The sequence below is a fragment of the Rhizobium sp. CAU 1783 genome (genome assembly GCF_054551725.1).
Genome location: NZ_JBTOLM010000003.1, coordinates 226450 through 282035, shown reverse-complemented (window position 1 = coordinate 282035; position 55586 = coordinate 226450). Strand labels below are relative to the sequence as shown.

General features: G+C 61.1%; 59 protein-coding genes and 4 tRNA genes (2 of these 63 only partly in view). 12 read left to right on the top strand and 51 right to left on the bottom strand.

The window, feature by feature from the left end; all coding sequences use genetic code 11:
* The 20 genes from rpsH to rpsL form a co-directional block, all read right to left on the bottom strand.
* On the bottom strand, positions 1-180 hold the 5' end (the start) of the coding sequence (gene rpsH / locus ACX93L_RS15115) for a 30S ribosomal protein S8 (RefSeq protein ID WP_169588631.1). Its footprint begins 219 nt before the window's first position; 180 of the gene's 399 nt are visible here — the first part of the coding sequence; its start codon is at positions 178-180; its stop codon lies beyond the left edge, outside the window.
* A gap of 12 nt (positions 181-192) precedes the next feature.
* On the bottom strand, positions 193-498 hold the full coding sequence (gene rpsN / locus ACX93L_RS15110) for a 30S ribosomal protein S14 (RefSeq protein WP_169588633.1): 306 nt from the start codon (positions 496-498) through the stop codon (positions 193-195).
* A 33-nt stretch (positions 499-531) separates the two neighbouring features.
* Positions 532-1089: a 50S ribosomal protein L5 gene (gene rplE, locus ACX93L_RS15105; RefSeq protein ID WP_169588635.1), complete on the bottom strand. Its 558-nt coding sequence runs from the start codon at positions 1087-1089 to the stop codon at positions 532-534.
* Positions 1082-1390 carry a 50S ribosomal protein L24 gene (rplX, locus tag ACX93L_RS15100; protein WP_169588637.1) on the bottom strand — a complete coding sequence of 103 codons (309 nt, stop codon included), beginning with the start codon at positions 1388-1390 and terminating at the stop codon, positions 1082-1084. The genes rplE and rplX overlap by 8 nt, the downstream gene beginning before the upstream one ends.
* 15 nt (positions 1391-1405) lie before the next feature.
* Positions 1406-1774: a 50S ribosomal protein L14 gene (gene rplN / locus ACX93L_RS15095; RefSeq protein ID WP_018328276.1), complete on the bottom strand. Its 369-nt coding sequence runs from the start codon at positions 1772-1774 to the stop codon at positions 1406-1408.
* Positions 1775-2009: 235 nt separating this feature from the next.
* Positions 2010-2246 carry a 30S ribosomal protein S17 gene (gene rpsQ / locus ACX93L_RS15090; RefSeq protein WP_169588639.1) on the bottom strand — a complete coding sequence of 79 codons (237 nt, stop codon included), beginning with the start codon at positions 2244-2246 and terminating at the stop codon, positions 2010-2012.
* A gap of 13 nt (positions 2247-2259) precedes the next feature.
* A complete protein-coding gene (gene rpmC / locus ACX93L_RS15085; RefSeq protein ID WP_028735898.1) occupies positions 2260-2460 on the bottom strand; it encodes a 50S ribosomal protein L29 in 201 nt (66 codons plus the stop codon).
* Between the two features lie 11 nt (positions 2461-2471).
* On the bottom strand, positions 2472-2885 hold the full coding sequence (gene rplP, locus ACX93L_RS15080) for a 50S ribosomal protein L16 (protein ID WP_015915745.1): 414 nt from the start codon (positions 2883-2885) through the stop codon (positions 2472-2474).
* A 37-nt stretch (positions 2886-2922) separates the two neighbouring features.
* Positions 2923-3645 carry a 30S ribosomal protein S3 gene (rpsC, locus tag ACX93L_RS15075; protein WP_169588640.1) on the bottom strand — a complete coding sequence of 241 codons (723 nt, stop codon included), beginning with the start codon at positions 3643-3645 and terminating at the stop codon, positions 2923-2925.
* A complete protein-coding gene (gene rplV / locus ACX93L_RS15070) occupies positions 3645-4034 on the bottom strand; it encodes a 50S ribosomal protein L22 (protein ID WP_113462302.1) in 390 nt (129 codons plus the stop codon). Before rplV ends, rpsC begins: the two co-directional genes overlap by 1 nt.
* A gap of 2 nt (positions 4035-4036) precedes the next feature.
* A complete protein-coding gene (gene rpsS / locus ACX93L_RS15065) occupies positions 4037-4315 on the bottom strand; it encodes a 30S ribosomal protein S19 (protein ID WP_028735901.1) in 279 nt (92 codons plus the stop codon).
* 16 nt (positions 4316-4331) lie between these two features.
* A complete protein-coding gene (rplB, locus tag ACX93L_RS15060) occupies positions 4332-5168 on the bottom strand; it encodes a 50S ribosomal protein L2 (RefSeq protein WP_459405594.1) in 837 nt (278 codons plus the stop codon).
* 17 nt (positions 5169-5185) lie between these two features.
* Positions 5186-5479 (bottom strand): 50S ribosomal protein L23, encoded by a 294-nt coding sequence (locus ACX93L_RS15055; protein ID WP_459405593.1) that lies wholly within the window; start codon positions 5477-5479, stop codon positions 5186-5188.
* The gene (gene rplD / locus ACX93L_RS15050) at positions 5476-6096 is read right to left on the bottom strand and encodes a 50S ribosomal protein L4 (RefSeq protein WP_169588646.1); all 621 of its coding nucleotides are present in this window, start codon (positions 6094-6096) and stop codon (positions 5476-5478) included. Before rplD ends, ACX93L_RS15055 begins: the two co-directional genes overlap by 4 nt.
* A gap of 13 nt (positions 6097-6109) precedes the next feature.
* A complete protein-coding gene (gene rplC, locus ACX93L_RS15045; protein ID WP_169588647.1) occupies positions 6110-6751 on the bottom strand; it encodes a 50S ribosomal protein L3 in 642 nt (213 codons plus the stop codon).
* 172 nt (positions 6752-6923) lie between these two features.
* A complete protein-coding gene (gene rpsJ / locus ACX93L_RS15040; RefSeq protein ID WP_006728688.1) occupies positions 6924-7232 on the bottom strand; it encodes a 30S ribosomal protein S10 in 309 nt (102 codons plus the stop codon).
* Between the two features lie 300 nt (positions 7233-7532).
* Positions 7533-8708, bottom strand: a complete 1176-nt coding sequence (gene tuf, locus ACX93L_RS15035) for an elongation factor Tu (protein WP_169588649.1) — start codon at positions 8706-8708, stop codon at positions 7533-7535.
* Between the two features lie 73 nt (positions 8709-8781).
* Entirely contained in the window at positions 8782-10881 is a 2100-nt protein-coding gene (gene fusA, locus ACX93L_RS15030) for an elongation factor G (RefSeq protein WP_459405592.1), read from the bottom strand.
* A 34-nt stretch (positions 10882-10915) separates the two neighbouring features.
* A complete protein-coding gene (rpsG, locus tag ACX93L_RS15025) occupies positions 10916-11386 on the bottom strand; it encodes a 30S ribosomal protein S7 (protein WP_169588653.1) in 471 nt (156 codons plus the stop codon).
* An 81-nt stretch (positions 11387-11467) separates the two neighbouring features.
* Positions 11468-11839, bottom strand: coding sequence for a 30S ribosomal protein S12 (gene rpsL / locus ACX93L_RS15020; RefSeq protein WP_003507760.1), 372 nt, complete (start codon positions 11837-11839; stop codon positions 11468-11470).
* A gap of 506 nt (positions 11840-12345) precedes the next feature.
* Between rpsL and ACX93L_RS15015 the strand changes: the two genes are divergently transcribed.
* Positions 12346-12639, top strand: coding sequence for a transcriptional regulator (locus ACX93L_RS15015; RefSeq protein ID WP_459405591.1), 294 nt, complete (start codon positions 12346-12348; stop codon positions 12637-12639).
* A gap of 88 nt (positions 12640-12727) precedes the next feature.
* On the opposite strand, the gene ACX93L_RS15010 is transcribed toward ACX93L_RS15015, so the two are convergent.
* The 15 genes from ACX93L_RS15010 to ACX93L_RS14940 form a co-directional block, all read right to left on the bottom strand.
* Entirely contained in the window at positions 12728-13783 is a 1056-nt protein-coding gene (locus tag ACX93L_RS15010) for a cytochrome-c peroxidase (protein ID WP_459405590.1), read from the bottom strand.
* 183 nt (positions 13784-13966) lie between these two features.
* Entirely contained in the window at positions 13967-18178 is a 4212-nt protein-coding gene (rpoC, locus tag ACX93L_RS15005) for a DNA-directed RNA polymerase subunit beta' (protein WP_459405589.1), read from the bottom strand.
* Between the two features lie 197 nt (positions 18179-18375).
* The gene (rpoB, locus tag ACX93L_RS15000) at positions 18376-22512 is read right to left on the bottom strand and encodes a DNA-directed RNA polymerase subunit beta (RefSeq protein ID WP_459405588.1); all 4137 of its coding nucleotides are present in this window, start codon (positions 22510-22512) and stop codon (positions 18376-18378) included.
* 254 nt (positions 22513-22766) lie between these two features.
* A complete protein-coding gene (gene rplL / locus ACX93L_RS14995) occupies positions 22767-23144 on the bottom strand; it encodes a 50S ribosomal protein L7/L12 (protein ID WP_203318696.1) in 378 nt (125 codons plus the stop codon).
* Between the two features lie 69 nt (positions 23145-23213).
* Positions 23214-23732, bottom strand: coding sequence for a 50S ribosomal protein L10 (rplJ, locus tag ACX93L_RS14990; RefSeq protein ID WP_459405587.1), 519 nt, complete (start codon positions 23730-23732; stop codon positions 23214-23216).
* Positions 23733-24073: 341 nt separating this feature from the next.
* Positions 24074-24769, bottom strand: a complete 696-nt coding sequence (gene rplA, locus ACX93L_RS14985; protein ID WP_169588667.1) for a 50S ribosomal protein L1 — start codon at positions 24767-24769, stop codon at positions 24074-24076.
* A 2-nt stretch (positions 24770-24771) separates the two neighbouring features.
* Positions 24772-25203 (bottom strand): 50S ribosomal protein L11, encoded by a 432-nt coding sequence (gene rplK / locus ACX93L_RS14980; protein ID WP_076395897.1) that lies wholly within the window; start codon positions 25201-25203, stop codon positions 24772-24774.
* 149 nt (positions 25204-25352) lie between these two features.
* Complete coding sequence (gene nusG / locus ACX93L_RS14975; RefSeq protein ID WP_208549329.1) at positions 25353-25883, bottom strand: transcription termination/antitermination protein NusG; 531 nt, start codon at positions 25881-25883, stop codon at positions 25353-25355.
* A gap of 16 nt (positions 25884-25899) precedes the next feature.
* Positions 25900-26100 (bottom strand): preprotein translocase subunit SecE, encoded by a 201-nt coding sequence (secE, locus tag ACX93L_RS14970; RefSeq protein WP_459405586.1) that lies wholly within the window; start codon positions 26098-26100, stop codon positions 25900-25902.
* 193 nt (positions 26101-26293) lie between these two features.
* Positions 26294-26369: transfer RNA gene (locus ACX93L_RS14965), tRNA-Trp, on the bottom strand.
* 132 nt (positions 26370-26501) lie between these two features.
* Complete coding sequence (locus ACX93L_RS14960; RefSeq protein ID WP_459405585.1) at positions 26502-27395, bottom strand: NAD-dependent epimerase/dehydratase family protein; 894 nt, start codon at positions 27393-27395, stop codon at positions 26502-26504.
* A 172-nt stretch (positions 27396-27567) separates the two neighbouring features.
* Complete coding sequence (gene tuf / locus ACX93L_RS14955; RefSeq protein ID WP_169588649.1) at positions 27568-28743, bottom strand: elongation factor Tu; 1176 nt, start codon at positions 28741-28743, stop codon at positions 27568-27570.
* A gap of 206 nt (positions 28744-28949) precedes the next feature.
* Positions 28950-30023, bottom strand: a complete 1074-nt coding sequence (locus ACX93L_RS14950; protein WP_459405830.1) for an NAD(P)-dependent alcohol dehydrogenase — start codon at positions 30021-30023, stop codon at positions 28950-28952.
* A 185-nt stretch (positions 30024-30208) separates the two neighbouring features.
* Positions 30209-30282 (bottom strand) — tRNA-Gly (locus tag ACX93L_RS14945).
* A 21-nt stretch (positions 30283-30303) separates the two neighbouring features.
* Positions 30304-30388 (bottom strand) — tRNA-Tyr (locus ACX93L_RS14940).
* A 207-nt stretch (positions 30389-30595) separates the two neighbouring features.
* On the opposite strand from ACX93L_RS14940, the gene rlmB reads away from it, so the two are divergent.
* Positions 30596-31480: a 23S rRNA (guanosine(2251)-2'-O)-methyltransferase RlmB gene (gene rlmB, locus ACX93L_RS14935; RefSeq protein WP_459405584.1), complete on the top strand. Its 885-nt coding sequence runs from the start codon at positions 30596-30598 to the stop codon at positions 31478-31480.
* Positions 31481-31630: 150 nt separating this feature from the next.
* Here the strand turns inward: rlmB and ACX93L_RS14930 are convergent, their stop codons facing one another.
* From ACX93L_RS14930 to ACX93L_RS14920, 3 genes are all read right to left on the bottom strand, one after another.
* Positions 31631-32116 (bottom strand): hypothetical protein, encoded by a 486-nt coding sequence (locus ACX93L_RS14930; protein ID WP_459405583.1) that lies wholly within the window; start codon positions 32114-32116, stop codon positions 31631-31633.
* 86 nt (positions 32117-32202) lie between these two features.
* Positions 32203-32532, bottom strand: coding sequence for a hypothetical protein (locus tag ACX93L_RS14925; protein ID WP_459405582.1), 330 nt, complete (start codon positions 32530-32532; stop codon positions 32203-32205).
* On the bottom strand, positions 32532-33185 hold the full coding sequence (locus ACX93L_RS14920) for an MliC family protein (RefSeq protein WP_459405581.1): 654 nt from the start codon (positions 33183-33185) through the stop codon (positions 32532-32534). The genes ACX93L_RS14925 and ACX93L_RS14920 overlap by 1 nt, the downstream gene beginning before the upstream one ends.
* A gap of 274 nt (positions 33186-33459) precedes the next feature.
* Here ACX93L_RS14920 and ACX93L_RS14915 point away from each other — a divergent pair, with 274 nt between their 5' ends.
* Positions 33460-33654 carry a hypothetical protein gene (locus tag ACX93L_RS14915; protein WP_459405580.1) on the top strand — a complete coding sequence of 65 codons (195 nt, stop codon included), beginning with the start codon at positions 33460-33462 and terminating at the stop codon, positions 33652-33654.
* A gap of 134 nt (positions 33655-33788) precedes the next feature.
* Here the strand turns inward: ACX93L_RS14915 and ACX93L_RS14910 are convergent.
* Positions 33789-33864 (bottom strand) — tRNA-Thr (locus tag ACX93L_RS14910).
* A 166-nt stretch (positions 33865-34030) separates the two neighbouring features.
* On the opposite strand from ACX93L_RS14910, the gene ACX93L_RS14905 reads away from it, so the two are divergent.
* Positions 34031-34804: an NAD kinase gene (locus ACX93L_RS14905; RefSeq protein WP_459405579.1), complete on the top strand. Its 774-nt coding sequence runs from the start codon at positions 34031-34033 to the stop codon at positions 34802-34804.
* 12 nt (positions 34805-34816) lie between these two features.
* Positions 34817-35332, top strand: a complete 516-nt coding sequence (locus ACX93L_RS14900) for a hypothetical protein (protein ID WP_459405578.1) — start codon at positions 34817-34819, stop codon at positions 35330-35332.
* Between the two features lie 219 nt (positions 35333-35551).
* On the opposite strand, the gene prfB is transcribed toward ACX93L_RS14900, so the two are convergent.
* The 3 genes from prfB to ACX93L_RS14885 form a co-directional block, all read right to left on the bottom strand.
* Positions 35552-36680, bottom strand: a protein-coding gene (gene prfB, locus ACX93L_RS14895) for a peptide chain release factor 2 (protein WP_459405577.1) whose coding sequence is annotated in 2 segments (ribosomal slippage) — positions 35552-36610 and positions 36612-36680 — 1128 coding nt in all. Because the reading frame shifts where the segments join, the coding sequence is not laid out codon by codon here.
* Positions 36681-36779: 99 nt separating this feature from the next.
* Entirely contained in the window at positions 36780-39227 is a 2448-nt protein-coding gene (locus ACX93L_RS14890) for a penicillin-binding protein 1A (RefSeq protein WP_459405576.1), read from the bottom strand.
* Positions 39228-39454: 227 nt separating this feature from the next.
* Positions 39455-40714 (bottom strand): N-acetylmuramoyl-L-alanine amidase, encoded by a 1260-nt coding sequence (locus tag ACX93L_RS14885; RefSeq protein ID WP_459405575.1) that lies wholly within the window; start codon positions 40712-40714, stop codon positions 39455-39457.
* A 682-nt stretch (positions 40715-41396) separates the two neighbouring features.
* On the opposite strand from ACX93L_RS14885, the gene ACX93L_RS14880 reads away from it, so the two are divergent.
* On the top strand, positions 41397-44273 hold the full coding sequence (locus ACX93L_RS14880; protein ID WP_459405574.1) for an Rne/Rng family ribonuclease: 2877 nt from the start codon (positions 41397-41399) through the stop codon (positions 44271-44273).
* A 224-nt stretch (positions 44274-44497) separates the two neighbouring features.
* Here ACX93L_RS14880 and ACX93L_RS14875 read toward each other — a convergent pair whose 3' ends face one another.
* On the bottom strand, positions 44498-45655 hold the full coding sequence (locus tag ACX93L_RS14875) for a pyridoxal phosphate-dependent aminotransferase (protein ID WP_459405829.1): 1158 nt from the start codon (positions 45653-45655) through the stop codon (positions 44498-44500).
* Positions 45656-45861: 206 nt separating this feature from the next.
* Between ACX93L_RS14875 and ACX93L_RS14870 the strand changes: the two genes are divergently transcribed.
* The 5 genes from ACX93L_RS14870 to aat all read left to right on the top strand — a co-directional run bounded on the left by ACX93L_RS14870 (position 45862) and on the right by aat (position 49662).
* Entirely contained in the window at positions 45862-46623 is a 762-nt protein-coding gene (locus ACX93L_RS14870; RefSeq protein WP_459405573.1) for a DsbA family protein, read from the top strand.
* Positions 46624-46753: 130 nt separating this feature from the next.
* Complete coding sequence (aroQ, locus tag ACX93L_RS14865; RefSeq protein WP_459405572.1) at positions 46754-47191, top strand: type II 3-dehydroquinate dehydratase; 438 nt, start codon at positions 46754-46756, stop codon at positions 47189-47191.
* 22 nt (positions 47192-47213) lie between these two features.
* The gene (accB, locus tag ACX93L_RS14860) at positions 47214-47681 is read left to right on the top strand and encodes an acetyl-CoA carboxylase biotin carboxyl carrier protein (RefSeq protein WP_459405571.1); all 468 of its coding nucleotides are present in this window, start codon (positions 47214-47216) and stop codon (positions 47679-47681) included.
* A 4-nt stretch (positions 47682-47685) separates the two neighbouring features.
* Positions 47686-49035, top strand: coding sequence for an acetyl-CoA carboxylase biotin carboxylase subunit (gene accC / locus ACX93L_RS14855; RefSeq protein ID WP_459405570.1), 1350 nt, complete (start codon positions 47686-47688; stop codon positions 49033-49035).
* A gap of 12 nt (positions 49036-49047) precedes the next feature.
* On the top strand, positions 49048-49662 hold the full coding sequence (gene aat, locus ACX93L_RS14850; protein ID WP_459405569.1) for a leucyl/phenylalanyl-tRNA--protein transferase: 615 nt from the start codon (positions 49048-49050) through the stop codon (positions 49660-49662).
* 56 nt (positions 49663-49718) lie between these two features.
* On the opposite strand, the gene ACX93L_RS14845 is transcribed toward aat, so the two are convergent.
* The 7 genes from ACX93L_RS14845 to ACX93L_RS14815 form a co-directional block, all read right to left on the bottom strand.
* Positions 49719-50345 carry a hypothetical protein gene (locus ACX93L_RS14845; RefSeq protein WP_459405568.1) on the bottom strand — a complete coding sequence of 209 codons (627 nt, stop codon included), beginning with the start codon at positions 50343-50345 and terminating at the stop codon, positions 49719-49721.
* A gap of 4 nt (positions 50346-50349) precedes the next feature.
* The gene (locus ACX93L_RS14840) at positions 50350-51423 is read right to left on the bottom strand and encodes a GmrSD restriction endonuclease domain-containing protein (RefSeq protein WP_459405567.1); all 1074 of its coding nucleotides are present in this window, start codon (positions 51421-51423) and stop codon (positions 50350-50352) included.
* Positions 51424-51697: 274 nt separating this feature from the next.
* On the bottom strand, positions 51698-52171 hold the full coding sequence (locus ACX93L_RS14835; protein ID WP_459405828.1) for a VOC family protein: 474 nt from the start codon (positions 52169-52171) through the stop codon (positions 51698-51700).
* 278 nt (positions 52172-52449) lie between these two features.
* Positions 52450-52689: a hypothetical protein gene (locus ACX93L_RS14830; RefSeq protein ID WP_459405566.1), complete on the bottom strand. Its 240-nt coding sequence runs from the start codon at positions 52687-52689 to the stop codon at positions 52450-52452.
* Between the two features lie 184 nt (positions 52690-52873).
* Complete coding sequence (locus ACX93L_RS14825; RefSeq protein ID WP_459405565.1) at positions 52874-53692, bottom strand: DUF2155 domain-containing protein; 819 nt, start codon at positions 53690-53692, stop codon at positions 52874-52876.
* 85 nt (positions 53693-53777) lie between these two features.
* Positions 53778-54176, bottom strand: coding sequence for an NADH:ubiquinone oxidoreductase subunit NDUFA12 (locus tag ACX93L_RS14820; RefSeq protein WP_459405564.1), 399 nt, complete (start codon positions 54174-54176; stop codon positions 53778-53780).
* Between the two features lie 104 nt (positions 54177-54280).
* Complete coding sequence (locus tag ACX93L_RS14815; protein WP_459405563.1) at positions 54281-54748, bottom strand: GNAT family N-acetyltransferase; 468 nt, start codon at positions 54746-54748, stop codon at positions 54281-54283.
* A gap of 59 nt (positions 54749-54807) precedes the next feature.
* On the opposite strand from ACX93L_RS14815, the gene ACX93L_RS14810 reads away from it, so the two are divergent.
* Entirely contained in the window at positions 54808-55245 is a 438-nt protein-coding gene (locus ACX93L_RS14810; protein WP_459405562.1) for a hypothetical protein, read from the top strand.
* Positions 55246-55269: 24 nt separating this feature from the next.
* Here ACX93L_RS14810 and ACX93L_RS14805 read toward each other — a convergent pair whose 3' ends face one another.
* Positions 55270-55586, bottom strand: partial view of a GNAT family N-acetyltransferase gene (locus ACX93L_RS14805; RefSeq protein ID WP_459405561.1) — the 3' portion only. The gene runs 181 nt beyond the window's last position; only the last 317 of its 498 coding nucleotides appear in the window; the start codon falls outside the window, past its right edge; the stop codon is at positions 55270-55272.

Genomic DNA, 55586 nt, shown 5'->3' with positions numbered 1-55586 from the left:
TTCGGCCTTGCCGTTATCATACTGGACTTCGGAGTAACCGCGGATGTAGCCTTCAGCCTGAAGGACATCGAGAACGCGTGCACGAAGCTTGGAAGCCGGCGTGGAAACCGAGTTCTTGCGGCGTGCGGCGCCATTGCGGATACGGGTGAGCATATCGCCCAACGGATCAGTCATCGTCATTTGCCCGTCTCCTTACCAGCTCGACTTGACAATACCCGGCACCTTGCCGAGGTTGCCCAGCTCGCGAAGCGCGATACGCGACATCTTGAGCTTGCGGTAGAATGCACGCGGGCGACCGGTGACTTCGCAACGGTTGCGAATACGGGTCTTGGAGCCATCACGCGGCAGGTCTGCCAGCTTCAGGGTTGCCTTGAACCGGTCTTCGATCGGAAGCGCCTGGTTCATGATAATCGCCTTGAGGGCAGCACGCTTGGTGGCCTGGTTGGCGACGGTCTTGCGGCGGCGCTTGTTCTTCTCGACTGCGCTTGTTTTCGCCATATCGAAGTTCCTCTTCTACGCTCGTCGTTACGGTTACTGACGGAACGGGAAGTTGAACTCTTTCAAAAGAGCCCGAGCTTCGTCGTCCGAGTTTGCCGTCGTGCAAACGATGATGTCCATGCCCCACATCTGATCAACCTTGTCGTAGTTGATCTCAGGGAACACAATGTGTTCCTTGATGCCCATGGCGAAGTTGCCACGGCCATCGAAGGACTTCGGGTTCAGGCCGCGGAAGTCGCGAACGCGCGGAAGCGCGATGTTGATCAGGCGGTCCAGGAATTCGTACATACGGGCGCCGCGCAGGGTCACCTTCGCGCCGATCGGCATGCCTTCACGAACCTTGAAGCCTGCGATCGAATTGCGAGCGCGCGTGATGACCGGCTTCTGGCCGGCGATCGCTGCGAGGTCGGCAGCAGCAACGGTGGGCTTCTTCGAATCAGCGGTAGCTTCGCCGACGCCCATGTTGATGACGATCTTTTCGAGCTTCGGGATCTGCATCTCGTTGGAGAAGTTGAACTGCTCCTGGAGGGCCTTGCGGATCCGGTTCACATACTCGGTCTTGAGCCGCGGCTCATACTTTGCCTCAGCCATCGATCACATCTCCCGAACGCTTGGCCACACGTACCTTCTTGCCGTCGACGACGGAGAAACCGACGCGGGTCGGCTTGCCGTCCTTGTCCATGACGGCAAGGTTCGACAGGTGCACGGATGCTTCCTTGTTGATGATGCCGGCTTCCTGCGTCTGCGTCTGGCGCTGGTGGCGCTTCACGACGTTGATACCGCGAACAACGGCGCGGTCTTCCTTCGGCAGAACCTGGAGGACTTCGCCCGAGCGACCCTTGTCCTTGCCAGCGAGTACGACGACCTTGTCGCCTTTACGAATCTTTTGCATCGCTTGTCGCTCCTCTTACAGTACTTCCGGAGCCAGCGAGATGATCTTCATGTGGTTCTTGGCGCGAAGTTCGCGCGGAACCGGTCCGAAGATACGGGTGCCGATCGGCTCTTTCTTGTTGTCGATAAGAACAGCTGCGTTGTTATCGAAGCGGATGACGCTGCCGTCCGGACGACGGATGTCCTTGGCGGTACGCACGACAACCGCCTTCATCACGTCACCCTTCTTCACGCGGCCGCGCGGGATAGCTTCCTTGATCGAGACGACGATAATGTCGCCGACCGAAGCGTACTTGCGCTTGGAGCCGCCCAGCACCTTGATGCACATGACACGACGTGCGCCGGAATTATCCGCCACGTCGAGGTTAGTCTGCATCTGAATCATGTCAGGTCGCCTTCTTGTTGTAACCCGAACGGTTGGGCGCGAACGCCCCCTATTCCGGCTTATGAAAATTTCGAATGTCGCGCGGGTAGGATCTTGCCAGGGTGGTTTCCTTGTTAAGGACCTTCCGTGCGCTCAAAGCAAAAGAACGCCCGTTGCCGGAGCGTTCCTGCGCCAATGGTGTGCTTCATACAGATTTCTGCGCCTGACGCAAGGGCCAGGCGCAAAACTCTGTAAATTAAGCGTGGGCGGCGATAACCGTCCAGCGCTTGTCCTTCGAGATCGGTGCGCATTCCTCGATGGAAACTACGTCACCTACCTTGTACTGGTTGTTCTCGTCGTGAGCCTTGTACTTCTTGGACCGGCGAACGGTCTTCTGAAGCAGCGGGTGCGCGAATCGACGCTCGACGCGAACCACGACGGTCTTTTCGTTCTTGTCGCTGACAACGACGCCCTGCAGAATGCGTTTAGGCATATTTTTCTGGTCCTTAGGCCTTGGCTTCTGCCGCCTTCTGGCGGGCAATGGTTTTCACGCGTGCGATGTCACGACGGACTTCCTGGATACGCGAAGACTTTTCAAGCTGGCCAGTCGCCTTCTGGAAGCGCAGGTTGAACTGCTCCTTCTTCAGCTTGGCAAGCTCGTCATTCAACTGATCGGCGCTCATGGCGCGAACGTCTGCGGCTTTCATGGGCTTGATCCTTACTCTGCAATGCGCTGAACGAAGCGCGTCTTGACCGAGAGCTTGGCAGAACCGAGGCGGAGCGCTTCGCGCGCGATTTCCTCGGATACACCATCGATCTCGAACATCATACGGCCGGGCTTTACCTTGCAGGCCCAGTATTCAACCGAGCCCTTGCCCTTACCCATACGCACTTCGGTCGGCTTGGCAGTGACCGGAACATCGGGGAAAACCCGGATCCATACACGGCCGGCGCGCTTCATGTAGCGGGTGATCGCACGACGAGCAGCTTCAATCTCGCGGGCGTTGACGCGGTTCGGCTCAAGAGCCTTGAGACCGAACTCGCCAAATGCCAGGTCGAAACCGCCCTTGGCAACGCCCTTGATGCGGCCCTTGAACTGCTTGCGGTACTTAGTACGCTTTGGCTGCAACATTTTCTTATTCTCCGAACTTATCTTTCGCCAGCGCTAATCAAGCGTTCTCGCGGCGACGGTCGCCACGTTCACGGCTTGCCGGACCCTGCGCATCGCCTTCCAGCGCGCGGCGTTCAGAGGCCATCGGATCGTGCTCAAGGATTTCGCCCTTGAAGATCCAGACCTTCACGCCGCAGATGCCGTATGCGGTCTCGGCTTCAGCCGTACCGTAGTCGATGTCTGCACGCAGGGTGTGAAGCGGCACGCGGCCTTCGCGGTACCATTCGGTACGTGCGATTTCCGCTCCGCCAAGACGGCCGGCGCAGGTGATCTTGATGCCTTCGGCACCGAGACGCATGGCCGACTGTACGGCGCGCTTCATGGCGCGACGGAAAGCAATACGACGCTCGAGCTGCTGGGCAATCGACTGAGCAACGAGCGTTGCGTCGACTTCCGGCTTGCGCACTTCAACGATGTTGAGGTGCGTCTCGGAGTTGGTCATCTCCGAGAGCTTCTTGCGAAGCTTCTCGATGTCTGCGCCCTTCTTGCCGATGATCAAGCCCGGACGAGCCGAGTGGATCGTGACGCGGCACTTCTTGTGCGGACGCTCGATGACCACCTTGGCGATACCGGCCTGCTTCAGTTCTTCCATCAGGTAAGCGCGGATCTTGAGATCCTCATGGAGCAGCTTGCCATATTCGGCGTTGTCGGCGAACCAACGGCTGTCCCAGGTGCGGTTGATGCCCAGGCGGAAACCGATCGGATTGATTTTCTGACCCATTATGCGGCCTCCCCTTTGGCTTCGACTTCGCGCACGACGATGGTGAGGTGCGAGAACGGCTTTTCGATGCGCGATGCGCGGCCGCGGCCACGAGCGTGGAAACGCTTCATGGTGATCGACTTGCCGACATAGGCTTCCGCCACGATCAGCTGGTCGACGTCGAGATCATGGTTGTTCTCGGCGTTTGCGATCGCCGATTCCAGGGTCTTGCGAACCGTGCCGGCGATACGCTTGCGCGAAAATTCCAAGTCGGCGAGCGCGCGCTCGACCTTCTTGCCGCGGATCAGCGCGGCAACCAGGTTGAGCTTCTGCGGGCTGACGCGGATCGTGCGCGCAACAGCTTGCGCCTCGTTGTCCTTCAGCCGACGTTCGGCTTTTGCCTTGCCCATTGTTACTTCCTCTTCGCCTTCTTGTCCGCACCGTGACCGTAATAGGTCCGGGTCGGAGAGAATTCACCGAACTTGTGACCGACCATGTCTTCGTTGACGCTGACCGGAACATGCTTGCTGCCATTGTAGACGCCGAAGGTGAGACCTACGAACTGCGGCAGGATCGTGGAGCGACGGCTCCAGATCTTGATCACTTCGCTACGACCGCCTTCGCGAACCTTCTCAGCCTTCTTGAGAAGATAGCCGTCAACAAACGGGCCTTTCCATACTGAACGAGCCATTTCTGACTAACCTCTCTTACTTCTTCTTCAGGTGGCGGGAGCGCATGATGAACTTGTCGGTCGACTTGTTCGAGCGGGTCCGCTTGCCCTTGGTCGGCTTACCCCACGGGGAAACCGGGTGACGACCACCGGACGTGCGGCCTTCACCACCGCCGTGCGGGTGGTCGACCGGGTTCATGACGACACCGCGGTTATGCGGGGTCTTGCCACGCCAGCGGGTACGACCGGCCTTGCCGTCGTTGATGTTGCCGTGGTCCGGGTTGGATACGGCGCCGATGGTTGCCAGGCAGGAGCCCGGAACGAGACGCTGTTCGCCGGAGTTCAGGCGCAGGATCGCCATGCCGGCATCGCGGCCGACGAGCTGAACGTAGGTGCCGGCGGAGCGAGCGATCTGACCGCCCTTGCCCGGCTTCATCTCGACGTTGTGGATGATCGAGCCGACCGGGATGTACTGCAGCGGCATGGTGTTGCCGGGCTTTACGTCGACAGCCTTCTCGGAGGCGATGACCTTGTCACCGGCCGCGAGACGCTGCGGCGCCAGGATATAGGCCTGCTCGCCGTCGGCATAGCTCACCAGCGCGATGAACGCGGTGCGGTTCGGGTCATATTCCAGGCGCTCGACAGTGCCTTCAACTTCGAACTTGCGACGCTTGAAGTCGACGAGACGGTAGGTACGCTTGTGACCACCGCCGATGAAGCGGGCGGTGATGCGACCGAGGTTGTTACGGCCGCCGCTCTTGGACAGACCTTCCGTCAGCGCCTTGACCGGCTTGCCCTTCCACAGGCCCGAACGGTCGACGATGACCAGCTGACGCTGGCTCGGGGTCGTCGGATTATAGCTTTTCAATGCCATTGTTCTTATTCCCTACCTCAGACGCCCGTCGACACGTCGATGGACTGACCTTCGGCGAGCGTCACGACAGCCTTCTTGACGTCTTTCTGCTTGCCGATGAAACCGCGGAAACGCTTGGTCTTGCCCTTGCGGACGAGCGTATTGACGGCGGCGACCTTGACGCCGAAGAGGGCCTCGACAGCAGCCTTGATTTCCGGCTTGCTTGCACCCTTGGCGACGTTGAAGACAACCTGGTTCTGCTCGGATACCAGGGTCGACTTTTCCGTGATCGAAGGAGATACGATCACGTCGTAGTGACGAAGATCAGTCATTTGAACCGCTCCTCCAGAGCTTCAACCGCAGCCTTGGAAAGCACGAGCTTGCCGCGACGCAGAATGTCGTAAACGTTGATGCCCTGAACCGGCAGAACATCGATGTTCGGGATGTTTGCGGCTGCGAGCTTGAAGTTGCTGTCGATCTCGGCGCCGCCGATGACCAGAGCGTTGGTGAGGCCCAGCGAGGCGAAGCTGCCGACGAGTGCCTTGGTCTTTGCTTCAGCCGCAACCAGCTGATCGACGATGATCAGGTCTTCCGACTTCAGCTTGGCCGAAAGGGCGTGACGCAGAGCGAGAGCACGGACCTTCTTCGGCAGGTCATGGGCGTGGCTGCGAACAACCGGGCCATGAGCCTTACCACCGCCGCGGAACTGCGGAGCGCGAGCCGAATGGTGACGAGCGCGACCCGTACCCTTCTGCTTGTACATCTTCGCACCGGTACGGGAAACTTCCGCACGGGTCTTGGACTTGTGGGTGCCCTGGCGCTTGTTTGCCAGCTGGTAGCGGATCATACGGGCGAGGATGTCCTCGCGCGGATCGAGACCGAAGATCGCGTCCGACAGGGATACCTTGCCGGCGTCTTTGCCCTCGAGGGTCTTGACGTTCAATTCCATGTGCTTGGCTCCCTTACTTCGCAGCCGACTTGACGGCGTCGCGGACGATGATCCAGGAACCCTTGGAACCGGGAACGGCGCCCTTCACGAGGATCAGGCCACGCTCTTCGTCGGTGGATACCACTTCAAGGTTCTGGGTGGTGACGCGCGTCTGGCCCATGTGACCAGCCATACGCTTGCCCTTCCAGACCTTACCCGGATCCTGGTTGTTACCGGTCGAACCGTGCGAACGGTGCGAAACGGACACGCCGTGGGTGGCGCGCAGACCACCGAAGTTGTGACGCTTCATAGCGCCGGCGAAACCCTTACCGATGGTGGTGCCGGTCACGTCGACCAGCTGGCCAGCTTCGAAGTGGCTCGCCGTCAGCTTGGCGCCAACGTCGATGAGGTTGTCTTCGGAGACGCGGAACTCGACGAGCTTCGCCTTCGGCTCAACGCTGGCAGCAGCAAAATGGCCGCGCAGACCCTTGGTCGTGTTCTTGACCTTGGACTGGCCGGCGCCGAGCTGCAGAGCGACATAGCCGTTCTTTTCGACGGTACGCTGGGCAACGACCTGGACGTTATCCAACCGCAGAACTGTTACCGGGACATGTTCGCCGGCGTCGTTGTAGACGCGGGTCATTCCCACTTTCTGTGCAATCACACCTGAACGCATTGGTTCATTCCTCTTGAGAGCAGAATCAGGGCCTTTCGATCCTGACCTTGGCTCTTTGTTTAAGGATTCCACTCCGGCCCTTCCGAACCTTCAGGTTTCCCGTTTCGAGAAGTCGTTGGCAGGTCTTGCCACGTACCTTCCTTGTTATTTCGGCTCTCGCCGGAATTCCTTCTTAGAGCTTGATCTCGACGTCTACGCCGGCAGCCAGGTCGAGCTTCATCAGAGCATCAACGGTCTGCGGGGTCGGATCAACGATGTCGAGAAGACGCTTATGGGTGCGCATCTCGAACTGTTCACGGCTCTTCTTGTCGACGTGGGGCGAGCGGTTAACAGTGAACTTTTCAATGCGCGTCGGGAGCGGTACCGGGCCGCGAACGCTTGCACCGGTGCGCTTAGCGGTCGAGACAATCTCCCGCGTGGAGGCATCGAGAACCCGGTGATCAAACGCCTTGAGGCGGATGCGGATATTCTGGCCGTTCATTCGACTTGTCCTTGTTTGTTTTCTTGCGTCCCGCATACGCAGAGACAGTGAATTACCAATTGCTGGTCGGCCCCGGATTATCAAAAATCACAAGGACACCGTGAAGGCGCCCCTGTCACTTGCTATTCACAGAAACCTGCCAGGTCTCGATCTACAAGAGATCGACTCAACGCAGCGAAAAACGGACGACGACGACATCGTCCGCTTTCTTTCGTGGCCGGCACATACAATGCCAGCGGAGATTCGTCAATCGAATACTGAAGAAACGGAGCGGCGTTTTTCCGCCGCTCCGTATTTCAATTACTCGATGATCGAGGCGACGATGCCGGCGCCGACGGTACGGCCGCCTTCGCGGATAGCGAAGCGCAGCTTTTCTTCCATCGCGATCGGAACGATCAGCTCGACAACAACCGTGACGTTGTCGCCCGGCATAACCATTTCCGTGCCTTCCGGAAGCGTGACGATACCCGTCACGTCCGTCGTGCGGAAGTAGAACTGCGGACGGTAGTTGGTGAAGAACGGCGTATGACGGCCGCCTTCTTCCTTCGTCAGGATGTAGGCTTCAGCGTTGAACTTCTTGTGCGGCTTGACCGAACCCGGCTTGCAGAGAATCTGGCCACGCTCGACGCCGTCACGGGCAACGCCGCGGATCAGAGCGCCGATGTTGTCGCCGGCCTGGCCCTGGTCGAGCAGCTTGCGGAACATTTCAACGCCGGTAACCGTCGTCTTCGTCGTCGCACGGATGCCGACGATTTCAACTTCTTCACCAACCTTGACGATACCACGCTCGACGCGGCCGGTCACAACCGTACCACGGCCCGAGATCGAGAACACGTCTTCGATCGGCATCAGGAACGGCTGGTCGATCGGACGCTCAGGCGTCGGGATGTAGGCGTCAACAGCGGCCATCAGCTCACGTACGGCGTCTTCACCGATCTTCTTGTCCGAGTCGTTGAGAGCGGCCAGAGCCGAACCCTTGATGACCGGAACGTCGTCGCCCGGGAAGTCGTAGGATGACAGAAGTTCGCGAACTTCCATTTCAACGAGCTCGAGGAGCTCGGCGTCGTCAACCTGGTCGACCTTGTTGAGGAACACGACCAGAGCCGGAACGCCAACCTGACGGGCGAGCAGGATGTGCTCGCGGGTCTGCGGCATCGGGCCGTCGGCAGCCGAGCAAACCAAGATCGCGCCGTCCATCTGAGCGGCACCGGTGATCATGTTCTTGACGTAGTCGGCGTGGCCGGGGCAGTCGACGTGCGCGTAGTGACGGTTGGCCGTCTCGTACTCAACGTGAGCCGTCGAGATCGTGATACCACGGGCCTTTTCTTCCGGAGCCGCGTCGATCTGGTCATAGGCCTTGAACTCACCGAAGAACTTGGTGATCGCTGCCGTCAGAGACGTCTTGCCATGGTCAACGTGGCCGATCGTGCCAATGTTAACGTGCGGCTTGTTGCGCTCAAACTTACTCTTTGCCATTTTCGGCTCTCCGTTTCTTTATTCCCTCGAAGGGAAAAATTCCGTTGTTCTTTAAGGTCTTAGCGTATTCCGGTCACTTCTGACCGGAATACTTTGCCTGGATTTCAGTCGCGACGTTCGACGGAACCGGTGCGTAGTGATCGAAGGTCATCGAATACTGTGCACGGCCCTGCGACATGGAGCGCAGGTTGTCGACGTACTTGAACATGTTTGCCAGCGGGACGTGAGCGTTGATCACGATCGCGATGCCGCGCTGTTCCTGGCCCTGGATCTGGCCACGACGCGAGTTCAGATCGCCGATGACGTCGCCGACGTAGTCTTCCGGCGTCACAACTTCGACCTTCATCATCGGCTCGAGCAGCTGTGCACCAGCCTTCTTCGCTGCTTCACGGAAGCAGGCGCGGGAGGCGATTTCGAAGGCGAGAACCGACGAGTCGACGTCGTGGAATGCGCCGTCGACGAGGGTCGCCTTGACACCCAGCATCGGGAAGCCAGCGAGCGGACCAGACGACAGAACGCTTTCGATACCCTTCTGAACGCCCGGGATGTATTCCTTCGGAACAGCACCGCCGACGATCTTGGATTCGAACTTGAAGTCATCGCCTTCCGAGTTCGGTTCGAAGATGATCTTGACGCGCGCGAACTGACCGGTACCACCGGACTGCTTCTTGTGCGTGTAGTCTTCTTCGTGCGACTTGGTGATGGTTTCGCGGTAGGCAACCTGCGGAGCACCGACGTTGGCTTCAACCTTGAACTCGCGACGCATACGGTCAACGAGGATGTCCAGGTGAAGCTCGCCCATGCCGGCGATGATGGTCTGGCCGGATTCCTGGTCGGTCTTGACGCGGAAGGACGGGTCTTCAGCAGCAAGACGATTGAGAGCTAGGCCCATCTTTTCCTGGTCGCCCTTGGACTTCGGCTCGATCGCGATCTGGATGACCGGCTCCGGGAATTCCATGCGCTCGAGGATGACCGGCTTCAGGGGATCGCAGAGCGTGTCACCCGTCGTGGTTTCCTTGAGGCCTGCCAGAGCAACGATGTCGCCTGCAAAGGCTTCTTCGATGTCTTCACGGCTGTTGGAATGCATCTGCAGCATGCGACCGACGCGCTCGCGCTTGTCCTTGACCGTGTTCAGAACCGACACGCCCTTTTCGAGCTTGCCCGAGTAGATGCGTGCGAAGGTGAGCGAACCGACGAAGGGGTCGTTCATGATCTTGAACGCGAGCATGGCGAGCGGCTCGGCATCGTCAGCGTGACGCTCGATTTCGGCTTCCGTCTTGAAGTCGATGCCCTTGATGGCCGGGATATCGAGCGGCGACGGCAGATAGTCGACAACGGCATCGAGAAGCGGCTGAACGCCCTTGTTCTTGAAGGCGGTACCGCAGAACATCGGGTGGAACTTGACGTCGATGGTGCCGCGACGAACGAGTTCGCGGATCTTGTCGTTGTCCGGCATTACGCCTTCGAGATAAGCTTCCATCGCGGCTTCGTCGATCTCGACAACGGTCTCGATCAGCTTTTCGCGATATTCTTCGGCCTTGTCCTTCAGGTCGTCCGGGATCTCGACAACGTCCCAAGCGGCGCCGAGCGACTCGTCGCGCCATACCAGAGCATTCATCTCGATCAGGTCGACAACGCCCTTGAACTCGGACTCAGCGCCGATCGGGAGCTGCATAACGACTGCGGTGGCACCAAGACGGGTCTTGATCATTTCTACCGAGCGGTAGAAGTCAGCACCGGTCTTGTCCATCTTGTTGCAGAAGATCATCCGCGGGACGTTGTACTTTTCAGCCTGACGCCAGACGGTTTCGGTCTGCGGCTCAACGCCGGCGTTGGCGTCGAGGAGAGCAACGGCACCGTCGAGAACGCGCAGCGAACGCTCGACTTCGATGGTGAAGTCAACGTGGCCGGGGGTGTCGATGATGTTGAAGCGGCGCATCTTGCCGTCACGACCCTTCCAGAAGGTGGTCGTGGCCGCAGAGGTGATGGTGATGCCGCGTTCCTGCTCCTGCTCCATCCAGTCCATGGTAGCAGCGCCGTCATGGACTTCGCCGATCTTATGAGACTTACCGGTGTAGTAGAGGATACGTTCGGTCGTCGTGGTCTTGCCGGCGTCGATGTGCGCCATGATACCGAAGTTGCGGTAGTCTTCGATTTTATATTCGCGAGCCATGATGGACTGCCTTTCAATATTCGATCGGTTCAGATTACCAGCGGTAATGCGAGAAGGCGCGGTTTGCGTCGGCCATCTTGTGCGTGTCTTCACGCTTCTTGACAGCGGAGCCGCGGTTGTTCGCAGCATCCATGAGTTCGCCGCAGAGGCGGTCGATCATGGTGGTCTCGTTGCGCTTGCGTGCAGCGGCGATCAGCCAGCGGATGGCGAGTGCCTGACGGCGCTCCGGACGAACATCGACCGGGACCTGGTAGGTGGCACCACCGACGCGGCGCGAACGGACTTCGACATGCGGCGCGATGTTTTCGAGCGCCTGATGGAAGACCGTGATCGGCTCCTGCTTCATCTTGCCATGAACCGCATCGAAGGCACCGTAGACGATGCTTTCAGCGACCGACTTCTTGCCGTGAAGCATGATGGCGTTCATGAACTTGGTGACGACGAGATCGCCGAACTTCGGGTCCGGATTGATCTCACGCTTTTCTGCACTATGGCGACGGGACATACTGGTTTGTCTCTCAACAGTTAGGACGCTTTACCACGCGGAGAACCTCGCGCAGCGCCGGAATCAAAATGGAGTGCCGAATTACTTCGGACGCTTTGCACCGTACTTCGAACGGCGCTGCTTACGGTTCTTGACACCCTGGGTATCGAGAACGCCGCGGATGATGTGGTAACGCACACCCGGCAAGTCCTTTACACGGCCGCCACGGATCATGACGACGGAGTGTTCCTGCAGGTTGTGACCTTCGCCCGGGATGTAGCCGATGACTTCAAAGCCGTTGGTCAGGCGAATCTTAGCGACCTTACGGAGAGCCGAGTTCGGCTTCTTCGGGGTCGTCGTATAAACGCGGGTGCAAACGCCGCGCTTCTGCGGGTTTTCCTGCAGAGCAGGAACCTTATTGCGCTTTACCTGTGCCTGACGCGGCTTGCGGATCAGCTGGTTTACGGTAGGCATATACCCATCCCTTGCAAATTCTTGTCTCTAAGGCCCTTTCGGACCCTGGTTAAACCGTTTCCGGCGACGAACGCACGAATTTCTCATGCGCAAAATGTGGCCCGATCCGCTTTTCGCGGATGGACCACAAAAGGCAGAGGACGCACGATCGAGTGCGTCTTGCGTGCAGCATTCGTGTCTTCAACGTGCGAAAAGAACCCTGTTTGAGGCGAACTCCAGAACGAGACGTTCCGAAAAGCCTAGCCTCACATAGGCTCCGATGGGCGGGGTACTACTGTTTTCACCCCGTTCCGTCAAGTCTATATCGCAAATTTGTGGTCGCAGGCCCTGTGGCTGCGGGCATTTGCGATGCCTCAGCGGTGAATCGTGAAGGGCGCCGACGATTTGGTTTGGGTTTTTCCGGCAAAACTTCTAGATATCGCTGAGGGAGGCTGTCAACCGCCCTCCCCCTCTCTGTTCGATTCGCCTCCGCCGGGAATCGACCAACGCCAGAAGAAGACCAAGCCATGATTTCCAGCCCAGACAACGACAACAACCGCGACGACCCGATGGTCTTCATCATCATCGCCAAGGCCTATGAGGTCGAGGGCGGCGAAGGCATCGATCTTCATATCCTGCTCACCGCACCGGATGACGATTCCGCCGTGCGCATGGCGCTCAACGCACTTTCGGAAGAAGGCTTCCTCGAGGCCGATCTCGATCAGATCGGCATGGTCACCGAAGCCCCGGACGAAGAACCGCACGCCTCCGCCTTCCAGGGCGCGCTCGAAGGCGAAGTGGCGATCATCCGCTTCAACTGATCCCGCGATCAGGCTACATCGGCCACATTCGAAGGGCCGCCCGGCGAACCGGGCGGCCCTTCTCGTTCAGTGCGTCAGCGGGTATTCCTTACTTGGGAATGACCTCGCCACTCGGACGCGGGGTGGCGTCGGTTTCGGCCGGAAGTACCGGATAGCTTACCTCCGGCATCTTGCCCGTCAGCGAGTCGAGGAAGGCGACGATCAGATCGACCTCTTCATCCTTCAGTTCCTCGCCGAGCTGAGCCGTCCCCATGACGGCCACCGCCTGCTTCAGGTTCCACACCTTGCCGGAGTGGAAGTAGGGAGCCGTCAGCGCCACATTACGCAGCGGTGCTGCGCGGAACACGTAGGAATCGTCGGCCGTGTTGGTCACGGCAAAACGCCCCTTGTCGTTCACCGGCAGGACATCGGCGCCGGGTTTCTCGATGAGCCCGAAGGGGAAGTAACCCTCGCCACCGACATTGATCCCCGCATGGCACGACGAGCATCCCTTGACGATGAAGAGCGCCAGCCCCTTCTGCTGTTCGGCCGCCATCGCCGCATCGTCGCCATTGAGGAAGGCGTCGAAGGGAGCCGGGGTGACGAGCGTCGCCTCGAAGGCCTCGATCGCCTTGGCAAAGTTGTCGAAGGTCACCGGATCTTCCTCGCCCGGGAAGGCGGCCTTGAACCACTCGACATATTGCGGCATCGACTTCAGCGTCGCGACAACCTGGACCGGTGTGTTCGCCATTTCGACGCCGGCCTGGACCGGGCCCTTGGCCTGGGCCTTCAGGTCTTCTGCGCGACCGTCCCAGAACTGCGCCACGTTGAAGACCGCATTAAGCGCCGTCGGGGCATTGCGTGGCCCCTTCTGCCAGCCGTGACCGATCGAGGTTTCGAGATTGTCGTCACCGCCGGTCGCGAGGTTGTGGCAGGAGTTGCAGGAGAAGACCCCCGAGGCGGAAATCCGGGGATCGAAGAACAGCGCCTTGCCGAGTGCGATCTTGTCGGGAGTGATCGGATTGTTGGCCACCGCAGGCGTAGTCGAGGGAAGTGCCTTGAATATTTCCAGCGCATTCGCTCGCAGGTCCGCCGGTGCCGGATCGGCAGCAAAGGCCGTGGTTGCAAGCATCAGGACTGCGACCGATGTCAGTAGCTTTTTCATATTAGCCTCCGTTCTTTGTGAACGGAGCATAGTTTAGAATGATTTTAATGTGCAGCCTTGTCCTGGATCAATGAATAGGCGCGCGAAATGGAGGGTGCAAACGAAAAAGGCGCCCGGTAAGCCCGGGCGCCTGCTGATCGTCAAATCCAGAGTGCGACATAATCGCACCGAGGAAAACCGGCCTTACTCGGCGGCCGGAACACCTTCGGCCGAAGCCAGATCCTGCAGCATCGGAGTGGCGACATCGGCGCCCGTACCCTTGCGGCGCTCCTCGAGGATGAGGTCGTCGCGCGAGGTCGCGATGCGGCGGATCTGCGTCATGGTACCGCCGGTACCGGCAGGGATCAGACGGCCGACGATGACGTTCTCCTTGAGACCCTGCAGCGTGTCGGTCTTGCCGGCGATCGCAGCTTCCGTGAGAACCTTGGTGGTTTCCTGGAAGGATGCGGCCGAGATGAACGACGGGGTCTGCAGCGATGCCTTGGTGATGCCGAGGAGAACCGGGTCGCCGTAAGCCGGCTTCTTGCCTTCCTCGATCAGGCGCTCGTTGACGTCATCCAGTTCGATGCGGTCGACATTGTCGCCGACGATGTACTGGCTGTCGCCGGACTCGGTGATCTCGACCTTCTGCAGCATCTGGCGAACGATCACCTCGATGTGCTTGTCGTTGATCACAACGCCCTGCAGTCGGTAGACTTCCTGGATTTCGTTGACGAGGTAGGAAGCGAGTGCTTCCACGCCCTTGATCGCCAGGATGTCGTGCGGAGCCGGGTTACCGTCGAGGATGTAGTCACCCTTTTCGATGTAGTCGCCGTCCTGAAGATGGAAGGGCTTGCCCTTCGGGATCAGGTACTCGACCGGCTCGACACCGTCTTCCGCCGGCTCGATGATGACGCGACGCTTGTTCTTGTAATCGCGACCCAGACGGATCGTGCCATCGATCTCGGCGATAATGGCGTGATCCTTCGGACGACGCGCTTCGAACAGTTCGGCAACGCGCGGCAGACCACCGGTGATGTCCTTGGTCTTGGCGCTCTCGAGCGGCGAACGGGCGAGAACGTCACCCTGGGAGACCTTCGTGCCCGGCTCGACCGACAGGATCGCGTCGACCGACAGCTGGAAGCGGGCATCGCCACCACGCGACAGCTTCATCACGTTTCCGGCTGCGTCCTTGATGACGATTGCCGGCTTGAGGTCCGAACCGCGCGGGGTCGAACGCCAGTCGATAACCTGACGCTTGGTGATACCGGTCGACTCGTCGGTCGCCTCGAGAACCGAGAGGCCGTCGACGACGTCCTCGAAATGCACGATGCCCTCGACTTCCGTCATCATCGGACGGGTATACGGGTCCCACTCGGCGAGACGCTGGCCGCGCTTGACCTTGTCACCGTCGTCCACGAAGACCTTCGAACCGTAGGCAACGCGCTGCGACGAACGCTCGACACCACGCTCATCGAGAATGGTGATCGCCATGTTGCGGCCCATGGCAACCAGGTTGCCATCGGAGTTGCGCAGGATGTTGCGGTTCTTGATCTGGATCGTACCTTCATACGAAGCTTCCAGGAACGACTGGTCGACCACGTTTGCCGTACCGCCAAGGTGGAAGGTACGCATGGTGAGCTGGGTGCCCGGCTCGCCGATCGACTGGGCGGCGATGACGCCGACCGCTTCGCCCATGTTGACCGGCGTACCGCGCGCGAGGTCGCGGCCGTAGCAGACCGAGCAGACGCCCGTCTGGATTTCGCAGGTCAGTGCCGAACGGATGCGGACGGACTGGATGCCAGCCTTTTCGATCACGGCCACGTCGGCTTCATCGATCAGCTTGCCGGCCTTGACGATGTTCTCGCCGGTGACCGGGTTGTCGATGTCGTCGAGCGCCGTACGGCCGAGGATACGGGCGCCGAGCGAAGCCACGACCTGGCCGGCGTCAACGATCGCCGTCATGGTGAGGCCCTTGTCGGTCCCGCAATCGGTCGAGTTGACGATGCAGTCCTGTGCAACGTCGACGAGACGGCGGGTCAGGTAACCCGAGTTCGCTGTCTTCAGAGCGGTGTCTGCAAGGCCCTTACGGGCGCCGTGGGTCGAGTTGAAGTACTCGTTAACGGTCAGACCTTCCTTGAAGTTCGAGATGATCGGGGTTTCGATGATTTCACCCGACGGTTTGGCCATGAGGCCGCGCATGCCGCCCAGCTGACGCATCTGGTTCGGAGAACCACGGGCGCCGGAATGCGACATCATGTAGATCGAGTTCATCGGCTTCTGGCGACCGTTGTCGTCGAATTCGACGGCCTTAATGCGGGCCATCATCTCTTCGGCGACCTTTTCGGTGGCCTTGCCCCAGGCATCGACGACCTTGTTGTACTTCTCGCCCTGAGTGATCAGGCCGTCGTTGTACTGCTGCTCGTATTCCTTGACCAGCGCTTCGGTGTCGCCAACGATCTTCACCTTGCTGTCCGGGATGACCATGTCGTCCTTGCCGAACGAGATGCCGGCGCGGCAGGCATGGGCGAAGCCGAGCTGCATGATGCGGTCGCAGAAAATGACCGTGTCCTTCTGGCCGCAGTGACGGTAGACCGTGTCGATCATCTTGGAGATGTTCTTCTTGGTCATTTCCTGGTTGCAGGTCTCGAACGGCACGTTGACGTTCTTCGGCAGGAGTTCGCCGATGATCATGCGGCCAGGCGTGGTCTCATAGATCTTCGAAACCGGGTTGCCTTCGGCATCCACGGTCTTGAAACGACCCTTGATCTTCGCATGCAGCGTGACGACCTTGTTCTCAAGTGCGTGCTGCAGCTCGCCCATGTCCGAGAAGGCCATGCCTTCGCCCGGCTCGTTCTGGTTCTGGATCGAGAGATAGTAGAGGCCGAGAACCATGTCCTGCGACGGAACGATGATCGGTGCACCGTTGGCCGGATGCAGGATGTTGTTCGTCGACATCATCAGAACGCGGGCTTCAAGCTGCGCTTCGAGCGACAGCGGGACGTGAACGGCCATCTGGTCGCCGTCGAAGTCGGCGTTGAAGGCCGTGCAGACGAGCGGGTGCAGCTGGATCGCCTTGCCTTCGACCAGGGTCGGTTCAAAGGCCTGGATGCCCAGGCGGTGCAGCGTCGGCGCGCGGTTCAGGAGAACCGGATGCTCGCGGATGACCTCGTCGAGGATATCCCAGACTTCCGGCTTTTCCTTCTCGACCAGCTTCTTGGCCTGCTTGACGGTCGAGGAGTAACCCTTGGCGTCGAGACGGGCGTAGATGAACGGCTTGAACAGTTCGAGCGCCATCTTCTTCGGCAGGCCGCACTGGTGCAGCTTGAGTTCCGGACCGGTCACGATGACCGAACGGCCGGAATAGTCGACGCGCTTGCCGAGCAGGTTCTGACGGAAGCGGCCCTGCTTGCCCTTGAGCATGTCGGACAGCGACTTCAGCGGACGCTTGTTGGCGCCGGTGATGACGCGGCCACGGCGGCCGTTGTCGAACAGCGCGTCTACAGATTCCTGCAGCATGCGCTTTTCGTTGCGGATGATGATGCCCGGAGCGCGCAGTTCGATCAGGCGCTTCAGACGATTGTTACGGTTGATGACGCGGCGATAGAGATCGTTGAGGTCAGACGTCGCGAAACGGCCGCCGTCGAGCGGAACGAGCGGACGCAGGTCCGGCGGAATCACCGGAACGACCTTCATGATCATCCATTCCGGACGATTGCCGGACTCCATGAAGTTCTCGACGATCTTCAGGCGCTTCATCAGCTTCTTCTGCTTCAGGTCCGAAGTGGTCTCGGCCAGTTCAGCACGCAGGTCGCCGGCGATCTTCTCGAGATTCATCGAAGCGAGCATCTCGTAGATCGCTTCGGCGCCGATCATCGCGGTGAACTGGTCTTCGCCATATTCATCCACGGCCAGCATGTATTCTTCTTCGGAAAGAAGCTGGTTTTCCTTGAGCGCGGTGAGGCCCGGCTCGGTCACGATGTAGTTCTCGAAATAGAGAACGCGCTCGACATCCTTCAGCGTCATGTCGAGGAGCGTCGAGATGCGCGAGGGAAGCGACTTCAGGAACCAGATGTGGGCGACCGGGGCTGCGAGCTCGATATGGCCCATGCGCTCGCGGCGAACGCGCGACAGCGTGACTTCGACGCCGCACTTTTCGCAGATGATGCCCTTGTACTTCATGCGCTTGTACTTGCCGCACAGGCACTCATAGTCCTTGATCGGCCCGAAGATGCGGGCGCAGAACAGGCCGTCGCGTTCCGGCTTGAAGGTACGGTAGTTGATCGTTTCCGGCTTCTTGATCTCGCCATACGACCACGAAAGGATCTTCTCCGGGCTCGCGATCGAGATCCGGATGGAATCGAAGTGCTGTGCCGGCACCTGCGGATTGAAAAGGTTCATGACCTCTTGGTTCATGCCTGTCTCCTTGATGGGGCGAAGAGCCCTCAAACGGGTCACGGTGCCGGCAAATTCCCGGGATGCCGAACCGAACCCTGAAATGACAATAACCGCAAATTGCGGCGAAACTCCCCTCGCCTGCCCGGGCCTTCAGCCCCGGATTGGGAGGGAATGGCGTGCGCGGCCTTCAGGCAGCGCACGCCCTTGTCAAACCTTTATTCCGCCGCGTCGGGCAGAGATCCCTCGGCTGTGCCGTCGATCTTGGAGTTCTCGAGCTCGACGCTGAGACCCAGCGACCGCATTTCCTTGACGAGAACGTTGAAGCTCTCCGGAATGCCGGCCTCGAAGGTGTCGTCGCCGCGGACGATCGCCTCGTAGACCTTGGTACGGCCTGCCACGTCGTCCGACTTCACCGTCAGCATTTCCTGCAGGGTGTAGGCGGCGCCGTAGGCTTCGAGCGCCCAGACTTCCATTTCTCCGAAACGCTGACCGCCGAACTGCGCCTTACCACCGAGCGGCTGCTGGGTAACGAGCGAGTACGGGCCGATCGAACGGGCGTGGATCTTGTCGTCGACCAGGTGGTTGAGCTTGATCATGTACATGTAGCCCACGGTCACCTTGCGGTCGAACGGCTCGCCCGTACGGCCATCGTACAGGACCGACTGACCGGACGAATGCAGGCCGGCCTTGGTCAGCATGGCTGCAACGTCAGGCTCATGCGCACCGTCGAAGACCGGGGTCGCGATCGACACGCCGCGCTTGGCCTCTTCGGCCAGGCGGACGAGGGATTCGTCGTCGAAGCGCTTCACCTCGTCATGCGATTCACTCGCATAGATCTCGGTGAGTTCGTTGCGCAACTCGGTGATGTCCATCGTCTTGCGATACTCTTCGAGCATCTCGCCGATCTTCTTGCCCATGCCGGCGCAAGCCCAGGCCAGATGGGTCTCGAGGATCTGGCCGACGTTCATGCGCGACGGCACGCCCAGCGGGTTCAGGCAGATGTCGACATGCGTACCGTCTTCGAGGAACGGCATGTCCTCAACCGGAACGATGCGCGAGACGACACCCTTGTTGCCGTGACGGCCGGCCATCTTGTCGCCCGGCTGGATCTTGCGCTTCACAGCGACGAAGACCTTGACCATCTTCATGACGCCCGGAGGCATTTCGTCGCCGCGCTGGACCTTCTCGACCTTGTCCATGAAACGCTGTTCAAGGCGCGACTTGGATTCGTCGTACTGGCCACGCAGAGCTTCGATCTCGCCCTGGACCTTCTCGTCCTCGACGGCGAACATCCACCACTGCGAACGCGGATACTCGGACACGACGGCGTTCGAAAGTTCGACGCCCTTCTTGAAGCCCTTCGGACCAGCGACCGAAACCTGACCACGCAGCATGTCGAGCAGGCGGCCGTAGACGTTACGGTCGAGGATCGCCTGTTCGTCGTCGCGGTCCTTGGCCAGACGCTCGATCTCCTCGCGCTCGATGGCCATCGCACGTTCGTCCTTCTCGACGCCGTGACGGTTGAAGACGCGGACTTCGACGATGGTGCCGAAGGTGCCCGGAGGCATGCGCATCGAGGTATCGCGAACGTCGGATGCCTTTTCACCGAAGATGGCGCGCAGGAGCTTTTCTTCCGGCGTCATCGGGCTTTCGCCCTTCGGGGTGATCTTGCCGACCAGGATGTCGCCCGGCTGAACTTCGGCGCCGATGTAGACGATACCGGCTTCGTCGAGGTTCTTCAGCGCTTCTTCCGAAACGTTCGGAATGTCGCGCGTGATTTCTTCCGGACCAAGCTTGGTGTCGCGGGCCATCACTTCGAATTCTTCGATGTGGATGGAGGTGAACACGTCGTCAGCGACGATGCGTTCCGACATCAGGATCGAGTCTTCGTAGTTGTAGCCGTTCCACGGCATGAACGCGACGAGCGCGTTGCGGCCGAGAGCCAGATCGCCGAGGTCGGTCGACGGACCGTCCGCGATGATGTCGCCCTTGTTTAGAACGTCACCGACGGTGACCAGCGGCCGCTGGTTGACGCAGGTGTTCTGGTTCGAACGCTGGAACTTCTGCAGACGGTAGATGTCGACGCCGGACTTGCCGGCTTCAAGATCCTCGGTCGCACGGATAACGATACGCGTCGCGTCGACCTGGTCGACCACACCGCCACGACGGGCAGCGATGGCAGCGCCGGAGTCACGGGCAACGATCGGTTCCATCCCGGTACCGACGAACGGCGCTTCGGCGCGCACCAGCGGCACGGCCTGACGCTGCATGTTCGAGCCCATGAGAGCGCGGTTGGCGTCGTCGTTTTCCAGGAACGGGATCAGAGCGGCTGCAACCGAAACGAGCTGCTTCGGCGAGACGTCCATCAGGTTGATGGTGTCGCGCGGCGACAGCATGACTTCGCCAGCATGACGGCAAACGACGAACTCTTCGACGAACTGGCCGTCGGCGGTGAGTTCGGAGTTGGCCTGCGCGACGTAGTACTTCGCCTCTTCCATGGCCGAAAGATAGACCACGTCGGTCGTAACCTTGCCGTCGACGATCTTGCGGTACGGCGATTCAATGAAGCCATACTTGTTTACGCGAGCGAAGGTTGCGAGCGAGTTGATCAGACCGATGTTCGGGCCTTCCGGCGTTTCGATCGGGCAAATACGGCCGTAGTGCGTCGGGTGAACGTCGCGGACTTCGAAGCCGGCGCGCTCGCGGGTCAAACCACCCGGGCCAAGAGCCGAAAGACGGCGCTTGTGGGTGATTTCCGAAAGCGGGTTCACCTGGTCCATGAACTGCGACAGCTGCGAGGAGCCGAAGAATTCGCGAACAGCTGCTGCGGCCGGCTTAGCGTTGATCAGGTCCTGCGGCATGACGGTGTCGATCTCGATCGACGACATGCGTTCCTTGATCGCACGCTCCATGCGGAGCAGGCCGAGACGGTACTGATTCTCCATCAGTTCGCCGACGGAGCGGACACGACGGTTACCGAGGTTGTCGATGTCGTCGATTTCGCCCTTACCGTCGCGCAGTTCGACAAGCATCTTGACCACGGCCAGGATGTCGTCCTTGCGCAGGATGCGGACCGTGTCGTCGACCTGCAGGTCGAGACGCATGTTCATCTTGACGCGGCCAACGGCCGACAAGTCGTAGCGCTCGGCGTCGAAGAACAGCGAGTTGAACATGGCTTCCGCGGATTCCATGGTCGGCGGCTCGCCCGGACGCATCACGCGGTAGATGTCGAACAGGGCGTCCTGACGGTTCTCGTTCTTGTCCGCAGCAAGCGTGTTGCGGATATAGGCGCCGACATTGATGTGGTCGATGCCGAGAACCGGGATTTCGTCGAAGCCGGAATCGAGGATCTGCGGAAGGGTCTTCTCGTCGATCTCGTCGCCGGCTTCCAGGTAGATCTCGCCGGTCGCCATGTTGACCATGTCTTCGGCGAGGTAGTTGCCGTACAGGTCTTCGTCGGACGCCTTGAGAGCCTTCAGGCCCTTTTCGGAGAGCTGGCGCAGCAGGCGCGGGGTGAGCTTCTTGCCGCCTTCGACAACCACTTCGCCGGTATCGGCGTCGATCATGTCGGAGATGGTCTTGGCGCCCTTCAGCGTTTCCGGAACGAACGGAATGCGCCAGCCCTTGCCATCACGGACGTAGGTCGACTTGGTGTAGAAGGTCGAGAGGATTTCCTCGCCGTCCATGCCGAGGGCCATCAGCAGCGACGTGACCGGGATCTTGCGACGACGGTCGATACGGGCGTGGACGATGTCCTTGGCGTCGAATTCGATGTCGAGCCAGGAACCGCGATACGGGATGACGCGGGCCGCGAAGAGCAGCTTGCCAGAGGAATGGCTCTTGCCCTTGTCGTGGTCGAAGAACACGCCCGGAGAGCGGTGCATCTGGGACACGATGACGCGTTCGGTACCGTTGACGATGAAGGTACCGTTGTTGGTCATGAGCGGCATGTCGCCCATGTAAACCGACTGTTCCTTGATGTCCTTGATCGAACGGGCGCCAGTATCCTCGTCAATATCGAACACGATGAGGCGCAGCGTCACCTTGAGCGGCGCTGCGTAGGTCAGGTCGCGCTGACGGCACTCGTCGACGTCGAACTTCGGCGGCTCGAATTCGTAGGACACGAATTCCAGCATCGATGCGCCGGAGAAATCGGTGATCGGGAAGACCGACCTGAAAACGGCTTGAAGCCCCTCATCGGGACGACCGCCGACCGGTTCGTCAACCATGAGGAACTGATCGTAGGACGCCTTCTGAACCTCAATGAGGTTCGGCATTTCGGCGACTTCGGGGATCTTACCAAAAAACTTGCGTACGCGCCTGCGACCGTTAAACGAAAGGGTCTGAGCCATCGTCGCTCCTTGTCAATTTGCATCCGGGCCTGCAACAGACGGAAACCGCTGGCCAGTCGGCTCCGTCAATCAATGGGTCGTTCAATCTCGTCTCGTTCCGACGCGGCCGGCCGGATTGCCGGGTGCCTCGGTTCAAGACCATCCTCTTGAGAACCCATTACCCAAAAGCCGTTTTACTGGCTTTTGGGTAATTTGTTCCAGAGAAACGACGGATGGGAGGCAGCGAATGCCACCTCCCAAACGCTATTCCGGTATTACTTGACGTCGACCTTAGCGCCGGCTTCTTCAAGCTTCTTCTTGAGGTCAGCAGCTTCGCCCTTGGAAACGGCTTCCTTGACAGCCTTCGGAGCGCCTTCGACGAGGTCCTTGGCTTCCTTGAGGCCGAGGCCGGTGATGGCGCGGACTTCCTTGATGACGTTGATCTTGTTGGCGCCAGCGTCAACGAGGATAACGTCGAATTCGGTCTTTTCTTCTTCAGCAGCAGCCGGAGCAGCGCCGCCGCCAGCAGCAGCAACAGCTACCGGAGCAGCTGCGGAAACGCCCCACTTTTCTTCGAGCAGCTTGGAGAGCTCAGCGGCTTCCAGGACGGTCAGTGAGGAGAGGTCTTCAACGATCTTTGCGAGATCAGCCATTGTCTTAGTTCCTTAGTAGATGTTCGGTTCGAAACGAACGGGTTAGGGTATGAACAGCGAAAAACCGCCTTAAGCGGCTTCGTCCTTCTTGGCATAGGCCGCAAACACGCGAGCAAGCTGAGCTGCCGGTGCCTGAACCACACCTGCGATGCGGGTAGCCGGAGTCTGGATCATGCCCAGCAGCTTCGCACGCAGCTCGTCCAGCGACGGCAGGGTCGCAAGCGACTTGACTGCATCGGCGGTGAGCGTGGTTGTTCCCATGGCGCCACCGAGAACAACGATCTTGTCGTTGGTCTTGGCGAAATCCATGACGACTTTCGGAGCCGTGATCGGGTCGGCGCTGTATGCAATCAGCGTCTGGCCCTTGAAGAGATTGCTCATCCCTTCCGACTCCGTGCCCTGAAGAGCGATCTTGGCCAGACGGTTCTTCGCGACTTTGACGGTGCCGCCAGCAGCGCGCATCTTCGAACGGAAGTCGTTCATCTGCGCAACTGTGACACCAGCATAGTGGGCCACGACAACCGAACCGGAAGCCTTGAAGACTTCGTTCAGCTCCGTGACGAATTCGCGTTTTTCCGCTCTTTCCACTGTCTGTCTCCAGTTGATGGGACCGCAATCCTGCAGGCCCCACCGGGTTTGCCTTTGCCTCAAGGGATCCAAACTCGTCAGATCCCAAGCGACGCTTGAGGATCCTGTCCCCTCGCACTGGCAGCAAAGCCAGGCACAAGGCGAATAAGGCTCGAACCGAACTTCAAGACGTCATCAGACGTTTAAAAAATCGGGTCTTACCCGTCTCATGCAGGTCATGAATTAAGGCCCGCGGGCCACCTGCAATCTCGGACAGGAGTTCCGGGTTTCCCCGGAAATTTCCGGCTCCGAAGAGCCGGAAATTCTTGGTCATCCGGAGCCAAAGGTCCGGAGAAATTCTATCAGGCCGAAACGGTCGACGGATCGACCTTGACGCCCGGGCCCATGGTCGAGGAGATGGCTACGCGCTTGACGTAGTTGCCCTTCGCACCAGCCGGCTTTGCCTTGACGACGGCGTCAGCGAAAGCCTTGATGTTTTCTTCGAGAGCCTTGGCGTCGAAGGAAGCCTTGCCGATACCGGCATGGATGATACCAGCCTTCTCGACGCGGAACTCGACGGCACCGCCCTTGGAAGCCTTGACGGCGCCAGCGACGTCCATGGTGACGGTACCGACCTTCGGGTTCGGCATCATGCCACGCGGGCCGAGAACCTTACCGAGACGGCCGACGAGCGGCATCATGTCCGGGGTCGCGATGCAACGATCGAAGTCGATCTTGCCGCCCTGGACGATTTCGACGAGCTCTTCCGCACCGACGATGTCGGCGCCGGCAGCCTTGGCTTCATCAGCCTTGGCACCACGAGCGAAGACGGCAACGCGAACGTCACGGCCGGTGCCGTTCGGCAGGTTGACAACGCCACGGACCATCTGGTCGGCATGACGCGGGTCAACGCCGAGGTTCATCGCGATTTCAACGGTTTCGTCGAACTTGGCGACGGCACGCTCCTTGACGAGAGCGATAGCTTCCGGCAGCGCGACCAGCTTGGTCGGGTCGATGCCTTCGCGGATCTTCTGAATGCGCTTTGCGAGCTTAGCCATGATCAAGCCACCACTTCCAGGCCCATGGAGCGGGCAGAGCCCTCAACCATCAGCATTGCACCTTCGATGTCGGCGGCGTTGAGGTCCTTCATCTTACCTTCGGCGATCGCGCGGACCTGTGCCTTGGTGATGGTGCCGACCTTCGCACCCTTGCCCGGAGTCTTCGAGCCAGAGGTGATCTTCGCTTCCTTCTTCAGCCAGTAGGTAACCGGCGGCTGCTTCATTGCGAAGGTGAAGGACTTGTCCTGGTAGTAGGTGATGACGACCGGGATCGGCATACCCTTTTCCATTTCCTGCGTGGCGGCATTAAACGCCTTGCAGAATTCCATGATGTTAATGCCGCGCTGACCAAGGGCCGGGCCGATCGGCGGGGACGGGTTAGCCGATCCTGCCTTGACCTGGAGCTTGAGCTGGCCTGCAACTTTCTTAGCCATTACTCTCTGCCTTTCTACTGAGATCGGTTACCCGACCCATACATGCCGGCCTCGGCCGGCGGCTGCGGTTGCGTGGTGCGTCTGAACAGCCCGGCTTAATAGGCCGCCATCCTCCCACGCGGATCGGGGAGTCCCCTCCCCTTGCCCGATCAGACCTTCTCGACCTGACCGTATTCCAGTTCGACCGGGGTCGCGCGACCGAAGATCGAAACTTCGACCTTGAGGCGCGAACGCTCCTCGTCGACGTCCTGTACGACACCATTGAACGAAGCGAACGGACCATCGGAAACGCGAACCTGCTCGCCGATTTCGAAGGATACGGACGACTTCGGACGCTCGACACCTTCCTGGACCTGGCCCAGGATGCGCTCAGCCTCGAAATCCGGGATCGGAACCGGCTTGTTGTCGGAACCAAGGAAGCCCGTAACCTTCGGGGTGTTCTTGATCAGGTGATAGGCCTCATCGGTCAGGTTCGCCCGCACCAGCACGTAGCCGGGGAAGAACTTGCGCTCGCTGTCAACCTTGCGGCCGCGACGAACCTCGACAACCTTCTCGGTCGGAACGAGGATCTTTTCGAAGAGATGAGTGAGCCCCTTCTGACGAGCCTTGTTCTCGATGTCTTCGGCGACCTTCTTTTCAAAATTTGAATAAGCGTGGACGATATACCAACGTGCAGCCATGTTCGTCTCCGCCTGATTAATTGCCGAGGCTCAGCACGAGGCTGATAGCCCAGCTGATCAACTGATCAGCCGCAAAGAAAAACAGCGCGGCAAAGAAGACCATGAACAGCACCATCGCAGTCGAGATCATCGTCTCGCGACGGGACGGCCATGTGACCTTGGACGTCTCGGAGCGCACTTGCTGCAGAAACGCGAATGGATTTGCCTTGGATGCCATTTAATGCCCACGCATTTACGGCGCGTAAAGCCGACTATGTCAGCCCCACGCACCGCGTGTCTGTTTGAACCCTACATAAAGACCGATTCCACATTTCACAAGGGGGAATCCATCTTCGTGCAACTTTTCGCATTCCACAAGCCGGCACGCCCTTCAGGCGATCGTCGCAAAAGCTGCGCCGTCATGCCGGGCTTGGCAGGGGCAGAGGGGCTCGAACCCCCGACCTGCGGTTTTGGAGACCGCCGCTCTACCAACTGAGCTATACCCCTATCCGCCTTGCCCGAGGGCAAGGACGAGCGCGTTATTATTAAGTTTGCGCGTGAATGACAAGCACATTCACGCAAAGTCCGGATTTTTCTTTGAGGCCTCTGCGGGGTACGCCCGCACGGCAGGCACTCCTCTCAAAGATCCACATATTTCCGCCAGTTATGCTCCTCGGCGAAACCGAGCACCTCGCGTAACTTACGATTGGAGATCAAGCCTTCATCACCCTCGAGCGCCCGCTTCAAGGGCACGCCGGGGAAGAATCGCGCCGCCAGTTCGGCCGACGAAAGATTGGCCGTGACGGTGTCGTTCGTCGCGTTGAAGACCTGATAGCCGAGCCCCGAGGTCTGAAGGCAGAGATGCACGATCTGGCCAAGGTCGCGGGCATCGATGTAGCACCAGGCATTACGCAACCGCGTTTCCGGCCGCGCCACGAAGTCGGCGAAGCGATCATATTCGTGCGGCTCGATGACATTGCCGATTCGCAGCGCATAGACATCAGCACCTGTGCGCTCGGAGAACGCGCGGGCCGTTTTCTCGTTCACCACCTTGGACAGGCCGTAACTGTCCATCGGATCAACGTCGTATTCCTCGTCGAACGGCAGATAGTGCGGATTGCGAGGCCCCTCCGCGAAACAGATGCCGTAGGTCGTCTCGCTGGAGGCGATCACCACCTTGCGGATGCCGAGCTTCACGGCGGCCTCGATGACATTGTAGGTCCCCATCACGTTCGCCTGGAAGGTGACGTTGTCCGGCCGGATGAGGATACGGGGAACGGCTGCGAAATGAACAACCGCATCAAAGGGCTGAACGCCCCCGCCATGCTCCAGATCGCTAAAATCCGTATGCATGGACAAAGCGTTGAACACCTGGCCGGCATCGGTGATATCGACCGTCAGGTTCGTCACGCCGGGATGATCGAGGGGAACCAGATCCAGGTTGTGGACCTGATAGCCGTCATTGACCAGCCAGGCGACCACGTGACGGCCAGCCTTGCCAGAGCCACCGGTGAACAGAATACGTTTTGTCATGACTCCTCCTATTTGACGTGCGGCGAGCCAGTGCGCCGCCACGCGCTCCCATGGTTACCAAGCCAACTGCCCGTTTCCAGTTCTCAAGGAGAAATCTGCCTCCACCCCGACAAAAATGCAAAAACCCCGCTGTTGCCAGCGGGGTTCTCATCAATCCGTGCGGATCGAACTATTACTCGATGATCGAGGCGACGATGCCGGCGCCGACGGTACGGCCGCCTTCGCGGATAGCGAAGCGCAGCTTTTCTTCCATCGCGATCGGAACGATCAGCTCGACTACAACCGTGACGTTGTCGCCCGGCATAACCATTTCCGTGCCTTCCGGAAGCGTGACGATGCCCGTCACGTCCGTCGTGCGGAAGTAGAACTGCGGACGGTAGTTGGTGAAGAACGGCGTATGACGGCCGCCTTCTTCCTTCGTCAGGATGTAGGCTTCAGCGTTGAACTTCTTGTGCGGCTTGACCGAACCCGGCTTGCACAGAATCTGGCCACGCTCGACGCCGTCACGGGCAACGCCGCGGATCAGAGCGCCGATGTTGTCGCCGGCCTGGCCCTGGTCGAGCAGCTTGCGGAACATTTCAACGCCGGTAACCGTCGTCTTCGTCGTCGCACGGATGCCGACGATTTCCACTTCTTCACCAACCTTGACGATACCGCGCTCGACGCGGCCGGTCACAACCGTACCACGGCCCGAGATCGAGAACACGTCTTCGATCGGCATCAGGAACGGCTGGTCGATCGGACGCTCAGGCGTCGGGATGTAGGCGTCAACGGCGGCCATCAGCTCACGTACGGCGTCTTCACCGATCTTCTTGTCCGAGTCGTTGAGAGCGGCCAGAGCCGAACCCTTGATGACCGGAACGTCGTCGCCCGGGAAGTCGTAGGACGACAGAAGTTCGCGAACTTCCATTTCAACGAGCTCGAGGAGCTCGGCGTCGTCAACCTGGTCGACCTTGTTGAGGAACACGACCAGAGCCGGAACGCCAACCTGACGGGCGAGCAGGATGTGCTCGCGGGTCTGCGGCATCGGGCCGTCGGCAGCCGAGCAAACCAGGATCGCGCCGTCCATCTGAGCGGCACCGGTGATCATGTTCTTGACGTAGTCGGCGTGGCCGGGGCAGTCGACGTGCGCGTAGTGACGGTTGGCCGTCTCGTACTCGACGTGAGCCGTCGAGATGGTGATACCACGGGCCTTTTCTTCCGGAGCCGCGTCGATCTGGTCATAGGCCTTGAACTCACCGAAGAACTTGGTGATCGCTGCCGTCAGAGACGTCTTGCCATGGTCAACGTGGCCGATCGTGCCAATGTTAACGTGCGGCTTGTTGCGCTCAAACTTACTCTTTGCCATTTGAATGCTTCCTATGATCGAAAAAAGGTTGACCCGGCGAACCGGTTTGGTCCCGCCGTTTAAGGCTTTCGCGTGGATTGCGCAAGACCTAATTGCTTTCGGCCCAAACGGCCGGAACGAGGCCGCGCCCTGCCCTCCCGGCCGGCGCAAAGACGGATCTGCCAGACGCCGGGGTGGCGCCCGGCAGATCGATTGCCTCGCTTGACTTACGGCTGGATCGCCACTTTCAGCACGCCGTCGCGCTGATTGGCGAAGAGCTCGTAGGCTTCTTCGATATCGTCCAGCCTGAAACGATGGGTGACGAGCGGCTTGAGATCGACGCGACCCGATGCGCAAACCTCCATGAGGCGGCGCATGCGTTCCTTGCCGCCGGGGCAGAGCGTCGTCACGATCTTGTTGTCGCCGAGGCCGGCCGAGAACGCGCCGAGCGGTATCGTCAGATCGCTGGAATAGACGCCGAGGCTCGACAGCGTGCCGCCCGGGCGCAACGACTGGAGTGCCGAACGGAAGGTTCCCTGCGTACCGAGCGCCTCGATGGCGACATCGACGCCACGGCCATCCGTCAGCGCCATGATCTGCTCCACCGGATCACCCGCCTTGAAGTCGATCACATGATCGGCACCGAGCTTCCTGGCAACCTCCATACGCGAGGCGAGCGTGTCGACACCGATGATCTTCGTAGCCCCCATCAGCTTAGCGCCCGCCACCGCGCAGAGGCCAATCGGCCCGAGGGCGAAGACAACCACCGTGTCACCGATCCGCACGCCGCCGCTCTCCGCGCCCGAAAATCCCGTCGACATGATATCGGGGCACATCAACACCTGATCGTCGGTCAGGTGATCCGGGATCGGGCTCAGATTGGCCATCGCATCCTTGACGAGGACATATTCGGCCTGGCAGCCGTCGATGGTGTTGCCGAACTTCCAGCCACCCATGGCCTTGAAGCCGTGCTTCGTACCGGCACCGTCCTGCGAACCGCAGCCGCAGAGGCAGGCATAACTGTGGCCGGAGGGCGTGATCGCGCCGGCGATCACCCGCTGACCTTCCGCATAGCCCTCGACGGCCGAGCCGAGCTTCTCGATGATGCCGACCGGTTCGTGGCCGATGGTCAGACCTTTCTCGACCGGATACTCGCCCTTCAGGATGTGGACATCGGTTCCGCAGATGGTGGTCGTGGTGATGCGGATCAGCGCATCGAGCGGACCGACATCGGGGATCGGTTTCTCATCGAGAACGATGCGCCCCTTTTCGACAAAGATCGCGGCTTTCATTTTCTGCACCATGGTCGTTCCTCCAAGCATGTGATGGACGCGACGCAGGCTAGTGCATTTATATGAAAGCGTGAATACGACCGCCCTGGAATGCAAACGCTGCGACGGCGGCAGCGCACGTCGGCCGGAAAAACCGAGCGCTGCCGGTGGCAAGGCGTTGAATACATTCAGAGGAATGGTTGGAAAGGTTGGCCTGGAGCGGGTAGCGGGAATCGAACCCGCGTATTCAGCTTGGAAGGCTGCTGCTCTACCATTGAGCTATACCCGCGGTAATCGATCCGAGGACGAATGGTGGAGAGAGTTGGATTTGAACCAACGTAGGCGAAGCCAACGGATTTACAGTCCGTCCCCTTTAACCACTCGGGCATCTCTCCAGTTTTTCGTCCGGATCAAGCGACCAAGCTTTTCAGTCGAGATTGCGGTGGCGTTGGCCCCGCGATCTGCGGCGGGTATATGACGGCCCTTCCCTCTCATGTCAACACGATGACGAAGGAAAAATTCGGAAAAATTTTCGCCCTTTGGAAAAAGCCTTGCGGCGCAGCAGGTCTATCGCGGAAGGGGCCGCACGGTTATAAGACCGCATGGTAAAAGATCCGAAGACAGACAAATCCGCCCGTGACAGCCACTATGCGACGCTGCGCCGCCAGGTACGCGACGCCAAGCGCGAACGCGGTGAGATCCCGACGCCCGATGTCCGCAAGGGACGGAAGAAAGAGACCGACTGGACACCGCCGCAGCTCGCGCCGGACCAGGTCCAGCTTTACGGCCTGCACACGGTGCGCGCCGCCCTTGAAAACCCGGAGCGCGAGCCGATCAAGCTCAGCGTCACCCAGAACGCGCTGGTGCGGCTGGAGATCGCCCCCGTGGCGGCGCTCGGTTTTCCTGTGGAAATCGTGACACCCCAGGATCTCGACAAGCAGCTCGGCCCGGATGCGATCCATCAGGGTGTCATGCTCGAAACGCGCCCGCTCCCCGTTCGCCGATTGGAGGCCCTGAAGGACAGCCCGCTTCTGCTGGTGCTCGACCAGGTGACCGACCCGCACAATGTCGGGGCCATCATGCGGACCGCGGTTGCCTTCGGCGCCGGTGCCGTCATCACCACCATGCGCCACAGCCCGACCGAATCCGGCGTCATGGCCAAATCGGCATCGGGCGCGCTCGAACTCATCCCCTATATCCAGATCACCAATCTGGCCGATGCGCTGAACGAGCTGCACAAGCTCGGCTTCCATTCGGTCGGCCTTGATTCGGAGGGGCCGGCGCCGCTCGAAGGCACGCTGTCCGGCGACAAGATCGCCCTTGTACTCGGTTCCGAAGGCAAGGGCCTCAGGCAGAAGACGCGGGAGACCGTCAACGCGCTGGCGCGTCTCGACATGCCCGGCGCGATCAAGTCGCTGAATGTGTCGAATGCGGCGGCGATTGCGCTCTACGCTTCCCGCCAATATCTGGCGAAATCCGGCGCCTGAGCCGGCCCGGGCGCAAGCCGATCCGCCATGCCGACCCTCAATGCCGAGGCCGGCATGGGAAGCGAACGTCCAAACTGTCGAATCATTTCGAATCCTTGTGCGCGTTTCTTCACGAAACGCGCCAGGTGCGCTCGCGTCCTAGTGCCCGTGCTATACCGTGGCCGGGTGAAAGCGACTGACCGCGAGATAGCCGAAGGCGCAGAAGGCCAGCAGCACCATGCCCTGCGCGATGGCAAAGGGCGGCTCGGCACCGGTTGGGGCAAGCGCATTCAGCGCCGGAACCTTGGCGAAGGCCTGCACTACCAGCACGAAGACATTGAGATAGAGCGAGGCCGCCGCGCAGACCACATAGACCGCCCGCCACCGGCCGGCCAACTGGTAGCGATAGAGCGCCGCGATTGCCAGGACGAGAAGAACCGTGGCGATGATCCCCACCCCGATTGCGGGCGTGAAGCCGCTGAACGGGAAGAGGAAGCCGGTGATCACCGTGGCAAAGGTGGAAAGCAGGAAGAGGGCCGTCCAGCCGGACCTGCGGTCGGACCGCAACCAGCCGGAGAGCACGACGAAGCCCGCGGCGATGCCGATCAGGCTCAGGACAACATGAAACAGGGTGAAAGGCGTCATTCCGAGGATCATGGCAAAGCTCCGTCCTTGATAGCCGCAGCTTCAGTAGATGCCGAATTCCTGCACCTGTAAATTGCGATTTCTTGCCAAACGTCAAATTACTCCGGCGCACGACAGGCAAGGTCACCCGGGCGTGCCGACAGGTTCGTGCCGGCGGCGGCGACCTTGCGCGACACCGGATACTCGATCACGTTCGGCCAGGCCTTTATCGTGGCGGAAGATGCGGGATCGGAATCGATCAAAGGCTGGTAGGCCGGCCGGCAATCCGGCATCGCCCGGTCGGCTGCCAGATCGAGCCCCTTCCTGATCCTTGAGGCACAGCTCTCTGGCGCGGCCAGCAGCGAGCAATCCGCCGCATAGACCCGGCGATATTGGAAGACAGCGTCGGCATCGCTGACCTTCGCGGCTTCGATGTCGTCCCCCGCCATCACGTCGTCGAACAGGCGGCGCCGGTTTGGGCCTCATAGACGACGAAGGGCAAGCCACCGTTCCAGCCGTCAGCGCCCTTGAAGATGACGTAAGGCCCCTTGGCGCCCCAGAGATAGCCGGCCGTATCGTCCTCGACCTGCCGGTCGCCCGGTTCGCCGAGCTTGCAGCCCGCAGAGGCGGGCGCGATGAACAAGGCCGCCGCCCCCTTTTCCCCGAGGTCGAGTTCCTTCAGGGCAAAATCTGCATAGTGCCGGCAGCGCAATCGACCCGGCATGTCGAACTCGGTGTCGCCCGCAGCCAGCGCGACGCCTTCCGCGCGCGGCACATCGAACAGCCGTCCGGTCGTCGATTCGGCATGGCAGACGATCGGCGTGCGACGCCCGATGGCGAACCGCACCTCGTCTCCCTTGCCGCGCAATTCGTGGCGACCGGAGGCGTACCAGAACCCGGAGGCCGCCGGCTGCTCGGGCAAAGACAGTTCCGTTCCGTCGGCCAACCGGACCTCGCCGGAACCGTCCGTGTACTCGACCGAAAGAAAGCTGCCGACCTCGCAACGATACTGCACCTCGGTCGCCCGGGCCCCCGCGGCCGCGAGACACAGCCCGGACGCCGCCAGCAAGAGCGTGAACGCAGATTGCCGAATGCAGGCCATGAACATCTCCCGAACTGGTTTCGGCAACACGATGCCAGAGGGCGCGGCCGCCGGAAAGTGGAGGTCTCGCCGGCCGCATGAACGGTTCTGTTTGCCGCATAGAGAGATCCCGTGCGAACGCCTTTGCCGGCCTTCGGGCCAATGCTCCCGAAAATGGGCCGGCTGCCATATCCCGGTCGCGATCGTGGTTAACGATCGGTCAACGGATCGCCTGATAGGGTTGGGAACTCAAACTATCGCTCCGCCGTTTTCTCGGCAATTGGGAGGAAAGACCATGTTCGCGCTGCTGACGTCCATCCGGGAAAACACCATCGAGACGCCCGATACCGGCACCTTTGCCGACGGTGCCTTCACCATCCCGCTGGTCGACCTGCGCGCCGTCTCCCGCCAGGACGTTCGCCGCGGCGCTTATGCCCGCGACTACGGCGCCGGCCGCAAGGTCCAGCCGGACCTGATCGGTTACGCGTGAGGAACGGGCGCTGCGCCGGAGGACATGTGGCGGCGGGACGATGAAAATTCGCCTAATCCGCGGACCTGAATGCGCAATGCAAATGCAGGTACGCGGCCACGACCGGCGGCTATATATCCAAGCTTTTCAAGAAATGGTGCCCCCGGCAGGGTTCGAACCCGCGACCCCCTGATTACAAATCAGGTGCTCTACCAACTGAGCTACAAGGGCATTGTTGCCGTCATTAAGCAGATTTGCGCGCCGGGTAAAGAAAAATCTGGCAGTCGTCAGTTTGGCTGTGGAGCGGGTAGAGAACGCGCCCTTCCTCGGTCCGTCAAACGCCTTGTCGGTCACGCCCTTTATCATGTACCACAGTCGCGACCAAAAAGGGTTGTCCATGTCGCGTTCGTTCCGCTCGCTCTCCTTCATCGCCTCCAACGCCGAGGAAGCCCAGGCTTCCCGTGAAGACCTCGTGGCGCGCTACGGCAATGTCGCACCAACAGAGGCCGACGTGATCGTGGCCCTTGGCGGCGACGGTTTCATGCTGCAGACGCTGCATGACACGATGAATTCCGGCAAGCTGGTGTACGGCATGAACCGAGGTTCGGTCGGCTTCCTGATGAACGACTTCTCCGTAGAGAACCTGCATGAACGAATCGCGGCCGCCGACGAGAACGATTTTCATCCATTGCGGATGACGACCTCCAATGCGGACGGTTCAATTTCGATCGCGCTCGCCATCAACGAAGTCTCACTGCTGCGCCAGTCCTACCAGGCGGCAAAACTCCGGGTGATCATCGACGGGAAGGTACGGCTCGACGAGTTGATCTGCGACGGCCTGATGGTGGCGACGCCGGTCGGCTCGACGGCCTACAACCTCTCCGCCCACGGGCCCATTCTGCCGCTCGAGGCCCCGCTTCTGGCGTTGACCCCCGTCAGTCCGTTCCGGCCCCGCCGCTGGCGCGGCGCGTTGCTGCCCAACAAGGTGTGCGTCGACATCATCGTGCTCGAGCCTGAGAAGCGGCCGGTCAACGCGGTCGCCGACCACACGGAGGTCAAGTCTGTGCTCCAGGTGAAGATCGCGCAATCGGAAGACACGACGGCCCGCATTCTGTCCGATCCCGACCGCTCCTGGTCGGATCGCATTCTCGCCGAACAGTTTTCAAACTGAGGGAGACATGAGATGACCCCGCAGCTTTTCGTCGGTGCAGGCCTGCTCGCCCTGTTTCTCACCTCGACTGCCGTCCGGGCAGACGACATCGACCAGTTGCCCGTGACGGCGACTTTCGTGATCAGCGGCGGCTTCTGGGAGGGCGACGCCGACGTCGAAACCGCGCCGAAGGCGTCCGGTCAAACACCGTCCCCGGCGCCGGCTAAGACCGACGCGGAAACCCAGCGCGGCTATTACAAGCTCGTTTCCATCCGGCAGCCCGATCGCACCGCCAAGGTCTATCTGCAGCAGATCGTCAGCACGGAAGGCGGTCCGCAGCTCATCGAAAGCGTCGAGCTCGAGGAGTTTTCGGCGATCAAGCCCTATGTCACCGACATCCGCCCGGAAGATTCGACAGGTGTCAGCCGCCAGGCCGGGTTCTTCGCGACCGTCTACCTGAAGACCACGCCCGAGCAGGTCGAACCGGAGGGCTGGACCGTGCTGATCGACGAGTTCGGCGAAATCCGCGTCGAGCGCGAGACGAACTGATTCGTCAAAAACGGCCCTGTCGGCTTCAACGCTTGCTGAAAGCCTTCAGGAAGGTGTGAACGGCGTTGCCAGCGGTGCCGTTCATCGCGATCATGACGCTCCGCCCCGAAACGGCCGGCGCGCTTCCGGCCGCACCCGCCGGCGAACGCGCATGAACGAAAAACGGCGGGACCCAAATCCCGCCGTTTGTTTTTCTGACTGCACTCGATCGTCCGGAGATCAGTCGATGTCGGCGACCGCGTCGGCCTTGCCGCTGATCCGGTGCGCCAGGGCCGCTTCCATGAACTCGTTGAGGCCGCCGTTGAGGACGTTGTCCGGATCGGTGCTTTCCACGCCGGTCCGCAGGTCCTTGACCAATTGGTAGGGCTGCAAAACGTAGGAACGGATCTGGTGGCCCCAACCGATGTCGGTCTTGGACGCGGCTTCGGCGTTGGCCGCCTCCTCGCGCTTCTTCAGTTCGGCCTCGTACATGCGGGCGCGCAGCATTTCCCACGCCTTGGCGCGGTTCTTGTGCTGCGAACGCTCCTGTTGGCAGGCAACGACGATACCGGTCGGGATGTGCGTGATGCGCACTGCCGAGTCGGTCGTGTTGACGTGCTGGCCACCGGCACCCGACGAACGATAGGTATCGATGCGGCAGTCGCTTTCGTTGATGTCGATCTGGATCGAGTCATCGACGACAGGATAGACCCAGATCGAGGAGAACGATGTGTGGCGGCGCGCGTTCGAGTCATAGGGCGAGATGCGGACCAGGCGATGGACGCCCGATTCGGTTTTCAGCCAGCCATAGGCATTGTGGCCCTTGACGTGGATCGTCGCGGACTTGATGCCGGCCTCTTCGCCGTCGTGCACTTCCATTACCTCGACCTTGAAGCCCTGCTTTTCCGCCCAGCGGATATACATGCGCAGAAGCATGTTGGCCCAGTCCTGGGACTCGGTGCCGCCGGCGCCGGAATGGACTTCGAGATAGGTGTCGTTGCCGTCGGCCTCGCCCGAGAGCATGGCCTCGACCTGCAGACGCCCGGATTCCGCCTTCAGCGCCTTCAGCGCGTCCTCGGCTTCCTTGACGATCTGCTCGTCGCCTTCGTCCTCGCCCATCTCGATCAGCTCGATGCTGTCTTTCATTTGCTGTTCGAGGCGCTTCACGCCGTTGATGCTTTCATCCAGTTGCTGGCGCTCGCGCATCAGCTTCTGGGCCTCCTGGGCGTCATTCCAGAGGTTGGGATCCTCTGCCTTGTTGTTCAACCAGTCCAGTCGTCTTATCGCCTGGTCCCAGTCAAAGATGCCTCCTCAGCAGGCTTATGGCCTGCTTGATTTCGTCGACAACATTCTCGATTTCACTGCGCATTTCGCTCGCTTTCACCTTGGATGAAAAACTCGCCCGTCAATTAGTTGCGGCCGTCCCTTCTGTAAAGGGGCGGCCGCATGCTCAAACGGGTCGATAGGGTCAGAACAGGCCGCCGGCACCGGATGTCACGGCCTGGTTGGCCTGCGGCGAATCCCGAAGGATCTCTTCCGGCGCGGCATAGCCTTCCATACCGATAACGGAGAAGGTGTCGGCGGGGCCGGTGCCAGGCTTGAAGGCTTCGGTGATCGTGTCGGGATCGCCTTCGGCGGCGTACATGCCGGTCTTTCGGTTGACGGGGATGAGGCTCATGCCCTCCGGCAGGTGGAACTTGCCAGGCGGCGTGCCGGCAACGGCCTCCTGCATGAACTCGTTGAAGATCGGAGCTGACATCGAGCCGCCGGTCGCGCCGCGGCCGAGCGGGGTCGGGTTGTCGTAGCCGATATAGAGGCCGGCGACGAGGTCGGGCGTATAGCCGACGAACCAGGCATCCTTCTCATCGTTGGTCGTACCGGTCTTGCCTGCGACCGGGCGATCAAGCTTGATCTTGCCGGCAGCGGTACCGCGCAGGACCACACCCTCCATCATCGAGGTGATCTGGTAGGCGGTCATCGGATCGAGAACCTGCTCGCGGTTGTCGACGACGGCGGGCTCCTCCTGACCTTCCCAGGCATTGGCGTTGCAGCCGTCGCAGGTACGCTCCTCGTGACGGAAAATGGTCTTGCCATAACGGTCCTGGATGCGGTCGATGAGAGTCGGCTTGATCTGCTTGCCGCCGTTCGCCAGAACCGCATAGGCGGAAACCATGCGCAACACCGTCGTTTCCCCGGAACCAAGCGACATCGACAGCACCGGATTCATCTTGTCATAAATGCCGAAGCGTTCGGCATATTCGGCCACCAGGTTCATGCCCATGTCGTTGGCGAGGCGGACGGTCATCAGGTTACGCGACTTCTCGATACCGAGACGCAGTGTCGACGGGCCGGCCGAGCCGCCGCCGTAGTTCTGCGGCCGCCAGACCTGACCGCCGGCGACGAACTCGATCGGGGCGTCCATGATTACCGATGCCGGTGTGTAGCCGTTGTCGAGAGCTGCGGCATAGACAAACGGCTTGAAGGATGAACCGGGCTGGCGCATCGCCTGCGTGGCGCGGTTAAACTCCGACTGCGCATAGGAGAATCCGCCCACCATGGCGAGCACGCGGCCGGTATGCGGATCCATGGCCACCAGACCACCCTGCACCTTCGGCGGCTGGCGAAGCTTGTAACCGCCCTCACCATTGGGCTCGACATAGATGACGTCGCCGGCAGTGAAAACGCCTTCCGGCGACTTTGCCGTCTTACGGTCGCCATTGGCGGAGCGGTAGGCCCAATCCATGTCGTCGGCCATGACGCGACCGGTCTCGCGCTCGGCGACCACCTTGCCGCCGGCCTCCGTGGCGGGCTGCAGACCGATATCGACACGCGACGAGGAGACCGCAAGCACGACGGCGAGCTTCCATTCCGGCACGTCGCTCAGGCCCTTGACCTTTGCGAGTTCGGCACCCCAGTCGCCCGAGACGGCGATATTGGCTACCGGGCCGCGGTAGCCGCGACGCTGGTCATAGGTGACGAGACCGTCCTGCAGCGCCTTACGGGCGAAGATCTGCATCTTCGGGTCGAGCGAGGTACGAACGGAGAGCCCACCCTCGTAGAGCGCCTTGTCACCGTATTTCTCGATGATCTGGCGGCGGACTTCCTCGGAGAAGTAATCGGAGGCGAAGACATTTGCGCCGGACCGACGACCGGTAACACCGAGCGGCTGCTTCTTGGCTTCTTCGCCGTCGGCCTTGGTGACGAAGCCGTTCTCGACCATCCGGTCGACAACCCAGTTGCGTCGCTCGATGGCAGCTTCCGTGTGCCGGAAGGGATGATAGTTCGATGGGCCCTTCGGCAAGGCCGCGAGATAGGCGGTCTCGGCGATGGTGAGTTCAGTCACCGACTTGTCGAAATAGGTGAGCGCAGCACCGGCGATGCCGTAGGCATTCATGCCGAAGAAGATCTCGTTCAGATAGAGCTCGAGGATCTTGTCCTTCGAATAGGTCTGCTCGATGCGGAACGACAGGATCGCTTCCTTGACCTTGCGGTCGATCGTCTGGTCGGCGGACAGAAGGAAGTTCTTGGCGACCTGCTGCGTGATCGTCGAGGCACCGACCGGGCGGCGGCCGGACCCGAAATTCTGCAGATTGACGAGAATGGCGCGGCCGAGGCCGTAGATATCGACGCCGGGATGATTGTAGAAGTTCTTGTCTTCCGCCGAGAGGAATGCGGCCTTGACGCGATCGGGAATGGCCTGGATCGGCAGGAACAAGCGCCGTTCACGTGCATACTCGGTCATCAGCGCGCCGTTGCCGGCGTGAATGCGCGTGGTGACCGGCGGCGCGTAACTCGATAGGACAGCGTAGTCCGGCAGATCCCTGGAGACCCCGTTCAGATAAACGGCGACGACGCCCGCGACGATGAGGGCGAGGACGGACGCGAGTCCGAAGAGATAACCAATCAGTCTGATCATGTTCGAGCTACCGGCAATGCTTTCGGTTCAGCGCGCAATGGGCGAACATCGCACATAGCGAGGCGTTATGCACGTCATTGGCCCCTTGGCAAGACGCAAGCGGCCAGCAATCATTCCCGCAGGATTCGAAAGCAATCCGCCTCGTTCGGAGTAACGGCCCGATTGTGAGGAAAATAGGGCCACTGTTCTGTTATGCCCGCAACATTCAGCGAGGATCAATTGCGATTTCAGCCGCCGTTCGCCACCAGTGGCACGCGGTAGCGCTTTATTGCAGCAGCCAGCAGATCAGCGATCTTCGCCCGCCAGGCCGGATCGAGCAACAGCTTCTCGTCGTCCTTGTTGGACAGGAAGCCGATTTCGAGCAGGATCGACGGCACGTCGTGGGCTTGCAGGACGCGGAAACCGGCGTAGCGATGGGGATTGTTGATCAAGGCCACCTGCCCCTCGAAGGACTTCACAACGGCATCGGCGAGCGAGATCGAGAAGGCCTGGGTCTCGCGCCGGGTCAGGTCGAGCAGGATGTCGGAGACTTCAGCAGGCTCCGCCGACAGATTGACCCCGCCGACGGCATCGGAGTGGTTTTCGCGTTCGGCGAGATCGGCGGCCATCCGGTCCGAGGCCTTGTCCGAAATCGTGTAGACGGTGGCGCCGCGGATATTGTTCTGTCCCAGCGTGTCGGCATGGAAGGAGATCAGCAGGTTCGCACCGCGCTGGCGGGCGATGGTCACCCGTTCGGAAAGGGAAAGAAACTCGTCTCCCTCGCGAACCAGAAAGGCCTCGATGCCGGTCTCCGACTTCAGGCGCTCCTTGAGTGCCTTGGCAAAGGCCAGTGTGATTTCCTTTTCCGCCGTTTTGGTCGCTGCGCCAGCCGCGCCGGCATCGATACCGCCGTGCCCGGCGTCGATGGCGATGACGAAAGCCCCCGGGCTTGCCTGCTCGGATCCACCGACGCGGTCGCCGCGGGTTACCGCCATCGTCTGCTCGCCGCCGTTCCAGGCCTGACTTGCCACAAGCTTTTCGAAATCCTGCGCCGTGACCATTTCCGCGTCGAGCACGAGGCGATAGCCCTTGCCGTCCTCGTTCGCCATCACCTCGCTGCCGACCAGCCGCGCCGGTCGTTCCGCCGTGAGCACGAGCCGGGCGGAATCGACGTCCATCGAGCCGTAGCGGATGTCGCGGAAGAGGCCCCTCGCCTGCAAGTCGGCCTCGGGAAATGTGAAGACGGTCGACGGCAGGTCGACTACGATGCGATCGGGCCTCGCGATATAGCGCACCTCGATCTCAGGCTTGCGGTCGAATTCCATGACGATGCGAGTGCGGGCGCGATCACCGACGATGCGCGCTGCATATGCCGCGATCGGGTCGGAGGATGCGGCCTTCACGCCGCCCGGGAAAGCGAAGGCGGCAACCAACGGCAGCACGACGGCGACGATTCGCGCAAATGCACGCGTCTGGACTGCAAAGCGTCTCGGACGAGACCATTTCATATGGATGCGCTTCCCCGTAACAGAATTTCTGCCATCGCCTCTTAGCGTGCCGATCCCATCAATCTCGTATGAAATCAGTCCCCCCGAGCCAAAATCCACGGCAAATTTCCCGATCGAAGTGTATCAAAACGGCACAAGCGCCGAAAAAGACCGAGAATCGCGAATTGTCACCGAAACAGGCTAATCAATCGATATTATGGCATAATTTCGTTTCCCCTTGCTATTGTCACAGAGAAAACATACAAGGCACGGGAGGGTTAAAAGTGCCAACGGGATAGAATGACCACCGCGGCTGCCAACCTCTTCAAGGACTTGGCGCCTAGCTTGTCGGACACTCATCCGCCGTCTCCGCATTTTTATCCTGAAACTTGTTTAACACGTCGGCCCGGCCGGCAAACGTAACTGGTGGATGTCCACCACATGCTCTGACGAGCACTCATCGGGTCCCAAGGGGCCTATGTCATTGTCGTTTTCGTTCGGTCTTTGATGTCGTTGCAGTTGGTATTGAACACTCTTGGCGGGTCGGGCTCTTCGAGGATCCCGACGGCCGTTCAATTGCTGCCAGCGCACCCCGTCGGGCGAGAACATCTATATCCGGCGCCCAGCCCCTCAAGCCTCACCCGCACCAAAGTACAGCGAGCGAGTGGACAGCTTCCAGGCGGCGCCGAGGAGCACATCTTAAATGGCAGACAAAATGCTGATCGACGCGTCTCACGAGGAAGAGACGCGCGTTGTCGTCGTACGCGGTAACCGCATAGAAGAATTCGACTTCGAGTCCCAACACAAGAAGCAGATCCGCGGCAACATCTATCTGGCGAAGGTCACGCGGGTCGAACCCTCGCTTCAAGCCGCGTTCGTCGACTACGGCGGCAACCGCCACGGCTTCCTGGCCTTTGCCGAAATCCACCCGGACTACTACCAGATCCCCTATGCTGACCGTCAGGCACTGCTGAGCGCGGAAGCCGAGGAACATCGCCGCGAGGACGATGGCGACCTAGAAGACGCAGCTCCGGTCGTCGATCTCGCGACCCAGGAGCAGCCCGATACGGGCATCGTTCCGGCAACGGAAACCCTCGTCGAGACCGAAGCCGAAGTCGTAGCGGAGGCTCCGGTCGAAGCAGTTGCGGAAGAAGTCGCGGCCGAGGAAGAAACCCCCAAGGCAAAACCGAAGCGCGTCCGCAAGCCGCGCGCCAAGAAGGCCGCAGCCGAGGCGGAAGAACAGCCCGCTGAAGCGAGCGACGCTGGTGACGATGACGGCCGCAACGACATGGCCGCCCTGTTCGAGACCGACGACGAGATCTCGGAAGACACCGACGGCCGCCGCGGCCGCGACGACGATTTCGACGATGACGACGATGATGGCGACGGCGAGAAGGAAGAGATCGAATCCGTCGGCGCCGAAGACGCCATGGAAGAGGTTCCGGACCGCGTCGTGCGCAAGCCGCGCAAGCAGTACCGCATCCAGGAAGTCATCAAGCGCCGCCAGATCCTCCTGGTTCAGGTGGCGAAGGAAGAACGCGGCAACAAGGGTGCTGCCCTCACCACCTACCTGTCGCTCGCCGGCCGTTATTCGGTCCTGATGCCGAACACCGCCCGTGGCGGCGGCATTTCCCGCAAGATTACCCAGCCGACCGACCGCAAGCGCCTCAAGGAAATCGCGCGCGGCCTCGAAGTGCCGCAGGGCATGGGCGTGATCCTGCGCACCGCCGGTGCAAACCGCACCAAGGTCGAGATCAAGCGCGACTTCGAATACCTGATGCGCCTTTGGGAAAACGTCCGCACGCTGACGCTCAACTCGACTGCGCCCTGCCTCGTCTATGAGGAAGGCTCGCTCATCAAGCGCTCGATCCGCGACCTTTACAACAAGGACATCAGCGAGATCATCGTTTCGGGCGAAGAAGGCTATCGCGAAGCGAAGGACTTCATGAAGATGCTGATGCCGAGCCACGCCAAGGTGGTTCAGCCCTATCGCGATCTTCATCCGATCTTCTCGCGCTCCGGCATCGAAGGTCAGCTCGACCGCATGCTGCAGCCGCAGGTGACGCTGAAGTCGGGCGGCTACATCATCATCAACCAGACCGAAGCTCTCGTTTCGATCGACGTCAACTCGGGTCGTTCGACCCGCGAATACTCGATCGAGGATACGGCACTCCAGACCAACCTTGAAGCCGCGGAAGAAGTGGCGCGTCAGCTCCGCCTGCGCGACCTTGCCGGCCTCGTTGTGATCGACTTCATCGACATGGAAGAGAAGCGCAACAACCGCGCGGTCGAGAAGAAGCTCAAGGATTGCCTGAAGAACGACCGCGCCCGCATCCAGGTCGGCCGCATCTCGCATTTCGGCCTTCTGGAAATGTCGCGCCAGCGCATCCGCGCTTCGGTTCTCGAATCGACCACCCAGCTCTGCCCGCATTGCGGCGGCACGGGCCTCATCCGTTCGCAGTCCTCGGTCGCCCTGCACGTCCTGCGCGGTATCGAGGAATACCTGCTTAAGAACACGACGCACGACATCACCGTGCGGACCACCCCTGAAACGGCGCTCTACCTCCTCAACCAGAAGCGCGGCACCATCGTCGACTACGAGCACCGCTTCGGCGTTTCGATTGTCATCGACAGCGACAGCTCGGTCGGGTCGCAGCATTTCGGCATCGACCGCGGCGAAGCGGTTGCCAATCCGGTCAAGATCGAAAGCCTGATGCAGATGCTTCCGGCGATCGAAGAGGACGATTTCGTTCCCGAGCCGGAGGAAGAGGAAGACGACGAGGAGATCATCGCAGCCGCACCGTCGGCCCAGTCCGCCACCGCCAATGGTGAGGAACAGGGCGGCCGCAAGCGCAAGCGTCGTCGCCGTCGCCGCAACAAGAACGGCCAGGGCGGCAATGGCGCACAGGCCGGCGCCGAGGGTGAAGGCGACGAGGATGAAGGCGACGAGGGCGATGAAGACACCGCCGTCGAGGCTGGAGAGGAAGGTCGCGAAGATGCAACCGAAGCGGCGGGCGATGATAGCCAGAAGCGCAAGCGCCGTCGTCGCGGCAAGCGTGGCGGCCGTCGCAACCGTCCGGGCGAGGAAGGCGGCGAAGCCGGTGTGGAGGCATCCGGAGAGGATGAGTCGGAGGACGACAGCGACACCGAAGCCGCTCTGATCGAGGACATCGCAGAACAGGCGGTTACGGAAGAGCCCACGGCTCAGGCGGTCATCGAAGCGGGCGAGGAAATCGTCGCGCCGAAGCCCCGCCGCAGCCGCAAGGCCAAGGTTGTCGCATCGCCGGTCGAAGAGCCGGTCATCTCGGCCGAGCCCGAAGCCAAGGCCGAAGCGCCGGCCGCAGAGCCGGTCGCCGAACCTGTCGCCGAACCGGTCGCGGAGACCCCCGCAGCAGAAGAGGAAGAGGCCGCTGCCGAGGCGGAGGCCGTGGAAGAGGCAAAGCCGGCCCGCGCCAATCGGCAGTCGAACGTGTCTTCGTCCGAACCGGTCGTGACCTCGGTCAAGACCGCGACCGAGGGAGACGAAGAGCCGCCGAAGCCGAAGAAGGGTGGCTGGTGGCAGAAGCGCGGCTTCTTCTGAGAAGTCGCCCAAAGCCGAAGATGATCAAAGGCCGCGTCGAAAGCGGCCTTTTTTCGTTGTTGCGGGTCCTGGGCAAAGGCGGCAGGTGGAACGTAAGACGACTGCGAATGCAGACCGTATCGAACGCCCGGCATACGAAGCGGCCAGTGTTCACATTTCGATTCAAGGCCCTGTCAATTTGATTCCGGAAACGCCGCCAGGGCGTTGATCCGGAATCGTTTTTCTCAAGGCAACCAGCGCGCCATCCGATCGGTTGCCTCGACCATCTCGGCATAGGTGCCTGCATAGGAGATGCGCAGCGCCCGGTTCCCCTCGACCGGATCGAAATCCATGCCGGGCGTTGCCGCGACATCGATCTCGGCCAGCATACGCCGGGCAAAGGCCATGCTGTCATTGGTGAACCGACCGACATCGACATAGGCGTAGAAGGCGCCATCCATCGGCGACAGCAACGGCAGGCCCAGCTCAGGCAACCGTGTCATCAGGAAGTCGCGGTTGCGCCGGCAGCTCGCCTTGTAGTGCTCCAGCTCCTCTTCCGCGTCGAGGGCTGCGATCGCGGCGATCTGCGACAGTTCCGGGGCGGAGATGTAGAGGCTCTGCGCCAGGCATTCGAGCGGCCGAACGATGTGGTCCGGCACGACCATCCAGCCAATGCGCCAGCCGGTCATGCAATAGTATTTTGAGAACGAGTTGATGATGACCGCCTCGTTGCCGATCTCGAGTGCAGTCGCCTCTTCGCCCGCATAGGTGAGGCCATGATAGATCTCGTCGGAGATCAGCGTGATCCCCTGCCCCTGGCAATAGTCATAGACCGCCTTCAGCTGCGCGCGGCCGGTGACGGTGCCGGTCGGGTTGGCAGGGCTCGCGAGCAGAACGCCCTTCAGCCTCACGCCAGCGTTCGACTGCGCCGCTTCGAGGCTTTCGGGCGTCAGGGTGAATTGCGTCTCCTCGTTCACAGGCACTTCGACGACGGTCAGTCCCAGGGCCGAGAGAATGGCGCGATAGGCCGGATAACCGGGCCGCGCGATTGCCACCGCATCACCCGGATCGAAGAGTGCGAGGAACGCAAGGTTGAAGCCGGCGGACGAGCCCGTGGTGACGACGATCCGGGCGGGATCGACCGCAACACCGTGTCGCCGGCGATAATAGTCTGCCAGCTTGCTTCTCAGCTCGGAAAGGCCAAGCGCATCGGTATAGCCGATGCGCCCATGGGCGAGCGCCTCGCGCGCCGCAGCCAGGGCTGCCTGCGGCGCCGGATGGCCAGGCTGGCCGACGGCCATCGAAATGACCGGCGCCCCGGCATTTCTGCGCCGGGTCGCCTCGGCCAGAAGATCCATGGCATGGAAGGGTTCAACTGCACTGCGTCTGGAAAGGGAAACCACCAAAACCTCGCTCCGGTCTCGTCAAGGGCGCCCGACAATTGCCGCATTATTGCGCTGTTCACAATGGCGAGAGCGCTCAGGCGCAGCCCTTTTTCCGATTTCACTTGCCGCTCGCTGCCGATACGCTACAGCAAATCAACGGGTTCGGATGGCGAGGGCCATCCGGCCGAGATCCGCGATAGCGGAATGCCCATGAGAGGAATGACATGGCCTTCAGTTTCAAGAAGCTTGCGGCAACCGCCCTGGTGCTGATGCCGGTGGTGCTGCCCACCAGCGCGGGCGCACTGGACGACGCGCAGAAGAAGGAAATCGGCGATTTCATCAAGGATTACCTGATCGCCAATCCGGAAGTGATGCTCGACGTGCAGGATGCGCTTGAGAAGAAGCAGCAGGCCGCCCGTCTCGAACAGGCATCGGCCGCCGTGAAGGAAAACAAGGACGCGCTGTTTGCCTCCTCGCACGACATCACGCTCGGCAATCCCAAGGGTGACGTAACCGTCGTCGAGTTCTTCGACTACAATTGCGGCTACTGCAAGCGCGCGCTTTCCGACATGGACGCGATCCTGGCGAAGGACAAGAATGTGCGCTTCGTGCTCAAGGAATTCCCGATCCTTGGACCGGAATCGCAGGCGGCCCACAAGGTATCCGACGCCTTCCGCAAGATCGCGCCGGAGAAATACGGCGACTTCCACCGCGCCCTGCTCGGCAGCGAGGGCCGCGCCGGCGAAGAGAGCGCTCTTGAAGTGGCAGCCTCGCTCGGCGTCACCGAAGAGGCGATCCGCGCCAAGATGGCCGAAAGCCCGAATGACGAGTCCGTCAAGGAAGCCTATCAGCTGGCGACCAGCCTCGGCATTACCGGCACTCCGTCCTACATCGTCGGCGACGAAGCCGTGTTCGGCGCCATCGGCTCCGAGGCGATCGAAGAGAAGGTGGCCAACGTCCGCAGCTGCGGCCAGACGGCTTGCTGACCTCGGTTTCCCGCGCCTGCCCGAAATAGCCCTCATTTTCGGGGGAACGAATCACCGTCGGGCCGCTAGGGGCTTTCCCTTGCGGCCCCAGCGGTCTATAGGAGGCGGTTGAAAGTCGACGGAACCGCAGATGAGCAAAACAATTTTCGTTCTGAACGGCCCCAATCTCAACGCGCTCGGCAAACGGGAGCCAGGGATCTACGGGGGCAAGACGCTCGCCGACATCGAGGCCGACTGCATCGCCGCAGGCCTTGAACTCGGGCTTACCGTCGATTTCCGCCAAACCAACCACGAAGGCATGCTGGTCGACTGGCTGCACGAGGCTGGCGAAAAGGCGGTGGGCGTGGCGATCAATGCCGGTGCCTATACGCATACCTCGATCGCATTGCACGACGCCATCCGGGCGATCGGCGTTCCGGTCGTGGAGGTGCATATCTCCAACGTCCATGCCCGGGAAGAATTCCGCCACACATCCATGATCGCGCCTGCCGCAAAGGGCGTGATCTGCGGTTTCGGCCCGCACAGCTACATCCTGGCGCTCCACGCGCTGAAGAACATCACGCAATAACAAGAATACAGGACCCCTTTCCATGGCTGACAAGAAATCGGGAATCGATCAGGCTCTGATCCGTGATCTGGCAAATATCCTCAACGAGACGGATCTCAGCGAGATCGAAGTCGAACAGGACGACATGCGCATCCGCGTGTCGCGCGCCGCGCCGCAGATGATGGCGATGCCGCAGATGCCGGCCTATCAGGTCGCCGCCCCTGCCGTGGCCGCGGCAACCGCCCCGGTCGCAGCCGCCGAGCCCGCCCGCAACCTCGCCAATGCGGTCACGGCCCCGATGGTCGGTACCGCATACCTTGCTCCGGCTCCGGGTTCGCGTCCCTTCGTCGAAGTCGGCTCGATCGTCAAGGAAGGCCAGACCCTCCTCATCATCGAAGCCATGAAGACCATGAACCAGATCCCGGCGCCGCGTTCGGGCAAGGTGGTCGAGATCCTCATCGAGGATGGTCGCCCCGTCGAATACGGCGAACCGCTCGTCGTCATCGAGTAAGCCGATGAGCTCGATTTCGAAGATCCTCATCGCAAACCGCGGCGAAATCGCCCTCCGGGTCCTGCGCGCCTGCAAGGAACTCGGCATCGCGACCGTCGCGGTGCATTCGACCGCCGACGCGGACGCCATGCATGTGCGCCTCGCCGACGAAAGTGTGTGCATCGGCCCGCCGCCGTCGCGCGACAGCTACCTCAACATCCACCAGATCGTTGCGGCCTGTGAAATCACCGGTGCCGACGCCGTTCATCCGGGCTACGGCTTCCTGTCGGAGAACGCCAAGTTCGCCGATATCCTGGATGCCCACGGCATCACCTTCATCGGGCCGACCGCCGAGCATATCCGGCTGATGGGCGACAAGATCACCGCGAAGCAGACCGCCGTCGAACTCGGCATTCCGGTCGTTCCGGGCTCGGACGGCGAAGTGACGGCGGAGAATGCGCTGGAAACCGCGCGCGCCATCGGCTTCCCGGTCCTCATCAAGGCCACCGCCGGTGGCGGCGGTCGCGGCATGAAGGTCGCCAAGACCGAGGATGACCTCGAAGAGGCGTTCAACACCGCCCGGACGGAAGCCGCAGCCGCCTTCGGCAACGCCGCCGTCTACATGGAAAAATATCTCGGCAAGCCGCGCCACATCGAGGTGCAGGTCGTCGGCGACGGTGCCGGCAATGCGATCCATCTCGGCGAACGCGACTGCTCGCTGCAGCGCCGTCACCAGAAGGTCTGGGAAGAAGCCAATTCCCCTGCCCTCAACGTCGACCAGCGCATGAAGATCGGCCAGATCTGCGCCGACGCCATGAAGAAGATGAAGTACCGGGGCGCCGGCACGATCGAGTTCCTCTACGAAAACGGCGAGTTCTATTTCATCGAAATGAACACCCGCCTGCAGGTCGAGCACCCGATCACCGAAGCGATCACCGGCATCGACCTGGTGCACGAGCAGATCCGCGTCGCCTCCGGTGCCGGCCTGTCCGTCACCCAGGACGAGATCGTCTTTTCCGGCCATGCCATCGAATGCCGCATCAATGCCGAGGATCCGCGCACCTTCGTACCCTCGCCCGGCACGATCACGCATTTCCACGCTCCAGGCGGCCTCGGCGTTCGCGTCGACAGTGGCGCCTATGCCGGCTACAAGATCCCGCCCTACTACGACAGCCTGATCGGCAAGCTGATCGTGCATGGACGCACCCGCGTCGAATGCATGATGCGGCTGCGCCGCGTGCTGGACGAGTTCGTCGTGGACGGCATCAAGACGACGCTGCCGCTGTTCCAGGACCTGGTCGCCAACCAGGACATCGCGAACGGCGACTACGACATCCACTGGCTGGAAGACTATCTGGCCAGGACCTCCGCCTGAGGTGACTTAGGAATGGCAGGGCGCCGCAGCAGGGATCAGAGCATAACGCCGGAACTCCTGCTGCGCGCCTATTCCATCGGGCTCTTCCCGATGGCGGATGCCGCCGACGACCCGGAGATCTTCTGGGTCGAGCCGGAGATGCGCGGGATCATCCCGCTCGACGAGTTCCACGTCTCCAAAAGTCTCCTGAAGACGATCCGCAAAAAGCCCTTCGACATCCGCTTCGACACCGCCTTCGAGCGCGTCGTCGAAAAATGCGCGGAAGAGGTCGACAACCGGCCGAGCACCTGGATCAACCAGACCATCCGCGACCTCTATAGCGCGCTGCACAGCCTCGGCCACGCCCATTCCGTCGAGGCATGGGAGGGCGGCGAACTGGTCGGCGGCCTCTACGGCGTCTCGCTCGGCTCCGCCTTCTTCGGCGAAAGCATGTTCTCCCGCCGCACCGACGCCTCGAAGATCTGCCTCGTCCATCTCGTCGAACGACTGAAGGAGCGCGGGTTTACGCTGCTCGACACGCAGTTCACCACGGAACACCTGAAGACATTCGGGGCAATCGATGTTCCCAAGGCGGACTATGGGGTGTTGTTGGAGAGGGCGATGGAGGGGGAGACGTTGGTGTTTTGAGTGGGGGGCGGTTTGCGGCAATTGCGGACAAATGCGAATGCAGTTTCGGCCCTTCTTCAACCCTGAGCAATGCTGATTGCGGCCGCGATCAGTTTGTCCCGGTAGGCGGCGTAAACAGTAGTGTTGTTGCCCGGACCCCTCGGGTCAACCGCGATCAAAAGCTGATACACGCCGATTCCGGGTTGGGGTTGGGCCATGATCCGCCCTGCCAACGATTCAAGAGCCCTGCGGGTCGAGGAGGACATATGAGCGCACGAATTGCGGATGGTCTTCAAGTCCTGCAACTCAGCCGTGATGCTGCTTAGGGTGGGGTCGAACGGGTAGCCGCCTTGGAAATACAGGCTCGCCAGCTTTCGGACATTTTCGTGGTGGGCAAAATCGAAAAACCGGTGGGTGTGGATCACCATCCCTGTTGAATGGTCCCGCGTCGGCGGCGACACAAACTTAACCGGCTGGTTACCACCTAACGTGGCATCGCCCATCATGAAATCGCCAAAGGCCGCCTCGATGAACTCCTCCCATGCGATGAACAAGTTGAGGAACGCGGCCACGGTGATCTGCTCGCGGTCGCGCTGTGGAAAGATGTTCGCGCCGGCCGCGTCTGTCCGGTGTGCGTTAGCTATCAAGCTATCGCACTGCGCAAGACTCGCTTGGAAACCAGCCAGAGATTGCGCGATAGGCACGTGGTTAACCCGTGAAACCCGTATTCATCAGGTCGAGAAGATACCGTGCGCGGCGTTCTCTCACGGCTCCATCGGTGGTTGCGCGCCGGCTGTCCTGCAGGAACTGGGCAGCCTGCCTCTGCAGCTCTCCCGGCTCGGCCGAGAACAGCTCCGTCACCCCGTCCAGCCCGTTCCGCGCCCGTTCGATCTCGGCCTCGGTGGCCAGAGACACCCGTGGCACCGGCCGGTTGTCGAAATCGAACTTGGGCAAGCCATAGAGGCAGTGATAGACGGCAGTAAAGAGTGAGTAGAAGAGGTGGTTACGCCGGAACTCGGACTCCTTCAGCCCTTCAGGGAACAGCTTCGAGATGGTGTCCATAACGTCGCGAAAATGTTCCTCCAGCTCCAGCGTATCGTGCGCGAAGTCTTTCTCGTAAATGCCGTAGTACCGCTTAATCTGCTTCTTGGATTTGATGCCCTCGATCATCGCAATGAGGATGTCGGCCACAAGGTTGACTTCCTGCATCCGAAGAATCTGGACCGCTGAAACAATGTCCTGCGCCCTCCAGAACTCGTTGTACTCGAAGGCGATCTTGTCGGCCAACACTTTGAAAGGGCCGAAGTGGGCGGCGTTGATCTTCTCCTGATCGTTCAAGACGACGGCATAGGAGTTGAGGCGCGCAAAGATATCCAGGATCTCGGAGTCCGGCAGGTTGATGAGCAGATCGACCGCGATTTCGAACGACAGGAACTGCGCCTGGGCTTCCTCGGGAAGCTGGCTGAAGCGCATACCACCGAACTCGGGGTGCTGACCGCGCCCCAATGAGAAACCATCCTTGACATAGGAAAGAATGGTCCTGAGGCGTTGCTGCCCGTCCACCACCTCGCGCATCGACTGCTTAGTGGTGACGTTGAGCCTTTGACGGATGAAAACCTTAGGAATCGGCTTCCCACGAAGAATGGTGTCTATGAGGTAGCTCTTGGCCTTTTCGCTCCAGACTGCACGCCGCTGGAAGATTGGGTTGAGGACGAGTTGCTTCTGGCTATCCCACTCGACAAAATCGTTGATGCTATAGGTGCGAGAATCAAAACTCTTCATTCGTAAACCCCAGAGCGGAGAACACCGCTGCCATCACAGAATACTTGACTGACTTTCAGTATCGTTTTTCAACTCCGCTGTGAATTCATTTGCGGCTAACTTTCCGCAACTCTTCCTTTCGCGCTCCGTGTGAGCAAGCGAATACCTGATGACAGCTTTGAGCCGATAGCAGCCCTCAACGAGCCACCGTAATATGGCTGCTTCTGTCTCTCAATTATGGGAAGCAGACAGTTACCCGGCCCCGTTCTAGTATCCAACAGACCAAGCAGCCCCCTCACCCCCTCCTCGCCGCCTCAATTCTCGCCACATCGATCTTGCCCATCTCCATCATCGCCTCGAAGGCACGCTTCGCCTCATCGCCGCCCGCCGCCATGGCTTCGGTCAGGGTGCGTGGGGTGATCTGCCAGGAAAGGCCCCAGCGGTCCTTGCACCAGCCGCAGGCGCTCTCCTGCCCGCCGTTTGCGACGATGGCGTTCCAGTAGCGGTCGGTCTCTTCCTGGTCGTCCGTCGCGATCTGGAAGGAGAAGGCTTCCGACTGCCGGAAGGCCGGGCCACCGTTGATGCCCATGCAGGGAATGCCGGCGACGGTGAACTCGACGGTCAGCACGTCGCCCGCCTTGCCGGAGGGATAGTCGCTCGGCGCGCGGTGGACGGCATGAACCGCGCTGTCGGGAAAGACCTCGGCATAGAAACGGGCCGCGGCCTCGGCGTCCTTCTCGTACCACAGGCAGATGGTGTTCTTCGCAATGGCCATGGTTTCTCCTCCCCGGCTCTGCACATCCCTGCATTGCACGCCCGAAAGCCGGTTGCGTCAAGGGAGAATGGCGGGCGGAAGAAAGGTCCGGGCGTGGGATCACCCCCCTCTGCCCTGCCGGGCATCTCCCCCTCCAGGGGGGAGAAAACGTGGGGCGGCGTCTCGGCCAAAGGGGGACTGGGCCGAATCGCGGCCCGGGCGTCGGGGGGTATGGCCGGGTCAAGCCCTCCCCCTTGGGAGGAGGGGTTTGGGAGGGGAATTTTCTCCGCGCCTCACGCGGCCGTCAGGTCGGCCGTCTCGCCGAACTGGATGAGCAGGCGCGGGCTCGACATGTCGCCGCTCTCCTCGTCCACCTGCACCGAATAGGCCGCGACGCCGATGTGGCGGGCCGACATGGCGGTGGCGATCTTTTCGGCAGACACCGCATTGGAGGCCTGGCGCATCTCACCGGGCACCACGTTTCCGCGGTTCTTCTTGAAAGGCAGGACGATGAATTTTTCAGAAAGGGACATGGTCGAGGCTCCTGTTCGTTCCCTGAATGTTCTCATTCAAGGACATTGTCAAGCGCGGCATTGCGCCGTGCCGGTGAACCGGGGTGCAGGCATGGTCAATTCAGATGGGGTCTGGCGCGGCCGACGGGCATCAGGTCGCGGTCCGGGTCGTCTCCAGCGCGTGACGCCGTGAAGGTGCGCGGGCTCAGTAGAGCCCGACACCAGGCGGCGGAGCTCCGGCACCGGGCGGCGTTCCGACATCGGCCGGCGGCAGCAACTGCCCCTCGGGCACCGGCTGGCCGTCCTCAGGGAAGCCGTTTTGGGGCAAGCCGTCCTGGGGCAAGCCGTCCTGCGGGAAGTCGGTCGGCGGCAAGGCGTCGCCGGGGACGTCCTGCGGGATTTCCTGCGGCGCGTCGAGGGGCGGCACGACGCCGGGTGCGGCTTCGCCGGGCAGCCCCACTGCGGGTGCCGCGTCCGCCGGTGCGGCTGCGCCCGGATCGACGGACGGCTGCGCCGTGCCATCGGTTGCCGGCGCGGGGGCCGCTGCCGCCTTGGCCGGCTCGGGCGCCGCATGGGCGGCCTTCACGCCGGGGGGAGCCGGAACGTCGGACTTCTCCTTGCAGCCGGTCAGCCAGACGTCATAGATCGCGTGCTCGACGGCGTTGAGCGCCGGGCTGTCGGCGAACATCCAGCCGGAGAAGATGCGGCGGATCTTGCGGTCGAGGGTGATTTCGTCGACCTCGACGAAGCCGTCGATCTTTTGCGCTTCGGTTTCGTCGCGAGAATAGCAGACCTTCGGGGTCACCTGCAGGGCGCCGAACTGAACGGTCTCATCGATATAGACGTCGAAGGAGGTGATGCGGCCGGTGATCTTGTCGATGCCGGCGAATTCGGCGACCGGATTGGAAATGCGCTCGGCCCGGGCGGTTCCCATGCCGGCAAGCGTCGCGGCGGAAACGGACAAGGCCGCCATGCCCAGCACAGCAAGGGTTGAGCCACGCCCGAAACGCTTCATGTCTGCCATTCTCCAGCCTTCAAATCCGTGGGCGCCGCTCGCAGCTCGGGCGCCACACAGAGGCCCTAGAACCGAAATGTGGCCAAATCGGGTGTCAGTTGCCGGGGGTCCAGGCGTCGTAATCGCCCGTCACTCGCGGACGCTCGCCGGTCGCGGCGATCGAGCCCTGGGGACGGTAGGCAGCGGCCGTGCCGGTCGGGTTGGCGCGATGCCCCTTCTGCCATTCGGCGGCCTTGTAGTCTTCCTTCGACGGCGGAACGTCGGTGCGGTAGTGCATCCAGCCGTGCCAGCCGGCCGGAATGGCGGAAGCGTCCGCGTAACCCTTGTAGATGACCCAACGGCGCGGCAGGCCGAAGGTGGTCTTGCCGCCTTCGTAATAGATGTTGCCGAACTGGTCTTCACCGACCTTCGTGCCCTTGCGCCAGGTGAAGAACCGCGTGCCCATGGTCTGACCGTTCCACCAGGTGAAAAGTTCCAACAGAAGCTGCTTCATGTCTCGTCCTTGGTCCGTGCCGGTTGCGGCAGTCGGCTTGTCATCTTTCTCCGCTTATGCCGCCTCCCCGGCCGGTTGTCCAGTGATTCGCCGCGCGGCGGCACTCATTTCAGCTTGTACTTGAAGCCGAAATGGCTCCGGATAAAACCGAGCCGCTCATAGAAGCGGTGCGCGTCGGTGCGGCGGGCATTCGAGGTCAGCTGGACGAGGCGCAAGCCCTGCCGTTCGGCCTCGGCGATCGCGTGGCGGATCATCGCCGCGCCGATCCCCTGCCCCCGGCAATCGGGCCGCGTATGCACCGCCTCGACGATCATCGACGTCGATCCGCGGCCCGAAAGCGTGGTGGTCAGAAGCGTCTGGAAGGTGCCGACGACCTCGCCGTCCCGTTCGGCGACATAAAGCACTTCGCGCGGCGTCTGCTGGAGCGTCCGGAAGGCGGCGAGATAGTCGGCTCGCGCACCCTCGTCCGTCGTGTCGCCGTGACCGCCGACATCGTCGGATGCGAGAAGTGCGACGATGGCGTCCAGATCATTTTCGGTAGCTGGCCTGATCGTGACCGTTGACGCTTGCATGCTTCATCCTTCCCGGCGTTAATCGGTCCAGACGTTAGGAACAGAGGGAGGCGCTGCGTATGACGATCTCACGGTTTTGCACCACTATTTTTGCTCTGACCGTGGTCGCGGCTGCGGCCTTCGCCGAGGAAGGCGGGAGAAAGGGCATCGCCTTCGTCCAGGCGCCGGAAATGTCGAGCGGGGTGTGCACAGGCAAGGACGCGGCCAGCGCCTTCGACTGCGCCAAGAAACAGTGCATCGACGGTGGCGGCACGGCGGAAGACTGTCTGGAGCAGGCCTATTGCTTCCCCGCACGCTTCAGCGTCGACGTCTTCATGCAGTCGTCCGAGGGGCCGCACTGGCACGAATATTTCTGCGGCTGGGAAAGCAAGGAACTGGCGCTCGCCGCCGCCAAGGTCGCCTGCGACAACGTCAAACGGCCGGACCTCATCGAATGCACGGCGGTTCTGACCTATGACGAGGACGGGACGTCGGAAGAAGTTCCGATGGACAACTGACGCGGCCAAGACACCTGCCGGCACTCAGCTGAGGCGTTTCTCCATGATGATCGCCGGCAGGCCGCTGTCGGGGCCGCCGCAGCTCGTCGTGCGGTCGACCTCGGCGAAGCCGTGGGCCTCGTAGAAGCCGATCGCGGCGGCATTCCTCGGCTCCACTTCCAGCCGCATGATCTCGGCATCGGGAAAACAGGTCTCGAGCTCGGCGAAGAGATCGCGGCCGATCCCCATGCGCAGACATGAGGGATGAACATAGAGCTGGTGCAAGAAGGCCGTCTTTGCCATTTTCGAGGACATGGCCGCATAGGCCATGCCACCGAGCCGGCGGCCGTCATCGGCCACCA

Bases quoted from the DNA above. Each gene is read 5' to 3' on its own strand.
- rpsL (WP_003507760.1), bottom strand. From the start codon at position 11,839: ATGCCTACCGTAAACCAGCTGATCCGCAAGCCGCGTCAGGCACAGGTA.
- accB (WP_459405571.1), top strand. From the start codon at position 47,214: ATGGCTGACAAGAAATCGGGAATCGATCAGGCTCTGATCCGTGATCTG.
- ACX93L_RS14890 (WP_459405576.1), bottom strand. From the start codon at position 39,227: ATGATCAGACTGATTGGTTATCTCTTCGGACTCGCGTCCGTCCTCGCC.
- rplD (WP_169588646.1), bottom strand. From the start codon at position 6,096: ATGGAATTGAACGTCAAGACCCTCGAGGGCAAAGACGCCGGCAAGGTA.
- tuf (WP_169588649.1), bottom strand. From the start codon at position 28,743: ATGGCAAAGAGTAAGTTTGAGCGCAACAAGCCGCACGTTAACATTGGC.
- ACX93L_RS14885 (WP_459405575.1), bottom strand. From the start codon at position 40,714: ATGAAATGGTCTCGTCCGAGACGCTTTGCAGTCCAGACGCGTGCATTT.
- rplA (WP_169588667.1), bottom strand. From the start codon at position 24,769: ATGGCTAAGCTCGCAAAGCGCATTCAGAAGATCCGCGAAGGCATCGAC.
- ACX93L_RS14825 (WP_459405565.1), bottom strand. From the start codon at position 53,692: ATGGCAGACATGAAGCGTTTCGGGCGTGGCTCAACCCTTGCTGTGCTG.
- rpsS (WP_028735901.1), bottom strand. From the start codon at position 4,315: ATGGCTCGTTCAGTATGGAAAGGCCCGTTTGTTGACGGCTATCTTCTC.
- ACX93L_RS14960 (WP_459405585.1), bottom strand. From the start codon at position 27,395: ATGACAAAACGTATTCTGTTCACCGGTGGCTCTGGCAAGGCTGGCCGT.
- rplX (WP_169588637.1), bottom strand. From the start codon at position 1,390: ATGCAAAAGATTCGTAAAGGCGACAAGGTCGTCGTACTCGCTGGCAAG.
- rpoB (WP_459405588.1), bottom strand. From the start codon at position 22,512: ATGGCTCAGACCCTTTCGTTTAACGGTCGCAGGCGCGTACGCAAGTTT.
- rlmB (WP_459405584.1), top strand. From the start codon at position 30,596: ATGGTAAAAGATCCGAAGACAGACAAATCCGCCCGTGACAGCCACTAT.
- ACX93L_RS14880 (WP_459405574.1), top strand. From the start codon at position 41,397: ATGGCAGACAAAATGCTGATCGACGCGTCTCACGAGGAAGAGACGCGC.
- aroQ (WP_459405572.1), top strand. From the start codon at position 46,754: ATGAGCAAAACAATTTTCGTTCTGAACGGCCCCAATCTCAACGCGCTC.
- ACX93L_RS14900 (WP_459405578.1), top strand. From the start codon at position 34,817: ATGACCCCGCAGCTTTTCGTCGGTGCAGGCCTGCTCGCCCTGTTTCTC.
- ACX93L_RS15055 (WP_459405593.1), bottom strand. From the start codon at position 5,479: ATGACTGATCTTCGTCACTACGACGTGATCGTATCTCCTTCGATCACG.
- ACX93L_RS14915 (WP_459405580.1), top strand. From the start codon at position 33,460: ATGTTCGCGCTGCTGACGTCCATCCGGGAAAACACCATCGAGACGCCC.
- rplP (WP_015915745.1), bottom strand. From the start codon at position 2,885: ATGTTGCAGCCAAAGCGTACTAAGTACCGCAAGCAGTTCAAGGGCCGC.
- ACX93L_RS14870 (WP_459405573.1), top strand. From the start codon at position 45,862: ATGGCCTTCAGTTTCAAGAAGCTTGCGGCAACCGCCCTGGTGCTGATG.
- rplE (WP_169588635.1), bottom strand. From the start codon at position 1,089: ATGGCTGAGGCAAAGTATGAGCCGCGGCTCAAGACCGAGTATGTGAAC.
- ACX93L_RS14830 (WP_459405566.1), bottom strand. From the start codon at position 52,689: ATGTCCCTTTCTGAAAAATTCATCGTCCTGCCTTTCAAGAAGAACCGC.
- ACX93L_RS14820 (WP_459405564.1), bottom strand. From the start codon at position 54,176: ATGAAGCAGCTTCTGTTGGAACTTTTCACCTGGTGGAACGGTCAGACC.
- secE (WP_459405586.1), bottom strand. From the start codon at position 26,100: ATGGCATCCAAGGCAAATCCATTCGCGTTTCTGCAGCAAGTGCGCTCC.
- nusG (WP_208549329.1), bottom strand. From the start codon at position 25,883: ATGGCTGCACGTTGGTATATCGTCCACGCTTATTCAAATTTTGAAAAG.
- rplN (WP_018328276.1), bottom strand. From the start codon at position 1,774: ATGATTCAGATGCAGACTAACCTCGACGTGGCGGATAATTCCGGCGCA.
- rpsG (WP_169588653.1), bottom strand. From the start codon at position 11,386: ATGTCCCGTCGCCATAGTGCAGAAAAGCGTGAGATCAATCCGGACCCG.
- rpsN (WP_169588633.1), bottom strand. From the start codon at position 498: ATGGCGAAAACAAGCGCAGTCGAGAAGAACAAGCGCCGCCGCAAGACC.
- rpmC (WP_028735898.1), bottom strand. From the start codon at position 2,460: ATGAAAGCCGCAGACGTTCGCGCCATGAGCGCCGATCAGTTGAATGAC.
- ACX93L_RS14840 (WP_459405567.1), bottom strand. From the start codon at position 51,423: ATGAAGAGTTTTGATTCTCGCACCTATAGCATCAACGATTTTGTCGAG.
- rpsJ (WP_006728688.1), bottom strand. From the start codon at position 7,232: ATGAACGGCCAGAATATCCGCATCCGCCTCAAGGCGTTTGATCACCGG.
- ACX93L_RS14920 (WP_459405581.1), bottom strand. From the start codon at position 33,185: ATGGCCTGCATTCGGCAATCTGCGTTCACGCTCTTGCTGGCGGCGTCC.
- ACX93L_RS14810 (WP_459405562.1), top strand. From the start codon at position 54,808: ATGACGATCTCACGGTTTTGCACCACTATTTTTGCTCTGACCGTGGTC.
- ACX93L_RS14925 (WP_459405582.1), bottom strand. From the start codon at position 32,532: ATGGCGGGGGACGACATCGAAGCCGCGAAGGTCAGCGATGCCGACGCT.
- tuf (WP_169588649.1), bottom strand. From the start codon at position 8,708: ATGGCAAAGAGTAAGTTTGAGCGCAACAAGCCGCACGTTAACATTGGC.
- rpsC (WP_169588640.1), bottom strand. From the start codon at position 3,645: ATGGGTCAGAAAATCAATCCGATCGGTTTCCGCCTGGGCATCAACCGC.
- rplK (WP_076395897.1), bottom strand. From the start codon at position 25,203: ATGGCTAAGAAAGTTGCAGGCCAGCTCAAGCTCCAGGTCAAGGCAGGA.
- accC (WP_459405570.1), top strand. From the start codon at position 47,686: ATGAGCTCGATTTCGAAGATCCTCATCGCAAACCGCGGCGAAATCGCC.
- rpoC (WP_459405589.1), bottom strand. From the start codon at position 18,178: ATGAACCAAGAGGTCATGAACCTTTTCAATCCGCAGGTGCCGGCACAG.
- rpsQ (WP_169588639.1), bottom strand. From the start codon at position 2,246: ATGCCTAAACGCATTCTGCAGGGCGTCGTTGTCAGCGACAAGAACGAA.
- ACX93L_RS15010 (WP_459405590.1), bottom strand. From the start codon at position 13,783: ATGAAAAAGCTACTGACATCGGTCGCAGTCCTGATGCTTGCAACCACG.
- fusA (WP_459405592.1), bottom strand. From the start codon at position 10,881: ATGGCTCGCGAATATAAAATCGAAGACTACCGCAACTTCGGTATCATG.
- ACX93L_RS14905 (WP_459405579.1), top strand. From the start codon at position 34,031: ATGTCGCGTTCGTTCCGCTCGCTCTCCTTCATCGCCTCCAACGCCGAG.
- ACX93L_RS14930 (WP_459405583.1), bottom strand. From the start codon at position 32,116: ATGATCCTCGGAATGACGCCTTTCACCCTGTTTCATGTTGTCCTGAGC.
- ACX93L_RS15015 (WP_459405591.1), top strand. From the start codon at position 12,346: ATGATTTCCAGCCCAGACAACGACAACAACCGCGACGACCCGATGGTC.
- rplB (WP_459405594.1), bottom strand. From the start codon at position 5,168: ATGGCATTGAAAAGCTATAATCCGACGACCCCGAGCCAGCGTCAGCTG.
- ACX93L_RS14815 (WP_459405563.1), bottom strand. From the start codon at position 54,748: ATGCAAGCGTCAACGGTCACGATCAGGCCAGCTACCGAAAATGATCTG.
- rplL (WP_203318696.1), bottom strand. From the start codon at position 23,144: ATGGCTGATCTCGCAAAGATCGTTGAAGACCTCTCCTCACTGACCGTC.
- rplC (WP_169588647.1), bottom strand. From the start codon at position 6,751: ATGCGTTCAGGTGTGATTGCACAGAAAGTGGGAATGACCCGCGTCTAC.
- aat (WP_459405569.1), top strand. From the start codon at position 49,048: ATGGCAGGGCGCCGCAGCAGGGATCAGAGCATAACGCCGGAACTCCTG.
- rplV (WP_113462302.1), bottom strand. From the start codon at position 4,034: ATGGGCAAGGCAAAAGCCGAACGTCGGCTGAAGGACAACGAGGCGCAA.